We start from the raw sequence: 57,671 nt of genomic DNA, 5'->3' as shown, positions 1-57,671 counted from the left end.
TGCGGTGAACAGTTCGGCCAGATACTCGACGGGGATGCGCAACGCCTCGATCGCCCCGAACAACGTGCCATATCCTTCGGCGTCATGTCCCTGCTCGGCCAGCAGATCGACGATCGGCGACAGAGGTGGGACGTACCACACCATCGGCATCGTGCGATATTCCGGATGCAACGGAAGCGCGACCTTGTATTTCTTGGCCAGCGCGTACACCGGGGAACGTCGGGCCGCGTCGATCCAGTCGTCGGGAATGCCGTCGGCGCGCGCCGCCGCGATCACACTCGGATCCTCGGGGTCGAGGAGCAGATCGAGTTGTGCCTCGTACAGGTCCTTCTCGTCCGGTGTCGACGCCGCGTCGGTCACCGCGTCGGCGTCGTACAAGAAGATTCCGAGATATCGAAGCCGACCGACGCACGTCTCGGAGCAGATCGTCGGTTGGCCGACCTCGAGTCGCGGGTAACACAGCGTGCATTTCTCGGCTTTGCCCGACTTGTGGTTGAAATAGATCTTCTTGTAGGGACATCCGGTGATGCACTGCCGCCAGCCACGACACTGGTCCTGGTCGACGAGGACGATTCCGTCCTCGCTGCGCTTGTAGATCGCGCCCGACGGGCACGAAGCCATGCACGACGGGTTGAGGCAGTGCTCGCAGATTCGCGGCAGGTAGAACATGAAGGTCTGCTCGAAGCTGAACTTGACGGCCTCTTCTGATTCGCTGCGGAGCTTGGCGACGATCGGATCGAGGTCGCCGTATTCCGTTGCACCACCAAGGTTGTCGTCCCAGTTCGCCGACCAGCTGACTTTGGTGTCCTTGCCGGTCAACAGCGATTTCGGCCGGGCCACAGGGAAATCGTCACCGAGTGGTGCGTCGATGAGCGTCTGGTAGTCGTAGGTCCAGGGCTCGTAATAGTCGGCGATCGTGGGCTGAACGGGACTGGCGAACAGAGTGAGCAGTTTCTGCAGTCGGCCTCCGGTGCGCAGGCGCAGTTTGCCTTTGGCGTTGAGATGCCAGCCACCCCGCCACTTCTCCTGGTCTTCGTAACGTCGCGGATACCCCTGCCCGGGGCGGGTCTCGACATTGTTGAACCACACGTACTCGGTGCCGGCACGGTTGGTCCACGCCTGCTTACATGTCACCGAACAGGTGTGGCACCCGATGCACTTGTCCAGATTCATCACCATGCCCACTTGGGCCATCACTCGCATCAGTAGGTCACCTCCTGACTACGTTTGCGAATGGTGGCCACCATGTCGCGTTGATTACCTGCGGGACCGAGATAGTTGAAGGCGTAGGACAACTGGGCATATCCGCCGATGAGATGCGTCGGTTTCACCAAGAGTCGAGTGGCCGAGTTGTGGATGCCGCCGCGGCGGCCGGTGGCTTCGGATTTGGGAACATCGATGGTTCGTTCCTGAGCATGGTGGACATACGTGACGCCGGTCGGCATTCGGTGGCTGACGACCGCACGGCAAACCACGACGCCGTTGGCGTTCACGCACTCGATCCAGTCGTTGTCCTTCACGTCGATCGCGGCAGCGTCCTCGGGACTGAGCCACGCCGTCGGCCCACCTCGGGACAGCGACAGCATGAAGAGGTTGTCCTGGTACTCGGAGTGGATCGACCACTTCGAGTGCGGAGTGAGATACCGGACGGTGATCTGTTGCGCGCCGTCGGGGCCGAGCCTCGGCTCGCCGAACAACCGGTGCATGTCCAGTGGTGGTCGGTAGATCGGTAGCGATTCACCCATGTCGATCATCCAGTCGTGATCGAGGTAGAAATGCATTCGTCCCGTCAGGGTGTGAAAGGGCTTGAGCCGCTCGATGTTCACGGTGAACGGTGAGTAGCGCCGACCCCCGGTCTCGGACCCTGACCACTCCGGCGAGGTGAGCACGGGAACCGGGCCGCGCTGGGTGTCGGCGAAGGTGATGCGCCTGTCCTCCGCGCCCGCTGCCAGGTCGTCGAGGCGTTTCCCGACGCGCTTCTGTAGCTTCTCGAAACCGTCCTTCGCCAACGCGCCGTTGGTCGTACCGGAATAGGTGAGAATTGCCTCGGCCATCTTGACGTCCGTGTCGATGGCCGGTCGCCCTTCGGCAGGACCCGACGGCATCACGCCGTTGCTCGCAGCCAATCGGTCACTCTGCTCGGCCACGTCGTAGGTCACGTTCTTGACCGCGAAACCCAACGTGTCCGCCAGTGGTCCGACGGCCGCCAGCTTGTCCGCGATGGCCGTGTAATCGCGCTCGACCACAACGAAGTTCGGAAGATTCTTGCCTGGCGTCCCCGGGTTGGGCGAACCCTGCCAGTCCGCCACCCTGCCGTGCGGCTGTGCCGTCTCACCGGGGGTGTCGTGCTGCATCGGCACGCTGACCAGATCGTGGCGCACCCCGAGATGAATCTTTGCCAGAGACGAGAGCTTGTCGGCCAGCAAGTGGAACAGATCGAAATCCGACTTCGCTTCCCACGGTGGGTCGATCGCGGGTGAGAAGGCATGCACGAACGGGTGCATGTCGGTCGACGACAGGTCGTGTTTCTCGTACCAGGTCGCAGCCGGGAACACGATGTCGGACAGCAGCGTTGTGGACGTCATTCGAAAATCTGCCGACACCATCAGATCGAGCTTGCCCTCGGGTGCTTCCTCGTGCCACTTCACGTCGTTCGGCCGCGGCGCGTTCGGGTTCTCGGTGCCCAATACGTTGTGGTGGGTGCCCAGCAGATTTCGCAGGAAGTACTCGTTTCCTTTGGCCGACGAGCCCATCAGGTTCGAGCGCCAGAGAATCAGTGTGCGCGGCCAGTTCTCGGGCGCGTCGATATCGGTGATCGCAGCGGTGAGGCCGCCGTCGTGCAGTTTCTCGGCAACAAAACTGCCGACCGTGGACGCGTCCCCGGTCTCCACGGCAGCATTCGCCTCGTCTGCGAGATCGAGCGGATTGCGGTCGAACTGTGGGTAGAACGGCATCCACCCCATCCGCGCCGATTGCGCGATGGCGTCGGCTGTGTGTTCGTGGGTGATCGAGCTCTTCGACAACGGCGAGGCCAACGACGCCGTCGAGTAACCGTCGTTGCGCCACTGGTCGGTGTGCATGTACCAGTACGAGGTACCGGTCATGGTCCGCGGCGGCCGCGACCAGTCGAGTGCATTGGCGAGAGAGATCCATCCGGTGATGGGACGGCACTTCTCCTGACCCACGTAGTGCGCCCAGCCTCCGCCGTTGCGGCCCATGCACCCGGTGAGGATGAGCAGGGACAGTATGGCGCGGTACGTGGCGTCACCGTGGAACCACTGGCAGATGCCTGCACCCATGATGATCATCGAGCGCCCGCCGGAATCGATTGCATTGGTGGCGAACTCGCGAGCCACACGGACGGCGGCCTCGGCCGGAACACCGGTGATCTCGGCCTGCCAGGCGGGTGTGTACGGCACCTCGACGTCGTCGTAACCGGTGGGCCACTCTCCCGGTACTCCGTCACGGGCAACGCCGTACTGCGCGAACATGAGGTCGAAGACCGTGGTGACCAGAGCGCCGTCGATCCGGGTCGCCGGGACTCCGCGCCGCAGTACCCTGCCCGAACCATCGGGGGCATCGAATGCAGGAAGAAGTATCTCCAGGTTCTCGGTCCCGCTGCGTCCGTGCAGGGTGAGCACGGGCGTGATCGTGCCGAGATCGAGATTCCAGCGACCCTCTCCCGATGCCGAGAACCGAAACCCCAACGATCCGTTGGGCACCGCTGGGTCTCCGGTCCGCCCGTCGAGTACGACCGTCTTCCAGACGTCGTCTTCGGTGGCAGCGCCGTCGGGCAATGCCGCGAGTTCGTCTGCGGTGACGAACTTTCCGGGCACGTAGGCACCGTCGTGCTCGTCGAGATGGATGAGGAACGGAAGGTCACTGTAGGTCTTGATGTAGTCGTCGAAGAACGGCACCGATCTCCGAGCGAAGAACTCGGTGAGGATGACGTGTCCCATCGCCATCGCGAGCGCGCCGTCGGTACCCGCCTGAGCCGGGAGCCATTCGTCGGCAAACTTGCTGTTGTCGGCGTAGTCGGGACTCACGGTGACGACTTTGGTTCCGCGGTAACGTACTTCGGCCATCCAATGCGCATCAGGAGTACGCGTGACGGGAACGTTCGATCCCCACATCATCAAGTAGGTGGCGTCCCACCAATCGCCGGATTCGGGAACATCGGTCTGGTCTCCGAAGACCTGCGGGCTGGCAACCGGCAGGTCGGCGTACCAATCGTAGAACGAGGTCATCACGCCGCCGATGAGCTGAACGAAGCGGGTGCCTACGCCATGCGAGACCATCGACATCGCCGGGATCGGCGAGAATCCGGCACAGCGATCCGGACCGTACGTCTTGATGGTGTGAACGTGCGCGGCAGCCGCGATCTCGATCGCCTCGTCCCATGAAACGCGTACCAACCCGCCTTTGCCGCGTGCCTGCTGATACGACTTCCGACGCAGGGGATCACCGACCACGTCCGCCCAAGCAAGCACCGGGTCACCGAGACGCGCCTTCGCGGCCCGGTACATCTCCACCAGTACCCCACGGGCATAGGGATGCCGAACACGCGTGGGTGAGTATGTGTACCAGGAGAAAGCAGCACCACGAGGGCACCCACGGGGCTCGTATTCGGGGCTGTCCGGCCCGACCGACGGATAGTCGGTCTCCTGCGTTTCCCACGTGATGATGCCGTCTTTGACATAGACCTTCCACGAACAGGAACCGGTGCAGTTGACGCCGTGGGTGGATCGAACGACCTTGTCGTGACTCCACCGGTCGCGGTAGAACACGTCACCTGCTCGGCCACCCTCACGAAAGACCATCCGGCCGTCGTCACTCTCATCCCAGCGAGTGAAGAACTTGCCGACGTTTAGGAGAGCCTTGGCTGCATCCCCCTGAACGGCATTCGACTTGATATCCATTGGCCGGGACATGCTCTTCACCGTACAAAGAACGACGGCTGAGCCAGACGCTTTTATCGAAATTCGAGTCCCCGCACCCAAATTCTTAATTGTATTACGCATTGTCACGGCAATGACGCAGTCCTGGAACGGGACTGGCCTCGTCACATCGAATTTGATGAGCAATATCAGCCTGAGAACGTAGGCGATGTTCTGGTTTCTTGTATCCAAATGTACTTTCGGTTTTTTTCGACCGGTGCTGTAGCGGATACGCACCTGCCTTGATATCAATAAAACACCGATGCAACTACGAATGGTTGCCTCACACTCACTCGAACAGAGGAGCCCTTCGTATGTTCTCGTCCAGCGAACTCGAACTGAACCTTCTTGCCCTGCTCACTCAGCTGTTCACGGGCAGCGCGGACAACGGGAACGCGCCCGCGTCCTGAGCCTGCCGGCGATGCCGGGTACGGCACTGTAACTCAATCGCACCAGGAAACCAGATTTACTCTCGAAGTTTATTGGTTCGCACCGACACACGCCCGGGTCCAAAATCGTACCGAGACTGTTCATCGCGTATTTCTGGACTTCATCGACCACAAGGTCCGTGAAGACATGAACACCAATCAGGGCCAAGGAGTACCCGTGACACAGATTCACGCTGCGACACACAAACATCGGGTGCCGCCGGAGCATCGCGTGCTCGGACTCGATCGACGCACGTTTCCACCGGCGCTCTTCGTCGTCGCGGTTTTCATCATCATGATCTTCGTGATACCGCGTGTCGACGCAGCCATCGATTTGGAGGACCCCGTCCTCGCAGGGGAGCAACTCGCGATCAGCGACCGCATCGTTTTCACCCCGGCCACCGGCTGGAATGTCGAGGATGGCTTCCGCGTGACCGACGACGGGCGCAGACACGGCGACGCCACCATCTCCGATAGCGGCGTGTCCTTCGAAATCTCGACGGACACATTCGACGGCACTCCCGACGCACTGTTGGATCAGGTCGAGAAAGTCACGTCCCGCACCGACGACCCGACCTTCCGGGTCGACGGAAACCGCACCACCCTCACAACGCTCACCGGAGAGACCGGGGTCGCTCAGCCGTACGGCAGCGTGAACGGCGACGGTGTCGTTGCCGCATTCGTTCTCGACGGCACCGGTCTGAAGATCGCCGCATACGGTCCTCCGGCTCAGATGACGGCCGCTAACGACGCCATCCAAACCATGATCGCGAGCATCCGGACCGTAGAGGGGAACAACTCATGAGCGAGACCGACACGAACGCAACGACGCATGGCGTGAGCCCCGACGCCCGGCGACGACAGGCTCGGGCTCTCGAGGTCTCCGGTTGGGGTGAGCGCTTCGTTTTCGTACAACCTCACAACCTCTCGTTCTGGGTGTACGTGCTGCTGGTCGGATTCGGCGTTTTTCAGACGTGGTCCTTCTTCGAACCGACGGCCGGGTTCTACGCAGATGGATTCGTGGCAGCGGCGGTTCTCTGCGGACTGTGCGGTCTGGCGTGGTTCGCCTGGTTCCGCCACATCGACCGGTGGGAACGTCAACCGGGCCGCCTCATCGTCGCCGCGCTCCTGTGGGGCGCTGTTGCGGCCACCTTCGCATTCGCGTTGCCCGCGAACAACGCGTTGCTCGGCATCTACACCAAGTTGTTCGGCCAAGAGTGGGTTGCAGACTGGGCGGCGGGTGCCGCGGCACCATTCACCGAGGAGGCTGCAAAGCTGTGCGGATTCGTACTCCTGATGGGCCTTGCCCCGCGCTTGATCCGCACCGCAAACGACGGTTTGATCGTCGGCGCGTTCATCGGACTCGGGTTCGCGGTCTTCGAGGACTTCCAATATGCCGCCAACTCCACCGCACGGGCGTTCGGTACCGATCCGGTCGGTCAGGCCGTGTCGATGTCGTTCACCCGTATCGCGGTCAGCTTCGCCTCGCACCCCCTCTTCAGCGCCCTTGTCTGCTCGGGTGTCATCTACCTCATCGGCACCGCGGCCCAGCCACGCCGGATCGGGCGCGGACTGGCATTCGTGTTGTTGGGCATGTTTCTGCACTTCACCTGGGACGACGCCACCGGCCTGGGCCAGGGAGGCATCCTGACGTTCCCCGTCATGATCGCCTCCCTCGTTCTCGGTTTCACCGTACTGACCATCGCGTTTCGACGCGCAGCGCCGCGTGAATACGAGTTCGTCCGCGACATCCTCGCCCCCGAGGTCGAAGCGGGGACAGTGACCGACGCAGAGGTGGATGGCATCCTGGAGAAGAAGGCGCGTAAGGCGTTCATCAAGTCCGCGCCCCATCACAAGTCCCGTCGAGCACGCAAGCACCTTCGGCGCGCGATTCTCGACCTCGCCCACGACCTTGCCGACGGCAAGGGAGCCGACACCGAGGCCGTGCGTCACTCTCGCTCGGAGGTCGAGCGTCTGCGCGTCAAGGCCGGCTGACCGACAATCGAACAGAACCGGTACCGCCCGAACGTGTTTCGGGCGGTACCGGTTTTCCTGTCCCGGCCCTATGACGTCCGAGTCAGAAGTCGGCGCTCGTGGAGGCAGCAGCGGTGACCGACGGCGAATTGCCTTTCTCGGGCGATTCCCCACGCGTCGTCCACTGCCAATCCCGCACGACGGGCAGGTCGTCACCGTGCTCGCGAGTCCACTGTCGAGCCCGCCTGCGGGTGTCGACCATCTCCTGTCGTAGCGACGCCGCCCTCGAGCCGAGTCCTGGCGTGCGGTCGATGACATCGATGACCAGATGGAACCTGTCCATGTCGTTCATCATCACCATGTCGAAGGGCGTGGTGGTCGTTCCCTCCTCCTTGTAGCCGCGCACGTGCAGATGGGCGTTGTTGGCTCGGCGGTAGGTCAGCCGATGAATGAGCCACGGGTAGCCGTGATAGGCGAAGATCACCGGCACATCCACCCCGAAGAGGCTGTCGTACTCGCGTTGTGGCATCCCGTGCGGATGCTCGGTCTCGTCCTGCAACCGCATCAGGTCGACCACGTTGACGAACCGAATCTTCAGATCCGGCAGACCTTCCCGCAGGATGCTGACGGCAGCCAGAGCCTCGAGGGTAGGGACATCGCCTGCGGCAGCGATCACCACGTCCGGATGCCCCTCGTCGTTGCACGCCCATTCCCAGATACCGGCTCCGCGAGCGCAGTGCAGATCGGCCTCGTCCCCGGTGAGCCAGTCGAACGACGGCTGCTTACCCGACACGACGACGTTGACGTAGTGCCGACTTTCCAGACAGTGCTGCATGGTGGACAGCAACGTGTTCGCATCCGGCGGCAGGTAGACGCGCACGACTTCCGCTCTCTTGTTGACCACGTGGTCGATGAAGCCGGGATCCTGATGCGAGAATCCGTTGTGATCCTGACGCCACACATGTGAGCTGAGCAGATAGTTCAAGCTGGGCACCTGCGGTCGCCACGGGATGTCGCGGGTGGTCTTGAGCCACTTCGCGTGCTGGTTGAACATCGAGTCGACGAGGTGGATGAACGCCTCGTAGCAGCTGAAGATTCCGTGCCGGCCGGTCAGTGTGTAGCCCTCGACCCATCCTTGGCAGGTGTGTTCGGAGAGTATCTCCACCACACGCCCCGAGCGGGCCAGGTGCTCGTCGGTGTCCACGATGGTTCCGGCGAAGACCTTGTCGGTGACCTCGTACACCGGGTTGAGCCGGTTCGACGCCGTCTCGTCCGGGCCGAAGATTCTGAAGTTCGTGGGGTTGTCTCGCACCACATCGATGAGGTACTCGCCCAGGACCCGTGTCGGCTCGTGGATCGAGCCTCCAGGTTCGCTGACCTCGACGGCTCGGTCTCGGAAATCCGGCAACCGAAGTGGACGGGTCAGCAGGCCTCCGTTGGCATGCGGGTTGGCGCTCATTCGGCGCTCCCCCACCGGGGCGAGGGCGCGCAGCGACTCGACCAGTACCCCGTCGGTCCCGAACAGCTCTTCGGCCCGATACGACCGCATCCACTGCTCGAGCTGAGCGCGGTGCTCGTCGTTCTCGCGAGTCGCCGCCAGCGGGACCTGATGGGCCCGCCACGTACCTTCCACCGGCAGCCCATCGACGACCTTCGGGCCGGTCCACCCCTTGGGGGTGACCATCAGAATCATCGGACCGGGACGCCGTTCGAGGTCGCCGTCCACCCGCGCTGCGCGCTGATTCTCCGTGATCAGATCGTGAGCCCTGTCCATGGCCTCGGCCATCTGCTGGTGCACGTGCGCCGGGTCGTCGCCCTCGACCGTGATCACCTCGTGGCCGTAGCCCCGCAGCAGGCTCTCCAGTTCCTCGCGGTGAATGCGCGCCGGAACGGTCGGGTTGGCGATCTTGTAGCCGTTCAGATGCAGGATCGGCAGCACCGCCCCGTCGTGGACCGGATCGAGGAACTTGTTGCTGTGCCACGACGCGGCCAACGGCCCGGTCTCGAACTCTCCGTCACCGACCACCGCGACGACAACGAGGTCGGGATTGTCCATCGCCGCACCGTAGGCGTGGGAGAGCACGTACCCGAGTTCACCGCCCTCGTGGATCGAGCCCGGCGTCTCCGGTGCCACGTGGCTGGGGATCCCGCCGGGAAAAGAGAACTGCCGGAAGAGCTTTCGCAGGCCTTCGGTACCCGCCCCGATGTGTGGATAGACCTCGCTGTACGTGCCTTCCAGGTACGCGTTGGCCACCAGAGCCGGCCCGCCATGACCGGGGCCGGCCAAGAAGATGGCATCGACGTCGCGGTTGCGGATGAGCCGATTCATATGTGCATACACAAGATTGAGCCCGGGACTGGTCCCCCAATGACCGAGCAGACGCGGCTTGACGTCCTCCGGAACGAGCTCACGTTCGAGCATCGGGTTGTCGAGAAGGTAGATCTGTCCGACGGACAGATAATTCGCTGCTCGCCACCACCGATCGATAGCGTCCAGCTCCGCTTCGTCGAGCGCTGCTGTGCTGTCAGAGACCATCGTTGTTCCTCGATTCTCTGTGTTTGTCGAACATTGCACTCACCCTGTCGTCAGACCGTGATGTCGCCCGTGCCGAGTAGCACGAGCGCCAGAATTGCTGCGCCCGTGAGCAATCCGCACACGATGCGTTCCGGGCCGGTGAACACCCGACCCGAGTGCTCGCGCCGCGCCACGACGTAGAGCAGCGTTCCGGGCGCGTACACCAGGCAGCCGAGCAGCACGTACTCCACGCCTGCCGCGTACAGCAGGAAGACGGAGTACACGACCGCCAGGATCCCGATGACGAGTTGACGGCGTCGCTCGTCGTCATCGCCCGGACCGTAGGTCTCGCGAGTGAGAGTCAGCTTCACCGCGTAGGCCGCCGCCAGCAGATAGGGAATCAACGTCAGGGCCGTGTCCAGCGAGAGCATGAAGTCCAGCGCGTCGCCGACGACCAGAACGAGCAGCAGGAAGATCTGCACGCTGATGTTCGTCAGAAGCAGGGCTGCAACCGGTGTTCCACCGGAGTTCTCTCGGCCGAGCCTCTTCGGCAGAATCCCGGTTCTCGCGGGCATGAACATGACCTCGGCATTGAGCAGCGTCCAGGCGAGGTACGCGCCCAACACGGAGATCACGACCCCGAGGTCGATCAGCGTCCCGCCCCAGGGCCCGACGACCTCTTCGAGTACGACGCCCATCGACGGGGCGGCGGCGTCGGCCAGGTCCGTTCGGGGAAGCACCCCGTACGACACCGTCGTCACCGAGCCGAAGAGGGCAAGTGTGCTGAGCAGGCCCACCAGGGTTGCCCGGCCGATATCGGCGCGCTTCTGGGCGATCCGTGAATACACGCTCGCCCCCTCGATGCCGAGAAAGACGAAGGTGGTCAGGAGCATGGTGTCGGTGACCTGCGTGAACAGGCTCTCGCCTGTATCGCGGCCCCAGAAGTTCTGGGCGAATACACTGGGGTCGAAGGCCACCACACAGATGACGACGAAGACGGCGATCGGCAGCAGCTTGGCCACCGTCACGATCCTGTTGATGATCGCCGCCTGACGGATCCCCCGCATGATGAGCAGGTGAACGACCCAGATGATCACTGACGCGCAGATCACTGCGAGAACCGTGTTTCCGGCTCCGAGACCAGGGAGGAAAGCGCCGATGCTCGCCATGGCGAACGTCAGGAAGAACACGTTCCCGACGATGTTGCTGGCCCAGTATCCCCACGCAGCGTTGAAGCCTGCGTAGTTCCCGAAGCCCTCCTGGGCGTAGACGTAGATCCCGCTGTCGAGGTCCGGTTTCCTCAGGGCGAGCGACTGGAACACCAGTCCGAGCATGAGCATTCCGGATCCGGCAATCGCCCACGCGATGAGAGACCCGACCACCCCGGTCGCGGAGCCGAAACCGCCGGGGAGGGTGAAGATCCCGCCACCGACCATCGACCCGATGACCATCGCGGTCAACGTGGTCACGTTGACCTTGCGGTCCGCCTGTTCCGCGGTACCCGTCATGGGTCAGTGCTGCTGGCGAACGATGGGGAACAGGATCGTGTCACGAATGCTGAGACCGGTCAGGTTCATGACGAGCCTGTCGACGCCGAGCCCCATTCCGCCGGTCGGCGGCATGCCGTACTCCAGCGCTTCCAGGAAATCCTCGTCCACCTGCATCGCCTCCGCATCGCCGGCCGCAGCCAGCAACGACTGGGTGACGAGACGCTCACGCTGGTCGACCGGGTCCACCAACTCTGAGTAGGCGGTGCCCTGCTCGGCTCCGAAGATCACCAGGTCCCACTTCTCGGCGAGCCGTCCATCGCTGCGATGCGGCCTGGTCAGCGGAGCGTTCTCCTTCGGGAAGTCCGTGTAGAACACGGGCGTCGTCGTCTGCCCCTCGCAGAGCTCCTCGTAGATGCCTTCGAGCGCCGCTCCCCACGTCGGGTCCTCGACCAGCTCGGCACCGACCTTCTCAGCGTGTCGCAGCAGCTCCACCTTCGGGGTATCCGCCGTGATCTCCTCGCCGAGCGCCTCGGACACGGCCTGGCACATAGTCTTGACCGGCCAGTTGCCGGAGAGGTCGTACTCGACCATCTTGCCGTCACGGTCGGCACGCCGAGCGATCGGCTCACCGTGAACGGCGATCGCAGCCTCCTGAATCAGCTGCTGCGTCAGCATGCGCATGGTGTTGTAGTCGCCGTAGGTCTCGTAGACCTCGAGGGACGTGAACTCGGGGTTGTGCTTGAAGTCCGCTCCTTCGTTACGGAACTGCCGACCCACTTCGAAGACCTTCTCCATCCCTCCGACCAGCAGCCGCTTGAGGTGCAGCTCCGTGGCGATACGCAGATAGAGATCCATGTCATAGGCGTTGATGTGGGTCTCGAACGGACGTGCGTTCGCCCCACCGTGCACGGTCTGCAGGATGGGCGTCTCCACCTCGGTGAATCCCCGGCTCTGCAGTGAGTCGCGGATACTGCGCACCACCGTCGCACGCTGGTAGGCCACAGTTCGGGCCTCCGGTCGAACGATCAGGTCCACATACCGCATGCGAATCCTGGCCTCGGGATCGATGAGGCCTTTGTGCTTGTCGGGAAGAGGGCGCAGGGACTTGCTGGTCATCATGACCGACGTCGCCCGCACGCTCAGCTCTCCCTTGTGGGTGGTCACGACCTCACCCGTGACTCCTACCTGATCGCCGAGGTCTACGGAATGCTCCCAGAAGTGCAGGTCGCTCGCCCCGAGGTGCTGCACGTCGACCATGACCTGCAGATCGCCGCTGCCGTCGCGCAGCGTGGCGAACGCGACGCTTCCCATGTCGCGCTTGAGTACGACCCGTCCGACGACGGAGACGACCGTGCCGGTCTCGGTGTCGACAGGCAGCTCGCCCGCCTCGTCCCTGACCTGCGCCAACGTGTGAGTCCGTGGCGCAGTGGCCGGATAGGGGTCGACGCCCTCCTCGCGGAGTCGGTCGAGCTTGAGCCGTCGCACCCGCATCTGATCCGGCAGCCGGTCGATCGACAGGGCCTCGGCGACCACGTCCCGCGCCGGGGGAATCAGCGTCCGGACCTGCTCGGCGTACTCCTCGTGTCCGGTGGCGAGACCGTCGTCGCCGCGGCCTCGGCGGCGCAACAGGTCGATCGAGGGAACCGTCAGGAAGCCCTCGGCGCTACCGGCGGCCGTGCCCACTCGTGGCAGGTCGGAGGCGTACTCGTAGCCCATGTAGCGCGGCTGCCAGTCCGGTAGGTACTTGGCATTCGATCGGTACAGCGACTCGAGCTGCCATGTCTTGCTCGCGAGCAGCAGGCCCTGCCGCCAGACCCGCGCAACCGGCCCTGCCCCGACCTGCGCACCACGCTCGAAGGCCTCGCGGAACATCGCGAAGTTGAGCGAGACCGGGCCGACGCCGATGCGCGAGGCCTGTGCCGCGAGGGCACCGACGAGGAACTCGACGAGTCCGTTGTCGGCCGTGGGGTCTCGACGCATCAGGTCCAGAGAAAGACCGGTCCTGCCCCACGGGACGAAGCTCAGGAACCCTCGCAACCGTCCGGTCTCGTCGTTCGCCCGCACCAGGACGCAGTCGCCGTCGAGCGGATCCGCAAGTCGGCCCAGTGCCATCGAGAACCCACGCTCGTCGCCACCGTCTCCGCGCCAGTGCTCTGCTGCGTCCGCGAGCGCCGCGAAGTCATCGGCGCTCAGCGCTGAATGCCGCAGAACAGTGGCGGTGTACCCACGCCGCTGCAGTCGATCGACCGACCGCCGCACCTCCTTCATCCCCGGGGCGTTCAACGAGAACGTCGCCATGTCCACGATCGCCTCGTCGCCGATATCGAGCATCGTCAGGCCTGCATCGGCGTAGGCCTCGGCTCCGCTGTGGCCGGCCCCCATCACCGCGAGGGACAGGCCCTGTTCACGAGACCACCGTCGCCAGGCCTCGATGGCCCCGGGCCAGTACTCTCTGGCACCGACCGGGTTTCCGCTCGCCAGGCATACCGAACCGATCGCACGGTAGGAAATACCGGCGTGCGCCGTTCCGGCGTCGCCGGAGTCCCATACGACACCCTTGTCGCGACGCGTCGCGAAGTAGCCGAGCGAGTCCTCGTCACCGTGATCCCGCAGCATTCCGCGCACGATGGCTTCGTCGATCGCCTCGGGAGTCGTGATCTTGCGCGGTGCACCGAAGAAAATTCCTGCGGCACCGATGACCACGACCGCCCCGACGAACCCCACGATGGCGCGTACCCAAATGGGCGCGCTGACTCCCGAGACCAGATCCGTTCCGGCACGCCCGACATCGGCGAACATCGTCGACAGGACGTATGTTGCGGCACTGCCGATGCCGTCGGCAGTGCCGAACGCACGCACCAATACCGAGCCGAGCAGCAGCATCACGATGCCTCCGCCGAGGAAGACCGCAAGGGCTCGGCGCAGGCTCCCCGGCACGCGACGAGCCACGAACTGAGCCCGTACCCGCCACGCCAGTACCACCAGCGCGAGGCTGACGAGCACTCCGAGGATGTTCGGCACCACGTGTTCGCCGTCGACGATGTTCCAGACCCGACCGATGCTCGGGATGACGAACCACCACGCGATCAGGAGCACGAGGGCAGGTCGAAGTCGTCGCCGCAGGGCCACGCCCATCACGTACAGCAGCGCGGCGTAGACGAGTCCCGGGTACACGGGCACCAGTAAGAGCGACACGATGTCGTCGTCCGCTGCGAAGTAGCGGTACCACGGCGGTACCAGCGTGATCACCAGGACAAAGGTCGCGAAAAGAAAAGCAGCCGCGGCAAACAGGTCGGGCCAACGGTCGGGGGATGGCCGCTGAGTCTGGATTGCGCCGCGTTCCTCTTTTTGCTCCACAGTCATGAAAGGGATACCTCCCGCGAACGAGCCGCCCCCTGGGCGGCAATTCTTTTCCGGACATGCCATTTGAAGATGCTCGCGCGGGCAAGGTTCCCCTGCACGTCGGCCGTCGGATCACGTTGGGCGACCGCCGAATCGAGCGTATCCGAATGTGGACGTCGTCATGATGCGGAAAGCGAAAAGATTCACAATGCCTGTTTTGCCGAACAATGTAGGCGGACTCAGATAATTGCACCGCGATAAGCTGCGATGCCTAAATGAAACCGCCAGAGCCGAACGGCGACAACCTGATTGCGAATGCGGCAGACTGTCCCTATGACCCTCGGTCTCACCACTGCTGTTGTCGCCGCCATTTGCTACGGCGTCGGGTCGATCCTGCAGGCAGCCGCGGCACGCGGCACAGCCCAGGTCGAGGGACTCGATCCGCGGTTGCTCGTCCGGCTCCTGAGATCCTGGAAATATCTGCTCGGAGTGGGCCTCGACGGCCTCGGGTTCCTGCTCGGTCTCGTCGCCGTCCGTTCCCTCCCGCTGTTCGTCGTCCAGTCCATCGTGGCGAGCTTCCTCGCCATCACCGCCATCCTGGGCGCGATCTTCCTGAAAATGCCCCTCTCGCGCCGAGACAAGGTGGGTATCGCGGTCGTCGTCATCGGCCTCGTGCTCGTCGGGTCCTCGGCGGCCGAGGACGCCGAGGTCGCCGTATCGGCGGCCGAGACCTGGGGTGTCCTCATCGCCACCGTCATGCTCGTGGTGCTTGCCATCCCCGCAGGGCGGCTCAACGGTGCCGCGGGCGCGACGGCTATGGGTGCCGTGGCCGGCCTGGCTTTCGGGGCAACGGCAGTGGCAGCGCGGATGCTGCCCGACGACCTCGCGGCCATCCCCGCCAGCCCCGCCACCTGGGCGTTGGTGCTGGGCGGAGTGACCGCGCTCCTGACTTACTCGGTGGCCCTGCAGCGTGGCACCGTGACGCAGGCGACGGCCCCCGTCGTCGTGGGCGAGACCATCGCGCCTGCGATCGTCGGTCTCACTCTGCTGGGCGATGCACCACGGCCGGGATGGGGAATCGTTGCTGCGATCGGTTTTGTCCTGGCTGTCGCCGGAGCGGTCAGCCTCGCTCGTCATGGAGAAATCGAGGAAGAGGCACCCTCGACGTGAGCGCCTACTGTCGGCCCCGCGCCGCGACCACCCCGAGGCAGACGATCCAGGCGCTTATGCCGACGATGTGAATGCGCTGGGACACACCCACAGCCGATGACGGCTCGGTGGCACTGTCGAAATACCCGAAGACGAGACTGGCGACCACTCCGACAATCCAGAAAGTCCACCACGCGAACCTTTTCAACCATCGAGGACCGGTGGTACGTGTCGCGAACCAGACCGCAGCGACACCGGTGAACAGTGCAACGTTGGAGAGCAGGCTTGCGCCATCGTGAATCTGCAACTGAAGCTGGTCGGACGGTGACGAACACGTGACGCTCGGGCCGCACGGGGCCGACACCACGGCGGCTGCGATTGCTCCGAGCGCAAAGACCACCGTCGCCCAGACAGCGACCTCACGCCACCACCCCGAGGGCAGCGCCGACCTCACCGGCGGCAGTAGCGCGACCACAAGCACGGCACACACGACGTCGGTGACGCGCAACAACACTGCGTTCGGCTCCCCCGGGGCCTGCAATTCGCTGACGACCTCACCCAGGCCACGGAAGTCACGCAGCACCCAATCGATCAGGAAGTTGGCGTAGAGAAACGCGGCCACCAGACCGATCCCGATCAGGACTCGCGACCGAATGTTCGTCATGAGCCGACCCGATCACTTCGGCTGCGCCGACTCGACCATTCCCGCGAACGTGGACTCGAAAGCGCCAGCAGTACAAGGATACTCCCGCCGATGGCGGGGAGATCACCGATACCGAGCGGAGCCCGGTTCCCCAGAGTGGACGCAAAACCCACCAACGACGTCAAGGCACACGCGGACATCAGGCCGAGTCGGGCCCACTGATAGCCGGACATGACCCGCAGGGCGAGGAAGACATCGATCACAGTCAACGAGACAAGCACGGCCACCACCGTCCCTACGGTGACCGTGCTCGTCAGATCCACCACGTCGCGGCTTCCCAGCCGGACAAGCAGGTCCGGAGCCGTGAGCAGCAGCAGTGCCAGCGTGAGGTAGCAGACACCCCTGAGCAGTGCCAAGCTCGATCCGAGCATGATCATCGCGGGACGGCGGTCCCGGCTGTCTGTCGGGACATCGTGCTGGACCGACGATGTCGTGACGGCGCTCAGATCGAGGATCGGCAGATCGCCGTCGGTGAGGATGCGATCGCCTCCCCCGTTCCGGGTGTGATAGCCGGAAGCAAAGCGCTCGAGCGTCCGCACCGTCACCGCCGGCGCAGCCTCCGTGAGGGTACCCACGACGAAGTCGCGTTCGACGTCGATGTCCTCCTCGATCTTGTGCGTCACCTGCAATGTGAAGAGCGACAGTCCTACTCGTCGGTCGTACGTCGCGGCACCCAGCCAGTGCACCGGGAAGCCACCCGGTAGCAACCATCCCGGCGGACATCGCCACAGTCGCAGGTGGTGCCGCTTCGAAGGACTGCCTGCCACCTCGCGCTGATAGGCGAAATCCTGCTGTCGACCGAAGAGATACAAAGGACTCACCGGTGCCTGCGGGTAACTGCGCCTCGACGCGATACGACGCACCAGTCGCCACGAGGTGCCGAGGCCGAGATCGTCGGCGCGCGTCCACCCGGCGGCATCGAAAGCCTCTTGAATCTGCGCTTCGTCGCCCAGCAATCCGAGGTTGACGGGGTCGCCCAGCAGCCCATCGCTGGTGCGCGCGCGTCCGATGAAATAGTTCGGCACGTAGACGCTGGTGAGGATGCCATGCAGCCGAGGAAGTACGAGGTAGGTGACGAAGAGCCAGAAGACCACGAGCAGCGGTAGTTGCCAGCCACCGACCACGCCGTCGCGCAGCAGGACGTAGGCCAACCAGATTGCCGCCACACCCGAATAGGCGAAAAATGCCCAATCCACGACACCGACGAGCGAGAGCTCACGATCCTGCGATCGGTCGATCGACATATTCCGATTCTGCACGAAGTCCCACCGGCGGTATGACCGATTACTCGAATCGGCCGAAGGCCCTGGCTGTGTGGCAAGTTCACATACACGCTGTCACACAACGGAACAGCCGGCCGAATCGTCGGTGCCTCGATGGTGCTCGAAATGCGTTGTGTTGCAGCTGACAGCGTTCACATGGACTCCGGTGTCCCCAGTCGGACTCGAACCGATACTGCGCGGATTCGATGTCGCTGGAAGTGGATCCACTCGAACTACTCTGGATCCTACAGTTGTTCATTTGCAGCGTTTTTCGTGCAACGCAGCCCGGACTAATTCACCACCGATCGTATCGACCCGTGACACGCCGGTGAGCACACTCGATGCGAAGGCGGCGTGGAGATGTCGGATTGGCAGCGAATGCCTCCTGCTGCCTACTTTGCGAGGCGGTCGAGCCATTCACCGAGGAGGGCACGCTCGTTCGCCGTCAACGCCGTTGCGCCGTCGATCTGTTGCTTGAGTTGCATCGGGACGCCATCCCGGTCTTGCTTGCTCACTGGTTCGGCGAGGATCGCAGTCAGCGCCGCATCGCGCGCGCGAGTGGACAGGGACATATCCCGGGAATGCGCGGGCATGGCAAGGAGTGTGAACACGACTCCTACCCCGGTGGCGCGGATCATGTTGACGGCATCGGCGACAGGAACAGCCAACAGGCCGTCTTTTGCGGCTTCCTCGATCTGTGTGCGGAGGATCGCATCGATGGCGTTTGCTGCCGATGATGAGGTGCCCGTGCGTGGTTCGCCGTAGGCGATCGAGTAGACCTGCGGGTGCAGCAGCCCCCATTCGATATGCATGTCCCAGCCCTGGCGGAGTGAATCGACGGGGTCGGCACCGGGCGTCCATCCCGTCCAGGTTGCGAGATGGGCCGAGAAGCCGTGGAGTGCGACCTGGTCGAGGAGCCCCTGCTTGTCGCCGAAAATCCGGTAGATCGTGGGAGCTTGGATGTTCAGAGCAGAAGTGAGCGCACGTGTTGTGACGGCGTCGCGGCCTTCGGCGTTCAGAAGGTCGTGCGCGGTATCGAGAATGCGGAGACGCATCTCCTCGGAACGAGTCAACGCTTTCCTTTCGTCTCGGGGAACAGCCGTGCCGACGGGATGACGGTTCGAGTCCATGATCTCACCGGCTCGGACGAGTCAGAGGTTCTCGATCGCTTGCCCGACCCGAAAGAGGATCGCTTCGTCGAAATGCTTGCCGATCAGCTGGATGCCCACCGGCAAGCCGTCGACGGTGCCGCACGGCACGCTGAGCGCGGGATGGTGCGTGACATTGAACGGGGTGGTGTTCGTCGACATCTCGATCGACGCGGCGATCGCTGCGCCGGTGCCGTGCTCGGGGTCGGGAAGCGGACGAGCGGTCTGCGGGGTCGTCGGGGTGACCAGCACGTCGAAACGTTCGAGCACATCGTCGTACGCGGCGCGGAGAGTGCGGGCGCTGTTGACGGCCTTGGCGTAGTGCAACCGGCCGGCCTGCTGGTCGACGTAGCGTCCGACGAGGGTGAACAGCCGGACGTTCGCAGGGTGCGCGTCGACGTCGCCTCTGTGGTCGAACAGGTGCTGCATCATGTCGACCGGGTAGTAGTCGGGACGCCCGAAGCCGAAGCCCTGGTTACGAAGAACGGTCTCTGCCATGCCCTCGATCGCGATAGCGGTCCACAGCGCAGAACCCAGCGAGTGCAGCGGGATGGACACCTCCTCCACGATCGCGCCCTGCCGACCGAGGGAGTCGACTGTGTCACGGACCGTCCTGTCGACGTCTGCTTCGGCGTTCTCGGTTCCGAAGCCCTCCGTGAGGACACCGATCCTCAGCCCCTTTACTCCGTCGTCGATGCGGCTCGAGTAGTCGCCGACGACGATGTCACGTTGGCGGAAGTCGATGCCGTCGGAGCCAGCGATGACCGTGAGGAGCCGGGCGTTGTCGACGACGGTGCGGGTCATCGGACCGACGTGGTCGAAGTAGCCGTCGAGGGTGCCGATGCCGGTGTAGGGCACCAGGCCATACGTAGGCTTCAGGCCCACAACGCCGGACCAGGAAGCCGGCATGCGGATCGAACCCGCCTGGTCGGCCCCGAGTGTCATGTCCGCATCGCCGGTCACGAGCGCGACAGCGCTGCCACTGGAGGATCCGCCCGAGGAATACCCCATACGGTGGGGATTGTGCACGACACCCGTTGCGGCCGTGTGGGATCCGCCCGACATGCAGAAGTACTCGTTGGTCGTCTTGCCGATCACCTCTGCTCCCGCGGCGAGCACCCTCGTCACAACCGTCGCGTCCTCCTTCGGCACGAACGTCTCCAGCTCCCTGGACCCGTTGCGCATAGGCACCCCGGCGACCAGGATGCTGTCCTTCACACCGAGCCGTACACCGGCGAGTGGGCCCGAGTCGGCACCCGGAATCGATGTACGAACCTCCCACGCGTGGTGCGGATCTTCCTCGACTGTGGGAACGGTGTAGTTCACCGCGTCACGGCTGCGCAGGACCTCGGTTTCCGGGATGGCGCTGAGGGCGTCCAACACACCGACCATCCCGGAGATCATCGCTGTGAACTCCTCGGGAGCTTCGGCGATGTCGGTATAGCCGATTTCGGCTGCCAGGGAAGCGATTTGCGCCGAACTCGGCTTCTGAACGGACATGGGCGTTCTCCTGATCGATTCGTGTCCACAAACTGCTAACATAAAAACGTTAGCATGCGGAGGCCGCTGGTTTCAATGTCCAGAGAGACCGTGAAGGCTCCCCCAACGGTCTCGCGCGGGGATCACTGTGAGGCAGCTCGATCCGACGTGCTCGCCGAGCCGGTGCGCGATCGCCCCGGCGGCGTCACCGTGGACGGACTTACGCGGTCACCACGGGAGGGTGGTGCCGTTTGCCAATCTGCGTCAACTCCGCGATCGGCTGCAGTGAAAACCGGCCGCTCAACCGAGAAGAGATCGAGCAGGTTCGGGCCAGTCAGCGGATTTCACATCCGCTGCGCCACTTGTCTATTCACACCCACAGACATACGCAGAAGTTCACAACACCCGCTACTCCCCTGAAGCGACGAGGCGGAGCCACAGAACCTGCTCGGCATGGGAGCCAAGGGCCGGTGGGGTGGCCCGCGGGGACGTCTCCATTCTTGCGTCTACCGATCGCCCCGCGGTGTACGGTGACCGCGGGGATGGATACGGCTCGGGAAGAATGTCGGGGGATCATGACTCTGTTCGGTGTGCTCGATCGCGTATTGACTCGACGACTGCCTCTGCAGCCTCCGGACGATCCCCATGCCTCGATCCTCCCGACCCCGATCGACAACGACGCCTTCTTCCTCACCCCTCCCGGCATCGAGGACCTCGCACCCGGTGCGGTGATCCGGCAGCGCACGACCCGCGGTCTGGTGCCCCGGCCGCGAACGGCCCTGCATCAGTTCATGGTGCGATCGACCGACGCGCGGGGTCTCCCCGCCGGCGTCACCGCCTCACTGCTGATCCCGAAGCGGCCGTGGACCGGGCGCGGACCGCGGCCCGTCGTCGCCCACAACATGGCCATCGATTCCCTCGGAGCCAAGAGCACGCCGTCGTACCGGCTCGTGCACGGTGTCGGCACCGACCTCCCACCGGTGATGCCGCTCTGGCTCGCTCGCGGATACGCCGTCCTCGTCGCCGATCACCAAGGCCCGCGGATGTCGTACTCCGAAGGCACGATGGCCGGGCACGCCGTCCTGGACTCACTACGCGGGATGACGGCCGTCGCCCCGGAGCTCGCCGACAGCCCAGTGGTGGCCTACGGCTACAGCGGCGGCGCGATCGCCACCACGTGGACGGCGCAACTGCAGCCGAAGTACGCGCCGGACGTGAGGTTGGCGGGTGCCATTGCCGGTGGAACGCCCACCGACTTCTCGATGCTGCTGGACACCATGAACGGCACCATCGCGGCCGGCCTGCTGGGTGCGGCGAGCATGGGTCTCGCGCGTGAGCACCCCGAGATGGTGGAGTTGTTCGGCCCGAAGGCGCTGCTCTTGGCGTCCTGGGTGAAGGACATGTCCGTCCTCCCCCTGGCCTTGGGCGGGTTGGCACGCATGCGAATCGAGGACCTGGCGTCCGAGCCCGACCCGTTCGACTCCGACATCGCGCGGCGGGTGATCGCCGCGAACCGTCCGGGTGCCGACGCGCCGTCGGCACCGGTCGCGTTCTTCCACGGCTCCGCGAGCAAGTGGATCGGCGATCGCTTCATCCCCGAGGCCGGCGTGACTGCCCTGATCGAGCAGTGGCGCAGCAAGGGTGCCAACGTGCATTACGAGCCCGTGGCAGGCGACCACTTCATCGGTGCCATGACCGGACTGCCGTTCATGTTGCGTTGGACTGCAAGGCAATTCGCGATCAACGGTTCGAGTTAGCTCGCCGAAGCGACATAGCGCTGTGACCAGGAACGGCGGCGGATTTCGCAAGCCAGGCGAACGCTACGCGGTCCCGCTGGACTGGTCGCAGCCGTTGGCGATGCGAGCGTTCTACGACACAATCTTCCGGCCTGCGTTGGTCGCCGTCGACCTACCGGCGAGCGCCCAGGCAGACGGCGCGACGCCAGCAGTGCGCGGGGTGCGTATCCACGACCTACGCCACTCGATGGCGACAATGCAGCTGATGGCCGGGACGCACTTTATGCAGGTCTCAAAGTGGTTCAGCCACAGCATGTTCACGCTCACACTGGATACGTATGGCGACTGGATACCCGAAGAAGACGGCGGCGCTGGCAACCTGCTCCCGCCACCACCAACTGCTATCCCGCAACCTGGTGCGCAGGAATCAGAGCCGTCTAACGTGGTGAAGCTGTTCGGGAAGCGCTCGGGTTAGTTCAAAGTTTGCTTTAGGCTGGTCTGACCGACTTCGATCAGGTAACCACGCGCACTCTCTAAATCTGAAATTACGCGGTTCAACTGCTGTTTTGTCGAGCGCACGAGTTCATCGTCGGCCTGCCGACCGGCTTTCACGATTTCCGCCGCTCCCACAAATGCCGAAACCGGCCCAACGGACTCATTCACGACATGCCTGATCTTGACGCATGCATCCGCCTCTTCATGCGCTCCGATCACTCTAAGGCTCCCCGCCAGCGCTCCCAACTTTCGCGCATTTGCGTCCAACAGACTCATATGCTCGATAGCTTGTTCTTCTCCTGTCAGCACGACCGACTTCGCTAAATCGCCGCCAATCTCAATCGTCGTCTCGATCGCCGAAGAAAGAATACGCACCAAAGTATCGCGACGCCATTTCTCAAGCTCCAACAGACGAGCAGCGTCTAGACCTTTCTGGCTCTGCTCCAAGGTTTTTCTCAGTGCATTCTGATTTTCCTTAGTAGTAACCAGCAGAGTCGCGGATATGCCAACCAAGCTGGCCACCGCAACTACGCTGCTGGCGATTACGGGTATCCATTCCGCTGCCATCAGATAACCTTAAGAAGTCGCTCGGGCATCGCTTTCGATACGGATTCGATTGTTCTCTGTGACTTTTCGAGGATCTGCAGGACAAAAGTAAAGTAGCTAATTGCGCCTAGCTTGAGCTCCCCCGGTCTTCTTATTCCGTTATTCAGCCAGCTTTCAATCTCACCAAATCCGATTTTCGGATCGTAAATACTGAAGTTTGAATTGTGATCTTGCGGGGAATCGCCCAATTCCGAGCGCGACGCACCAAAAACAAAATCGACCGAAACCTTGTCCGCCCAATCAGCGGCAGCGGACGCCAGGAGGACTGCCATTGGACACGAGTACTCTCGATCGAGCAGGCCTACAAGTTTATCCATCGATGAAAAATTTGGCAACGTCATCTCAGGCCCATCGATGTAGATCGAGTCACCCTTTTCTATCCCTGGTGTGTCCAGGGCACGCTGCACAGAGCTCACCGCCAATGCGAGCGTTTCAGCAATGAGCGCGAGATTGGTCACCGACTCTGTTTGGATTCGCTCGGGCACAGACGTTCGGTCCGCGACGCGCAGTAACCGGTTCAGGTCGTTGGCGGCCTTTACGGCGTCGAGGGCTACCCAGCCCAGAAGCTCAAGAAGAGGCGCAGCACGATGGTCACCCCGGAGCCGTTGGGCATGCACCACAACAATGTTGGAGATCACTAGAGCAGGACCCAGCAAGACAAAATTTGACAGCACATTGGCGAGGAGCCCCGCTGCGTCGATTATGAGGCCACCCACGATACCGACACCAGTCAGGGCTAGTCCACCGCCGGTAAGCGCTAAAGGAAGGGGATCGTCCTCGCGCCGGGACACCCAGTTCAAGACGTTTCGGATCACCCCGAGATTGTACCGACCGGTACTGACGAGCCCCGGACGCAACGCGCACCGGGGTGGGGCCGGGGTGGCAGGCCACCCCACCTCCCCAAAACGCCCCTACCAGTGCCCCCAGTCGGACTCGAACCGACACTGTGCGGATTTTAAGTCCCTAGAAGTGGATCTGCAGGGAATTCCATGGACCTCATATTTGCTTATTTGCAACGGTTTTCGTGCATCGTCGTCCGGACGAGTCCATGCTCGATCGTACCGACTTGTGACACTCTCGTGACACCGAATTGCAGTCGGATTCGGTTCTCGCACTTGTCCGGGCGTCCATGAATGTGGACGGACCGAGGTGGACAATCCAATCTGAAGACGAGCGATGATCCAGCGGATCCGTGCGAGAAAAGCGCAGCAAAGTGGCCGTACGTGCGTAACGGAACCGCACCGATGGAGACGCCGCCGTGGCTCACATGACTGTGCAGCCCTCACGCAATAGACACGGCCAGCACTACCGAGCTTCGGTTCGGATTCGATCCAGGCGATTCGCTTCGCCCACGCAGTCCTTGCGAGAACACACTGTCGGACGCATGCGCCATGATGACGGTGGCGGCTATTTCGACGCGAAGTGAGGTCTGCAAAGTGAGTGATGAAACGCTCGGACGACGCGTTCGGTTCTACGGGGCACACGACTTGGCCACCGGCTGGCAAGTCCCGCGCGTCGTCGAAATTACAGAGCTGTTCGATCCGAACGAAGCGCTGACTAGCGCCGAAGCTGCCCTAGAACTCCACCACGTCCAGCAGTACCTCGAACTAGGGCTTTTACCGACCGCCTACACCGACGAAGCCTGCGCCAAGCTACAAGCACGTGCTCCAGAAATTCGAAAAGCGGTTGCGAGGTTCTTTTCAACCATCGACGAAACGAATTTCGCAACCCGGGTGGCTCGCGTCAACCGCGACTACCACCACGACCTGGTGGAACTGCTCAGCCGCTACAACGCGTTCGAACGCTGCGACAGCAGCACCGCTCTTCCTGCGCTCGCCGCGGCTGGTGTGCAGCTCCGGGAGCTACTCACCAGCAAAAAACTTGTCAAAGTCTACGACACCCAGATTCGGAGCCAGCTACTCTCGTCTCCCCGTGGTGCAGAACACCTCGTTCGAAAGTTCTTGGAGCAAGACACTCCAAGTCAAGTCCATCTACCCGAGAGCCTCACCGCAATCGATGCCCGCGAGCTACTCGCGACATACATCGACTACGCCGACGCAAACCCGAACTACATCAAGCTCATTGCGGCCGCCAGAGACGAACGTCGAGTCGGCATCGACGCAAGGCTCAGGCTCCGCGCAAAACGACGCAACGACCACACGACCGCGGCGTTCTTCGCTGACAACAGCGGCTTCAGGATGGGATGCAAAGTCGGTTCTTCCGAATCTCAGGATCAGTTGGTAATGATCGAAGAACCCACATCAGACGAACCCGACTCTCGGTACACCTATAGCAGCCACTGGCTCGACGACACCTGCGACAACGCCAACATTCTCAACAACTTCATGCACCTGTTCGGGTTCGTCGACCTTCAAGTACTGCTGATCTTTCCCTCCTACCGGGCCAACCTGGGCGTGATGGAACGGATAATGGGGATCTCTGGGAAGTCCGAGTACAAAACTGGTGTCGCCTTTCGTTTCATCGATATGCGCTCACGACTGCAGACTCACTTCTACCGCGATTTCTTGCAGACGAGAGGCATCGACCTGGAGCAGGTGATCGCGTGGTTCTTCGAGTCGTACCTCGTTGAGGATTTCGGGGCCGCCAATTTTTCGTTCACCCCGTCCCAAGGGTCTACGTCATACCTTCAGAAGACGAGGCACCTGTTTACCGAGATGGAGAGTGTCGCCAACCAATTCACGCTGTTCGTTGCAGACGGCCACCTCGACCGCGAGCTCCTCGCCATGAGCTCCGAGCCGACGCGATACAAGGACCTACCGAGCCTCCTAGACGGCAAGTACATCTACCCATCGGGCCAGGAGATCGATGGCGTCCTTCACCTGCTGTTTTCTGATCAGTCGAGACTGAACTACATCAGCGCAGATCTCAGTGCGGACGACGCAGCCGAACTGCTCCAAGAAAATCTGGTTGAGTACGGCGACTTCGAGGACTACCAGAAGCCCAGCATCGATTACCTCATGAGACTCAACATCCTTGTCGACGCAGGAAACCGAGTTCGCTTCGTAGACAGGGAACAAGTACACATCCTTCGATCCTTGTACAGCACTGAATCTGCCAGCTACTACCACCTGAGTGACACGGGACGCGCGATAGCCGATTCCATGGTGGAGAAAGGTTGGGTGATTCGCCGCTCCGCGTTGCTCACCGATGCCGAAGGAAAGTACTTCAACTATCTGCTCAATCAGGTGGACTTCAGCAACGGACCTCAACTGCGGAACAAGTACCTCCACGGGGTGCAGGTCGGTGCGGACGGTGACAACTCCCACTTCGACACCTACATCACCGCCCTGCGACTGACTCTGTCACTCGTTATTAAAATTAACGATGACTTCCAGCTGGCTGCATTCGTGACAAACTGCAAGGGCACTAGCTAGGGCGACAGCGTTCCCGTGCAGTCCGCGTTGTCCGTCACCACCAGGAAGCAACCGGGCGGATTCTCGCATCTCTAAAGCGGTCTATCGAACCGAACCAGAGCTTTCTTAGTAGTGAGTGGTTACGTAGAACAGCAGTTTCCGCACCGTCAAGTGGATGTTGACCGCTGCCCCCGGCGCGGTGTAAGCCCCAGACAATACGACGAATGCCAATATTCAGGGTTGCCAGCAATTATTGAAAATTCGCAGGAAGTGCGAACTCGAACCCCACCCCGATGGCTGCGTGCCTGAAAACAGTCTTTTCGAGGCCGTTAACTTGGGCAATGCTGATACTAGCTCGGCCAGGGACGGGTTGTTGGGTTCCTGGTGTCTGAACAACACATCGGGATGCTGATGCGCCAGGGGGCGGCCTGCCGAACGTTCCGGTGATATCGGATTCGTCCTTCGACCCGTACACCGAAGCGTTGAAAAACACCGAAGTAGACAAGCGTGATGCCAACGCGGCAGCTACCGCCAACTCTATGTAAGGACAGTTCAGCTCCACTCTCTCCCTCCGAAATCGGGCCTTACAGTCGCTGCTGGCTCATTGCCGCAGGCAGCCGTCACGTTGCCGTGCTGCTGTCACGATGCTGCCGCGCGCCCGGCATCACCGTCACCACAGCCGTCGCCAACGCCCGCAGAATGGCACCGTGCAACCGGGCCGCGCTGGCACCCATCACGACAGCGTCATCGGGACCGTACGCCGAGACAGCGATACCGGCTGCTGCAGCCTCCATCCGGCATCCACTCGGTCCCGACCCGGTCGTCTGGCACCGCCACTTAGAAGCCCGTCGCTACCCGATGCAGCAGACCCAAATCCATCAGCCGCACGAGTTCGGCCCGTGGGTGCGCGTAGACATCGGCCGCCGTCGCGGAGGACGCTCGACTGACTTGATTGTGGGACCTAGCGGTAGAGAACAAGCCGAACAGGCCCGAGGCCGTCCAGGCCAAGACTGGTTTTTTGGAATTGTATTGTGCCGTTCCCACAGCCCGCCTGGTTATTCTGGCGCGTACAGCTGGATCAGTGAGGTTGTTGCGCACCCTCGATTCCCGTCCAGAGTACCGCAGTCGAACTGTGGTGGCTGAGTGCCCATCACAGGTCTGGGCTGAGTTGAAGTATCGAGTGCATCTGGCGGTGCTTTGATGCTTTCAACATTTTTGACGTACTCGGCAATAACGGTGACTTGCGTGTATTGATCAAGAAACGGGGTCTCAAAAGAGATATCCAAGTCCCCACGAGGAGATGGGCCAAGAAACGAATCATATATTGTTTCGACGTGGTAATCCCACGCCGAACCGTCTGGAGAAGAAGTGGGCCGTAAGGGCGGCTGAGCTGAGGTGAGCGCAGCTCTTGAGCCAAATATTCTGACACTGACGTACCTGCTGGCAGCGATCTCACCAGCCGAGACAGTTGTCGTCGCCGTAAATCCGGTATCGCCTCGTTTTACAGATAGCGTAACGGTCGGTGCATCCGACGATGCCGTAATGTTGACTTGCAGGACAACGAGAAGAATCACCCCGCCTGCCAAGAGAAGCACCCCGAAAAAGGCCATCAGCCTTTGGTAACCACCGGCGAAGAACCCGGCACTTCCAAAGAAGACGGCCAGGACGACAAGCACAACCGCTACTCCGAATAGCGTACCGTGAGAGGCCATGACGCGCCCGAGATTCCCATCGCTAGTCAAACCGACTAGCCCGGCTAACGACACTGCGATCGGGACGCCTCCGGCCAGCAGAGTAAAGGCAGCCTTAACCCGATCGGACTCCGGTGCGTTTGGCCTAACCCATCCCGCGATTCTTGCGCCCATAGTCAATCCCCCCGGTTAGAGAGCTAGATCCTAGATCGCTAGTATCCACCTCGTGGCACCGTTTGCACAGGCTTTGAGCGTCTCTAAAACTGACGCCCACGGTCGCACGTTCAGTATCGCCGCACTGGTGATCTCGCAAGTTCGCCTGTAGTGTCGGGCGAATTCTGGGGTCACCCGTCTTTCAGAGTCTCACGCAGTCCGTCTAAGTCGGCCGGGCTAGCGGGACTGCCTTGTACTGGTGCGCTTTCATGTGGTCGCGTCTCCGACAAGCGCGGAGGTTCGACGGCGAAGCGGGTGACTTGGAAATATTGGTGCCTCTATCGACACTGAAGCGCGAGACCGCAGAATATGCGCCCGACCCAACCGGCAGTTACCGGACCGTCAGCCTGCGTTGCCGGTGTCTCGGATGTGGTTGCGTACTAGCTAGCAGCGTCATCCTGGCAGGTGGCAACCATGTATTGCAGCTGGTGCATCATGCTCGTTTGTCGATCCGGTGGGAGAGTATGGCGCGATGGATTGCAATAAAAAGAACGACCGGTGGCTGCAAGCGGCACGACTCACCATCCAACTGGATCGTCGCTCCGCGGGGCCGTTGGTAGTTGCCGGGGAGAACTCTGTCCGTTATCGATCCATGTTTCCGATTGCGCGTCACGCGCTCGCACAAGTGGACGCGGTGCTTGTGCTGCACGACGCCGGGCGCAGTTTTGTAGCTTCGGCCAATGCGCGTGTCGCTCTTGAGCATGCGCTAATCGCGCAGTGGGTTGTGTTGACGACAGGAGCGGAAACTCTGCTGGCCAACACAATTGAGAAGTCGCACAGTTTCGGTCCTGAAGGGTATCGCGCCTCACGCGCAATCGATTCCTCCTGAACTCAGTCCTTTACTGTCATTGCCCAGCGCCACGTTGCTGCCCCCGATTGAACAGATTTGCGGGAGATTCGATGGAACCGGGCTCTTGTACACGACGTACCGGAGCCTGACTGGAGCCGTGCATCTGTCTGGCGCGACCCTCACAGAGTACGTTGCGGTCGACGCTGGAACTGGAGAGATCACCCTTCACTCACAGCCTCGCTCAGGCAAGCCGCCGACTGATTTTGATATGGCGCTGGGTTGGGCAGCAGTTCTGAGCAAGGCTGCGCTAGAGATGCTGTTAGAGGACTCGTTGGATCTGGCCAGGGTCGAGGCGATCGCCCGGAAAGCCGGCTTGCCGCACGATCTCAGATCCGACGATCGATACCCTGAGCGACAGCCGTAGCGATCAGGCCGCACTGGAGATGCATTCAGTGCCTAGGCGTAGCGCCGGTGTCTCTGACTCAACGAGGGCAGAGGACGCCACAAGTTGGGTCAAAACGCCGCGAGCCAGATGTGCGACAAGAAATTCGATGTCTTTTCGCGGTGCGGAGCGCAGCGGAGTTCGGTTCGGGGGACGCCCGCAGGGTGGCCGGCACCGCCGGCAGGCGGGATGCATCACGCGCGTCGACGCCGGCGGGGTGGCCACCTCCCGGCCGTCGACCTCACAGGGTGATTGTGCGGGAGCGACGGGGCCGGCCACGCTCGGTGTCGCGGTAGCGCTGTTTTTGGATCGTGGGGCGGTTCAGCTCCAACCGGTTGTACTTAGCCGGGCCGTGTTCTGCGCGTCTTCGACTGTCGCGGTTCAACAGCGATATGGCAGGAGGGTGGACCGACCGGCTTGCGATAGTCTTCAGCGTCATGGCGGACGAGCGGGCTCTCGAAGCGTTACGGGCAGGCAGCGCGGCGTGGTTGCGATTTCGGGCCGCTGTGCCCTCGCCAGACATCGACCTCATCGGCGCGGACCTCACCGGCGCGAGGCTGACCGAAGCGAACCTCATCGGCACGAACCTCAGCTACGCGAACTTCGCCGGCGCGGACCTCACCCGCGCGGACCTCATCAACGCGGACCTCACCGGCGCGAACTTGACCGAAGCGAACCTCACCGGCGCGAACCTGACCGAAGCGAACCTCACCGGCGCGAGGCTGACCGAAGCGAACCTCACCGGCGCGAGGCTGACCGAAGCGAACCTCACCGGCGCGAACCTGACCGAAGCGAACCTCCCCGGCGCGCATGTCCTCGGCGCGAACCTCACCCGCGTGAACCTGACCTACGCGAACCTCACCCGCGCGTATCTCATCAACACGAATCTCACCGGCGCGGACCTCACCGGCGCGATATTTGACGGCGAGTTTGTTAGCGGCCTGCGGGTGTCCAGCGACACCCGTAGTACACAGGGTTTGGATGTCGGTGGGTTTCTCATCGGAAATCGGCCGTTAGGTACCAGCGGGACTGACGTGCCCGCTTCTGGCTCGGTGCGGATTGGGATTCCGCAGCTTCGGGGCGGCATGGACCCCGGCGAGTTGGTTCGCTTGTCGGATGCGATCGCTGTGATCGCGGAGCTGTCGCAACGCGTCGGCGTCGAGCTCAGACAGCGGATGCTGTCTGAGGACGACGGGGGTGGCGGGACCAGCGTCCTTACTGCAACAGCTGGGGACGAGTTCGGTCCGATTGTCGTGCGGCGCATCCAGTATGGGAGTCCCTATTTCCAGGAACTCTGGGACGCCGCGGGGCCGTATCTCGCGGGGGGCGGGGCAGGGATGGCAGCGACGACGGCGGCGGTCGTGGCAAAACGTGCGCGGGACGGTGCCCAGGATGCGGGACGTGTCTGGTCGCTGATGCTGACGTTGGCGCGGAAAAGTGAGCGGGATGAGTATTTCGCGGCACGGATTGCGCGAGCAAAAGCAAATACAGCTGAAGAGCTTTCACGGAAAGCTCGTGCCGAGGCTGACACCGCAGAACACGAGAGTCGTCGGGACAAAGCAAGTGCTACAAGCGATTCAGTGCCAGAAGTAGCCGAGCCGGAGTTGGACATACTTCGACTGGCTGCGACCCCGACGCGAACCGAGCTCGAGCAGCGTTTGCACCAGTCGGAGCTGGCGACACTTGCGTCGAGAGCGGAGTTAAACCGGATCGCAGGCATCCTGGCACCGTTTCTGGCGGGCGCGGTTGAAGTGTCGCGCCAAAGCGAACCGGCATAGGGCCGCCGCCTCGGTGCGTTGGCTAATCGCCTAACCCGCAAGCGAACTGAGGTGACGGTAGAGGGTTGCTCGGCCAATTCCGAGTACTGATGCGATTTCGGTTTTGGGTGTGCCGTCGTCGAGCATGCGGCGGATGTGACGGGCTTTGTCGGCGTCGATCTTGGCTGGCTGTCCGCCGATGCGGCCGCGTGCGCGTGCGGCTGCGAGGCCGGCCATGGTGCGTTCTTTGACGAGATCTCGCTCGAATTCGGCAAGTGAGCCAAAGATGTTGTAGGTCAGTCGACCTCCGACGGTTGAGGTGTCGATCCCTTCGGTGAGACTGCGCAGTGTTGCGCCTTTGGTTTCGATGAGGTTGACGGTTTCGATGAGGTGACTCAGGGAGCGACCCAGTCGATCGAGTCTCCATACTGCAACCACGTCGCCGGCGCGGATGCTGTCGAGTAGCAGTTGCAGCTGGGGGCGGTCTTTGTCTGCTCCGGATGCGACTTCTTCCCAGATGCGGAAGCAGCCGGCGGCTGTCAGTGCGTCTCTCTGTAGATCCAGCGACTGATCGGTGGTCGAGACTCTCATGTATCCCAAAACGGCGCTCACGAGGATGACTGTCTAAGAAACGGCCGACAAGGCACAGGCGACGCGTCAGAGGGTGAGACAGGTTTCTGAGACACATCACGATTGAGTCTCGAATGTTGATCCGGCGGGGGGCTAAACGGCTCCTGTCCCCTGTTCGGGACCGAATCGGCGGTGTGCGATCGCGCCTTCGTTCGGCCCGCGACCGTGTCTCACCGATCGATGCGCCAGAAACGAACATTTCTGATGCACCGCTCCGAAACATTTCGACTGTTACGTTCTCGCGGTCGCAGCGTAGGTCGCCGGTCTAGGATCGGCCTGTGCAAGCCGCCATTGCTTCAATGAATCTGCCCTCGGGTCCCGTCGTTCGGGTCTACAGCAGCCCCGAGAACTACCGTGACACGCCAGTTCGGAAGGCTGATCCGAAGAAGCCGATCAAGTTTGCGGTGGGCTCGCCCGGTCGTCGATCAGGATTATGGCGAATCTGGTCTCCGAAGAATACGGCCGATGTCTACGTTCAGCCCCAATCAATCGAAAGCCTTGCGAAGGTAAGTCTACATGAATCAGGCGATTGGCGCTGCCAGGTGTTATTCGAGAAGTTCGATAGTGCCGATCTTCGCTTGGTAAATTTGCCTGACGAGTCCAGTCGGATCATCGATCAATGGAAGCAACACCCACCGTTCGCCGACGGATGGACTGATGCCTTGACTGTCATGGTTCCGGGTGTCGACGTCGTAGATGTTCCGGGCGATGAAATCAAGAAGATGCGGACCATCCATTGGACCGCTGAACCACCGTGGGGGGAGGCCGCGGAATTTCGCATTACCCTCATCAAAAAAGATCATTCTGCACTGCTCTTCGACTGGCCCACGTCCAAGAGACTGAGTGTCATCGGAGCTTATCGTGTCGTAACCGGCGCCACTGTCGTGGTTACTCATCACCGCACAGAGCTCACGCACAAGGTGAGTCAAGCACTCACGCGCGTCCGGGCTGAGCAATACGCCCGCCTCCCGTCTAATTTCTCAATCTCTGCTGAAACCGGACCTAGAACTGTCGCCACAACGCATTTCGCTGACGGGTACCGGGTTTACTACGACCTGGCTCTCACTGGGCCACCGCACGTTACCTGGTCGTGAGTCGATACTGAGCCCTCTCGCAGTTCCGTGAGCGTTAGGAATGCGCCGAGGCCCTGCCGCCCGGGCCTTACGATCCCGACGCCACCAACGTCGGCTTACTACTCCCCTGCCTCACGGATCGGCGCGCCTCGGAAACCTTTGTTAGCAATACAACGCAAGATCATGCATAGCCATGCACAGATTCATATCCTGACTCGCCGTTGAGCTCTCCGGCGGCACAACCAGCATCGAGCTGGCGTCAAGCGTGTCAGCGGCAAACCTCTCGAACCAGGCAAGAATAAGTAGCTACAGTCGTTTGACGAGTTTGTAAAGATAGAAATAGGGCTCTTGATTGCGCTTGGTGATCTCGTCGAAGCGGGCCTTCGCGACACTCAACCCACTAGTGATCACGCCACCCGCCAAAGCGCTACCCGCGCCCATGCTGGCGAGGTTGGACAGAGCAATGGGCGCGTTAGACAGCAGTAAAGCTGACCCTGCGCCTACGCCGGAGACGACGGTGGCGACCGTGGTCTTCATCGACGTAGCGGCATCCAGTACGACCTTCGTCTTGGCCAGCTCGCGTTGAAAGTCACGCAACTTCGGCTCGACTTGGTCTCTGAACAGATCCTGGATGTCAGCTTCCATATTGGAGTAGTCGAACGCATCTGACTTGATCGTTTCCGCAGCGATTTTCATCTCCGCGCGGTAGGACAACAACGGTTCGCGCAGCTGCTCTCGCGCGTCTAAAACATCCTTCATTGACGCTTTTGGGAACGTGGGCAGTTGCGCAATCAACCCCGCGCCCACGGCGGCTCTACGAGCTCGCGCCTCAGTGTAGCCATCCGTTAGTGGTTCGCTGGAAGACTCCGCATTCAAGACTCGCCGCGACATTCTTTCGTCCAGGACCGGTTGGAAGCGCCGGTCTTTGAGCAGGCGGCCCAGTGCTTCGGTGTATACCGAAGCACTGTCCTGGGTCGGGTCGAGCGCGAAACCATCCGGAGCGAGCGTCAATAGTCCGAGATCCATGGCCTGCTGAAGGTCTTTCATGTGCCCTGATTCCAGTACTGAGCCGATGTCGTGAAGGTCGGGTGTCAGCTCCTGGATGGACAGCAGGTGTTCGAGGGCCTCCATCATGCTGGGGTTGATCCTCCGAGCGCGCCGGCGTATCTCTTTCCGTTGCGCACCTGTAAGAGTCGAGCCTCGTAGAACAGAAGGGTCGAGTCCTAGCCCCCGGAGTACGTCGTCAGTGTGGGCAGCTAGGTATTCCATCCGTCGCTCGTAGCCAGCGAGGTCTGCGGCCCGGAAGTCTTCGAGCATGGCCGCTGAGTACGAGAAGAGAGTCACCGAATCGGCGTAGAGAAGTGAGGACTTGACCATACGGAGATCGTCCTCAATCGAGAACGCTACACCGCCCCCTGAATGAGCAGTGACAACAGCCATACGGAGTGCAGAGGTTCGCCCGCCCGCTTCCAACCCTGTCTCCTTCATAGGTCATGAGGTAACCGCATCACAACGCCGCGAACAACTGACGGGCTTCGAATACTAGATGTCTCACCTGCGAGTGTCCCGGCAACGGTCGTTTCTGAGGCAGACGCGAACGACGAGCAAATTGCGGCTCGAAGCTTATGATGCGCTCATGGGAACGCCACGGTCGGTGCCAGGGAGGCGGGTCGCAGGAGGTTCTCCATCGATCCGGCCAAGACACGAAAACTTCATCCAACGCCACCTAAACCGCATAGCCAAATCCCGGTACTGGAGGACAGCGCTACCCCTGGCAACCATCATCACAGTGGCCTCGACGGTCTTTTTTTCGATGAAGACGCTTCAGGCGTCGACTGACCAAAACGAGCTCAGCGGCCAAATCGCAATAAGCGAACGCTACACGACCGCGGTTGAACTGCTGTCGTCCGACGACATCACGTCACGAGTGGGTGGGATCTACGCACTCAAGACCATTCAGGATGAATCCGCAGAACGCGCAGCCGTCGTGACATCATTATTGTCCGCATTCGCGCGCACTTTCTCCGCTGATGGAACTGAAATCATGGACGGAACCGACCAAAAATGTCCTAGACCAAGCATGAATCCTTTTACAGAGCAGCCAATGCCGGACGCGGCGGGTATTGGTAGGCAGACCGATGCGGAGGGTGTGATCCGAAGTGCGTACCAGCCCCCTTCAGACTTGCAGGCAGCGGCTACCGTGTTGGCGCAACAACCCCAATCGCTTCCAAATGACTCACCCACTCATGCTGATTTCGGCTCATCATGCCTGGTAGGAATCACATTCAGGAACGCATCTCTCAGTTCGGTGGATTTCGGAACCTCCACGATTACTGGTGCCGATTTTACCGGTGCGAGCCTGAGTGGGGCCAAGCTAAGTCACGTGAACAGCAGCCTCACCTTCACCTGGGCCTACATCGACCCAGGCGCGACGTTCGACGACGCAGACTTAAGTTACATAGACTTCCGCGGAACTGACGCCAGGCAGTTGTTCAAGTGGAGCATGAAGGGAGCAAACCTGAATCACGCTGTCTTTGACGGCGTCGACATGGTTGATCCCATTTATTACTACAGATATAATCCCCCCGAGCTTTCGAGGACTTTGAGTAGCCCAAAAGTGAGCACAATACTGAATGACGAAAGTAATATAATGCATGATCCAGGCGGTTATCGAACACTCTTCGCTGGTGCTGACCTGAAAGGTGCATCGTTTCGGTTCGCCAACTTCGCCGGTGCGGACCTGAGCTTGGCTGTAAATTTGGAGCAAGCGGACTTGACGGGGATTTACTACAACCGTGACACTTCATGGCCGGAAGGCTTCACCCCGCCGCCAAGCGCCTATTGCTTTCTCCAATCTGACAAAAATTGCCCTCAATACCTCCCCGCCAAGTAGCGTCATCTGCTCGCCCCGACGTAGTCGACCTCCACAGCAGCAGACGGGTTGCTATCGACCGCAGCCCTCGGCTTCAAAGACCGCCTAAAAGATGATGGGGATGTCGGCGCGCAGGGTATTGCGGTCTACCTCTCGGACACTGGTCTGCGTCCTAGAGTGCGTTTATGGACTCTCGCGGCGCAGGTGACGACGATCGGCGCACGAACGAACGCGAGGACAGAGGCAGTGACATGAGCGACCTTCCTGCCGGTGACGACAGCAGCGATGGTGTGGTCCTTCCCGTGGTCTTCGGAGCCGGGTCTTCGCGGCGCGGCGGCACCCACTGCTCCGGTGGGGAACCGAATTCGGTCGCACCCGTCGAGGACGCGGTGTTCGAGGGTCTGGTGATCGAACTGACTACCCGGCAGCGCCGGTTCGTCGAAGTCGCAGCGTTGACTCTGGCCGACGATGTCTACGACGCGATTGAAGAGCTACACCGACGCCCGGAGTCCGCATCACACAGCTCGTCTATTCTCAGTGACTTACCGCCTGTGACATGGACGCAGCCGGCGGCATGGTGGCGCGAGCAGGCCCGCGGCTTCGACGATCTCGCGATCGAGGCACAGGCAGGTATCGACCCCGATCCGGTCTGCAACGGGGAGGAGATGGCGCTACACCTGATCCTCGGTCGAGCACGGGCAATGGCCACCGACGAGTCCGATCGCCACTGCATTTGGTCGGCGGCATAGGTGCGCACGACAACGACGACTGGGAAGGTCCGCTGGACTTCCTGTTCCAGGACCACGATGTGCTGACATAGTTCGACAACGACCTCGAACCGTTTTCCAATGCAGCCAATCTCGCGCCCGCCGAGTGGTTCACCCCGTTCGTCGACACCGAGTCACGCAGGGCCCCTGGCGGCTTCAGACGCTGACAACCCCACTGTGACACCTGCTGCGATCGTGCGGCTCGGTTCAGGTTCTCAGCTGTTCTCCAACCTCACAGCTAGGTCTTAGAAGACTCGTTCCTGGGAAATCGCCGCGCGGGAGTTCGGCCCACGTTTGTGGCACAGTTCGGCGGCTGGTCGCCGAGTCGGGTGATTCGCGGAGCAGGGCGGTGACAGAAACGTTCGTTTAAGTCACCCCCCTGGGCGCTGCGTTGTGCGCAGAACGCTACGCATGAGTGACCTATAGCATCGGGTCCGTGAGTCTGCCCAAGCTATTCATAGGTTCGTCCCGCGAGGGAAGCGACGTCGCCTACAACTTGCAGAGCGTGCTCCAAGAACGACGGGTCTGTGAAACCACTGTGTGGGATCAGGGCGTGTTCGCGCCTGGAGGGTATGCGATCGACAATCTGATCGACGTCGCGCGGAACCATGATTTCGCGATCCTCGTTGCCTCCCCAGACGATACGACGACCATCCGGGGCAGTACGTCGCCCGCGGTACGTGACAACGTCATTCTGGAGTTGGGCCTTTTCATCGGTGTGCTCGGCAGAGAGCGTGCGTATCTCTTGCTCACGGGCGATGCGCGAATCCCGTCGGATGTCTTCGGTCTCACGACTCTCAAGTACCCGATGCGTGAGGATGGCAACGTGGAGGCTGCCGTCGGGCCGGCTGTACTACAGATCCGGAAGCAGGTGGAGAAGTTGGGGCCGCGGCGTGCGGGTTCCACGGCTGTCGCATCCGACGTGAGTCGCTCTCTGGAGGCAGAACTGGAGCTGTTGTGCGCTAACGCCGAAGCCCAGGGATGGACAGTGAAGAAGAACAGCAAGACCACACTGCGTCTCGTGTCTCCAAACGGATCCCGAGTCCACAGTCTGACTAAAGGCAACGCCCAGTTGACCCGCGACGAGTTGCGGACCTTCGCTGCCAAGCTGCGAGGGGATGGGTTGAGAGTCAATCAAGCGGTTCTAAGGCCTGCAGCGCAATCACCCCTTTGAGTCGAGCGTGCTCCCCTGCACGGTGGCAGCTACCGTGCGGCATAACGCTGTCGCGCAGGGAAGCGGCACTCAAACCCGGGCTCTACCAGGAACGCCGTGAGGCGCCGCGCCTCGGCCAGCTTCTGCACACCACGTTGCCCGCAGCATCGCGCTGCACGCCCGCCGCCTGGGCAGGCTCAACTCCGCTTTTGTGGGTCCACTGACCGCGTCAGTCTAGTGCCGCAAGGGTAGTTAACTAGCCATCAACACCGCAGCACTATCGACGTGCGGTGCGGGCACCACATTTTGTATCCGCCAGGGTGACAGTACGTTCGCAGCCCGGCCTATTTGAAGCAAAATCTAAGGCCCCATGCTAACAAGTCGCCTAAGCGGAGGGACTCGAACCCTTTCGATACCACGTGGTCAAAGGTTCACGGTGTCGCTGAACAGGCGTTTCAGTATCACTGGACCTCGGCCGATGGCAGTCAATCCCCACCATTTGTGGGCAAAGGGTGGTCACAGCAAGCGAACGTAGCGTGACTGAGAAAGCGTCCTCGCTGACATTCGGGGGCACTGAAGCACTGCCACGCAATTCTCACGGCGTCAGGATCGAAAGCCACAATCAATCCACCCACGGCGGCCACGTCCGCCCTCGATGTCCTAATGGGCTGGAGTATTCCGTCGGAAGTGAGTACGAAGCCGGGAACAGGGGACCTGAGTCAGTCACTGCGCTGAAGGGGCCGCCGCCAGCGGCGTTCTCAGTTGCACGCGTTGCGCGTGTGGCGCGACACTTGAGTGCCCCCACGTGCGATGGTCTCCCTGTGGCGATCAACGAGTGGTGGGCCTCGATCCCAGCCGAGCGATACTGGATGGAGACGATCCGTAGGAGTGATTTCGGCGACGGCATCAGAGCCCCGTTCAAGAACAAGAACGGGGCAGCAGCTCCCTACTGGGAGCTTGTGGATCATGTTCAAGACGGTGACGTGGTCCTGCACTGGACTACTGAGCGTGACGGACATCCGCCTCAATTCGCCGGGTGGTCGAGAATCGACGGGGTTCCCTACGACGTCGACAATCTCGTCTACAACGACAACAGCCCAACCAGCGGTCGCGAAGCGCTCCTCCGTGACTACACCCAGTTCAGAACCACCGTCACAATCGATGATCTGAACAGTCGACTGAGCGGCATTCGGGCTGTGGAGACCGCAGTACAAGCCAATGTCGATGGTCTCATCTACTTCCCGTTCGCCTTTTTCGACAACGGGACACTCCGGCCAAAGCAGGGCGGGTACCTCACCAAATTCCCATCGGCTCTCTTCGATGTCCTGCCCGAGCTGAACGATGCAAAGCTAACCGACCCCGGTTCGGCTGAAGATGCGGACGAGCACACCGAGACCTCGGCGACCACGCGATCCGATAGGCGACAAGCACGTGAGGGCGGCTATATCTCCGACCCCAAAGTCCGGCGGGCGATCGAGATGCAAGCAGTGAGTCAGGCCATACAGCACTACTCATCGTTGGGCTATCGATGGAGGGACGTCGGATCGTCAAAGCCCTATGACCTACTCCTTTCGGGCACAGGCGATCTCCCCATTGAGCGTCACGTCGAGGTGAAAGGGTCCACCGGCCCTGCCACCAATGTCGAGCTGACACGTGGCGAGGTCGATCATGCTCGAACCTTCCAGCCCACCGATCTCTTCGTGGTCAGCGATATCACCTGGCACCGAAGCGGCGACGACGTAGTCACCACATCAGGGACCGCCATGGTGATCGACGGGTGGGCACCCGCCGACACCGATCTCAAGCCGATTCGGTTCCGCCATGCCGTGCCCGCACCATTACTTAAGCCGGTTGGCTAGGGAGGCTGCGACTTCCCGATATGAGGGTATGTACGATTTCCGGAACTGAGAGGAGGGATCGCAATCGTGGCAGATGTGCACGATGTTGCCGCCACAGTCCTTGAGCTTCACGGTCGCCCGATGAGCACAATGAAGCTGCAAAAGCTTGTCTACTACTCGCAGGCTTGGCACCTCGCTTGGACGAACCGGGCGCTCTTCGATGATCAAATCGAGGCTTGGGCAAATGGGCCGGTCACAGTGTCCCTCTATCGTCATCACCGGGGTGAGTTCGAGGTCGCAGTCTGGCCCCTCGGAGACTCGGGAAGGCTCTCTACCAGCGAATCTGCGGTAGTCAAGACCGTTGTCGAGACTTATGGGCCACTTTCCTCACGCGTTTTGAGTGACCAGACACATCGCGAAGACCCCTGGAGACTTGCCCGAGGTCCCTCCAAGGCAGGAGAACGAAGCGACGCCCAAATCTCACCGGTTGTGATGCGTGACTACTACCAGTCAATTCCGCGGACTGCGTCTTGACCGGCCAACCGCTCCCCGCCAGAGACCCGCATGTGGCCCCGACCGATGATGTGCCCCCGTTGGCAGCCCTCATTAACGACGCTTTCGCTTTCGCCGCAAGCCAGGGTCGATCGGGCGACTCGATGACGACCGCAGTACTGAAGAACACTCTGCTTCTGCTGACCGATCGCGAATTTAACGAGAGTGTCTACGGCTTCGGTTCATTCATCTCGTTGGTTCGGTCACTCGATGATCTTGTGACCGTAGAGGGAACAAAAGCACCTTTCACCGTCAAACTAGTAGCTCAGCCTCTAGAAAACGCAGAACCAAAGGGCAGCGCTCGCGTGACCAGTCATGGGCCCGCTGCAACTTCGGAGCTGGACCTTGAACACTTGCGAGTGCGAGAGGACCTCTGGCGCGCGGCGTTGGACTACACGACGCCGGGCGGCTATTGGTGGATCGGTGGCAAGGCAATTCGAGCGGAGTCCGACTTGCCACCCGCAGATGGCACTCGAATTCCACAGATAACCAGAGAGGAGCTGAACCAGGCGCGGGAGCGTTTCGGCGACCAGTTCCTCACAAGCGAGGAAACGGAACGCTGGATAACAGACGCTCGAGGAGCAATTAAGGCCCTGCCGGCGAAACGAGCAGAGTGGGCCATCGAGCTGAAGCGGCTGGTGGTTGATCACCTTACGGACTGGTTTAGACGGTCTCCTGAGCTGAGCCCCCCTAATGACCTTTTCGCCACCAACCTCTCGGGCCGCAGGCCGAGCCGCACACTTGTTGTCACCGAACCCCCCGCTGTGAGCGAGGACGCACATAGTCTGCTGGCGTTGGTACTGGATGTTGTGCGGGCGATGACAGAGGACGAACTCAAGGCCTTACAACTACCCGCGTCCGCCGTCTCGCGTGCACACCTGCGGTGATGGCGCAGGCGAACCCGCCAGCCAACACTGCGCCCGAGGATGACATTGAAAAGGACCCGACCCTGGATGAGGGCTATCGCGCCGGCGACAGTCCCAGCGACATCGATTGGCCGCTCTCAATTTGGCTGGTAAGGGTACCTAACCCATCTCGGGCGCAGCTTGAGACAGTACAAGCACTTCGCGCCGAGATTGATGAACGCGGGCTTGGTCCCGTGACAGAGGTTGTCGGCGAATTGAAGAACCCTCAGGGTGAACAGCGCATCACAGTTCTGAAAGCCTGCGACGTCAAGACGCTCTACCGAACTGTGCACCGGCGTCGCACCATCGTCCTCGCAACTGGAGGCGTCCGTGTGCAGAACGACCCGAGTGAGCGGCCAACACGAAAGGACAGTCAGCCACTGGAGCACTACGTGAGCCAAAAGGCGTCTTTCCAGCTGGTCACGAAGGCCGCCGAAGCCGCGCGATCGATCGACAACGGACTCGCCTGGTGGCTGAAGCCACCGGTTCTACGTTCTTGGGCAGACGAGCCACGACTCTTGCCGGCCGTCTGCTTTGCGGGGCTCGATCGCTTCGGTTGTCTGCGCGACCGAGAGATCAGCGATTTTAAAGCTGCTCACGCGCGCCCGTGGACCGACATCCAGGGGAAAGAGTGGGGAATTGCAAAGGCGATGCATACGCGCGATTTACTTCACGTTGCGGGTACGACGCTGCCACTCGGCTTCCACTGGGATGTGCAGCTGAAGGCTGGCAAAAAGACGCTTGCGAACGGGTGGGAACGATGGGAAGGAGTGACGAACTACGTCAATATCCATCCGAATGCCTTCATCCGCCCAAGCACCGGCACGAAGGTGTATGACTGCAACCGCGCCGGCGCGGTTGAGCGACAGCCGAGGACGCCTTCACACCGACGGAAGGGTCGTAGAGGCCGTAGATAGCAGCAATGCCCCGCCAATAAAGGCGAGGCATAGCCAAACGATCGAGTCTTACGTCCCAAGAAGTCGTTGTTCTGACGGTGATCGCCGTAGGGGGCCGGAGGTAGCTGTAGGGGAACAGGTATGTTGTTTTAAAGATTTTCCCCCGCTCGATCTAGCTCTCCATCAGTCATCAGCAACTTCAGGGGGCGAAGCCACGGTCTAAGCCGGACTTCATATCCACGTCACACACTTAGCTAGCGAGCGTGTTCGGCCGACATCAGGATGGTAGCTCTGTTTTAGAACTTAAGCAAAGCAGAGCAGGAAACCTTGGCACCCATCTTAACCCTCAAGCGGCAGGTCAACGCCTCACAGGGGCCCAACCGGTCCCGCGCACCAGCGAGGCCCCAAACATGATCGACCTAACCAGCAAGCCGGTGTAACCGCTAGGTGTCGAGCATGGCGGCGAAGCCAGCAACGTCGGGTCGTACATCCTCAAGAACAGCGTTCTCTAGCTCGATCGCCAAGGCGCGCAGGACCGCGTCACGCTCATCGAAACTTCCTTGGCGAACCACTCTGTTTGAGATCCTCTGCCTTAGCAAGGCTTGCTCGCTGGCGGATAGCTTGGTCTGTTCCACCATTGCCATCAACTCTGCCAACGCGGACACCCCAAACGACTTGCCAGTTGAAATCACTTCCATGTTTGGGATTGGCCATGCCGTAACCCGCGCTGGGTTCACCTGGTCGTACAACGTTTTCTCTGAGCCTGTACGCGGGCCCGGACGGTAGGGACGGTAGGGACGCTCACCCATCCCGACAAAGACGGCCTTGCCGTCGTAGACCACGAACCCTGGGAGGGGTTCAGAGGAATTTGCTACCGAAGGTGTCGTCCGGGGACTTCCACCGCGCGAACCCTCGACCTCAACACTTGCAATCAGAGTAACGTCCGCCCTCCCTGCGGCCTTATCGATCTCCCAGCTCAGCGGCACTTTCTGGGCGGATGACTCGGTCACCGTTGATTCAATCTCGCCCTCGGGTATGTCCAGAACCCTACGAGCAGCCGGGGGCATCTCTACGCCACGCCTGCTCGCCAACTTCTGAGCAAGCCGTGCTGAACGACGCACCACGGCTTCATATTTTTCGGGCGACAGATTGTCGAACCGGTCCGTTCGCGGAGCCATTCAGACCTCCCTCAAAGGCTGCAACTCTATTGTGCGCTTGACACCGGTCACTTGTCTTCATTGCCCTCATCTCGACTGCTGCTAAGTCGCAGCTCGGCTGCTTCAAGGTATGTCAAGTGATAGTCCTCGATCAGCTCGGCTAGGGCCTTGTCGAGCTCCTGACTCTGGTCAGCTAGACGCTCTAACAGCCCGACAAAAACCTCTGGGTCGAGTGTGTTCTCGCGCTCAACTGCCCAGACAAACCGATCCCAACAGCGCTCAACCGCCTCACTGTTCTCACGATCCTTCTGCGCCTGAGCGAAGTGCCGCTCACTGTCCAGTTGAGTCTTTGCAAAGTGACTAGAGGACTGCTGGCGGGACTGCCAGCTCGCCAGGTACGCCAGTGACCCACCAGTCAACACCCCAACGCCGGTGTAGATCGTCGCCTGCGCCGGGGTAAGAACGTCCCACTGCAGGAGTAGTGACATAAGCAACAAGATCCCACCGACGGGCAGCAGGATGTACGACCCGATCCTCATTGCACGTGCCAAGCCATCTGACGACTCTGAGACAATAGCGGGCGCAGCCGGCGGTTCGACTGGTTGCAGGTCCGCACCCTCACGGGGCGGTGGGTCGGGCGCTACCGTCACTTCAGTATGGCCTCTCCGAGATGCACGAACGTCAAAATACATCACCTATTGGGTTCCGCTGCCTAGGTCCTGCAAGCCGACCCGGGAGTTTTGCTTTCAGAGTGTGGTTCAAGAACGACCGAATCTGAACCATCTGTGCGTCTCGAACCGATTCGTCTATGACGCCAGAACTCTAAAGTTTCATAACTCATGTCCGAAACTGATTCGGTACAAGTGGGTGTCGGTATGCCTGTTCATACTTGGAGCTATGACCGCTGAGCTGCCACCCGACGTCGATGAAATCATCGACCACATCGCCCACTGGGCTGCCGGCTACAGCACCGGGCTGAAGTGGAACGAGGTCGCCAAACTCAAAGCGGACATGATGAACGTTCCAGAGCGGTGGGCACCGGTGACTTTGGAGGCTCTGCGAGCCAAATGCCTTTCAGCGGGACTCGGCGCGGAAGACACTGACACCATTGTCGGTCTCCCCAAGAAGCGGAAGGACGGCCGCCGCCTGGTCCCCCAAAAGAGCTACAGCTCATACAGGTTTCGGCAGGAACCCGGAAAGCCGCTACAGGACCCACCCGTAACGTGACGTGCGAGTCCGGGCTGCAGGAATTGTGCTACTCGGCTACCTCGAGCCTCACAAGTCATTTGCCCGGGACCTCGGGCTTGATGTCCCGTCGAAGGGTGCATGGATCTCTGCGCGAACTGTCGAGGTCCCCAGTTAATCCGACCGCATGAAAACAGTGGTGGACGGGCGGCATTGGGCCCTCGCGGAACACGACGAGATCAGTTCCGCCCCGATACTCCCGACAGCGTATAGCGACCGACGGCGGATGTGACGAGCGGCCGCGTCGCTGACGGAGCCTAGGCATTCCAGCACCGAGGTCGTTCGACTGACCGCGTAGACCCCTCTGGACTTGAGCAAGAGACGTCGAAGTCGGTGAAACCGAATGCGGACCCGCTGCGTCTAAGCCGATGTGTGCACCGTTGCGAATTCGACCGGTAGATCGTGAGCAAGCTCGAGGCGTCCCCAGCGGAGATGCGCGATGCCTTCTCAGCGATCGAAGCCAAAGCCGACACGCTGGCGCAACGCCTGCAGAACCTGGACGTCACCGTCGGCAACGAACTCCTTATCGACGGTTGGCAGGGCACCGCAGCATCGGCCTACGACGAAGGCTGGGTCGAGTGGCGCAACGGTGCCGAGAACATCATCGGAGCCCTTCACGATCTCGCGCAGCTACTCCGCGCGGCAGCAGATGACTACGAGCAGGCTGACGATGAGACAAGCGTCGCCGTCAGCAACGCAACCCGCTCCGGGGTCGCGATCTGATGCCTGCATTGGGAAGCGACGCATTCAAAATCGACTTGCAGCAACTCGACTCTGCCATCGCATCGATGCAGGAATTCACCGACGACACATCCGAGATCCTGGAGCAAGTCTCCAATACCGTTGCTGCACTGCGCGTCGATTGGACCGGCATCGGATCCGACGCGTATCAGGACGCACAGGATCGGTGGGTCCGAGGTGCACGGGACATGACGGACAACGTCACCGAGCTCCGCGAAGTCGCTAAAACCGCCCACGCCAACTACAGCAACGCAATCGACGCCAATATGTCGATGTGGCTGATGTGACCGCACCCGTAGAAGTCACACCCGCCGGCTACGCCCAAGCCGCGGTCACCTACTCCCGCATACACCGCGTCCTCACGACCGGCATCGACGCGCTTTCCGATGTGCTCGCGGGGACCGGCGCATGCGCAGGCTCTGACAACGCAGGCCGCGAATGGACCAATGACTACGACCCAGCAGCATGGGACGGCATCGACGCCCTTGGCGATCTAGCGCTGGCATGCGGTCAGATGCACGATCTCCTGCAGTTCACCGCAGCCAATCATGCGAACGCGAACACGCAATCAGGTACCGCACCCGACCCCGGAGCACTGGTCTTTCCACCGGGCTCGATCCCGATCTACCAGCCGTCGGAACCACCGTCGATGTTCGGCGGCACCGATGCCGAACCCACAGGCTGGGGTTTGGTCCGTGACTACGTTCAGGGCGAGATGTGGCCCAACGGTCACCCAGATCAGCTACGCGCCGCCGCCACAGCATGGCGGGCAATGGCGACCTCACTCACCGCGGCGGGATTCGACTTTCCGATTGCCCGCCCGCTCATCGAGATGCAAATCAGCCCCGAAGTCACGTCGATCCTCGAACAACACGATCTGGTGAAAAGTCAGTTCGACGCGATGGCCGAGTACTGCCAGGCGCTCGCGACATCCTGCGATGGCTACGCCGGCGCAATCGACACCACCAAAAAGGCCGTCGTCATGGCCTTGATCGAGTTGGTCGGGTTCATCGCGGTCGATCAGATCGTCGGATGGGCGGCATCGACGATATCGCTCGGAACGACAGGAGTGGCAGCGCAGGCGGTCATGGCCGCGCTACTCGCCCGATACGGAATCCGTATCGCTGGAATCATCAAGGGTCTTCGAGCTGTCGCCGCGTCCTATCGAGCGGGCATGTCCGCGACGTCGACCGGCATGTCCCGGGCTGCCGAGGCGCTGATGCCGCTCCTCGGGGCTCGCCCGATGCTCGCCGGAGCCGGCGGTAGCGGCATCGCGGGCGGGTACCGGGTTCGATGCCCTCTCGTCGGTCTTCGCCCTTCGACGGCCTGCGCTGCGCAAGCCGTTCTACGACTCTGTCGTAGAACGAGCAGAACGATTCGTACCGGCGGGAACAAAAGACGAGTTCCTTACAGTCCAAGCCGATCGAGATGTCAAAGTACCCGCGAACAAGACCTACGATGACAAGCCGTGGGTCACCGAGCTACCCAAGACCGCAAACGGTAAGTACTACATCGATGAAGCGAACCGAGCGCTGTATCCGGTGGATCCGAAGTGGGAGATCGGCCATCTGTCTGGTTACGAGCATCGCAAACTGCTGGCCGAGGCCGAACAACGCGGTATGACTCAGGCCGAGTTCAACGACTTCGTTCACAGTGACCCCAGCCGATTTGCCCTTGAGGACAAGTACGGAAACCGCAGCCACCTTCGAGAGGACAAATGATGACCGATCGCGACGAATACGGGCGTACCGCCCTGCACTACGCCGCAGCGAATGGCCGACTCGAGGAGGCAAAGCAACTCATCGAGCAGGGCGCGGACGTCGATGATCGCGATAGCGAGGAGTGGACGCCGTTGTTGTTCGCCTCTCAAGCTGCACACATCGACGTGGCTGCAGCGCTCCTCGAAGCTGGAGCGAATGCCAACGCGCACAACTCGAAAGGCCAGCCAGCACTTTACTTTGCACTCTTCGTTCGCAGGATGCGTGAGCCCGGCGTTGGTGTTTCGCTCATCCAGACGCTCCGCGAGCATGGTGCCGACGCGACACTCAAGACAATCGAATGCTTCTTCGGCTCAATGAGCGTGCTCGATGTAGCCAAGAAGGACTTCATCGAACAAGGCAGCGGCGACGATCTCGTCGCGGTCTTCGAGGACCTGCTGTGAGCGACGACGGAGATTTGGAAGACGAGATCACGGAGATCAAAGCGACAGCAGCCGACGTGGCCCGCGTCCTCGCCGCAGTGCGTGGGATAGGGGAATCCACGGACCGAACGATCGTTGCGAAAACTGATTCGTACGGGCATCTGATCCACATCGAGATTGCATCCGGCGCAGCCCAGCGACCGGAGGACTTGGCATCGGCAATACTGGACGCCGCCGGACGGGCGGCGTCGGATGCCGCCGCACGAACTGAGATTGCGGTACGTCCGATCACGGAAAACACCAGGGTCAGATCAGCACTGGACACAGTCCGAGATTTTGTCGCGGCCGAGGCATCGACAAACGCGAGCGATCCCCGGTCTGCCGAAGCCGCCATGGACCGCTACTACCGCAACTTCTCAGCACTCCAATGATTTCGAGCACCTCTCATTCGGCGACCCGTAGGTGAGACTGTGGCGGCCACCACCGCACGAGCGCGCGAGCTCGGTCATGCAGCTCGTTGATTGAATCAACCAGGAACGCCAGCCAAGTTAATGCATTTTCAGGACTCGGATGTTCGAGCGCCGATCCAGAGCAGTTGATTTGAGTTGTGACATTCTGTGACACCGAAGTGCGTGTTCGAACCAGGACTGCAGCGCGCTAACGCTGTTACCTGGGGAGATATGGTGCCCCCAGTCGGACTCGAACCGACACTGTGCGGATTTTAAGTCCGCTGCCTCTGCCAATTGGGCTATAGGGGCCACCGCTGGGCTCTCGCACCAGCGGTGACGATCATATCGGTCTGTTACTGCGCCGGGATGACCGGCGGGACGAACTCGAAGGTCATGCCGAGGAGCCACACGAGCAGCAGGACCACCGGGAAGTGAAAGATGAACTGCAGGAACGTGAATCCGATCAGATCCCTCGCTCGCAGACCCAGAACCGCCAGCAAGGGCAGCATGAAGAACGGGTTGATCAGGTTCGGCAGGGCCTCGGCGACGTTGTAGATCTGGACGGTCCAGCCGAGGTTCATCTGCACGTCGGTGGCCGATTGCATCACGTACGGGGCTTCGACCAGCCACTTGCCACCACCGGAGGGAACGAAGAGTCCGAGCACGACGGTGTAGATCGCGATGACCACCGCGAAGCCTCCACCGGATCCGATCTCGGTGAAGAAGGTCGCCAGATGCTCGGAGATCGTGATGCCTCCCCGGCCCTCCGCTTCGGTGAGCATGGCCGCCATCGCGGCATAGAGCGGAAACTGCACCAGGATCCCTGCAGTCGCGGGGACCGCTTTGCTGACCGAATCGAGGAAGCGCCGCGGGGTGCCGTGCAGCACGAGCCCGAGCATCAGGAACACCAACAAGTACCCGTTGAGGCTGCTGACCACCGACAGCACCGGCAGCGTCAACAGCTGGGAGACAAGCCATCCCAGCGTCATCGCGCCCACGAAGAGGGGAAGAATTCGGCTGTACTCGAGCCACTCCCCTGGTCGACTGCGCGGAGCAGGCTCGGTCACGGTGTCGTCCAAAATGACGTTCATGTCCTCGGCCGTTTTGATCGCCGCGCCCTTGGGTGCCGAGAAGTGCGCAATGGCCACGGTGAGGACGATGATGATCACGCACATCAGCAACGACTGCCACGTGAAGATGGTGGTTCCGAAGTCGAGTACACCCGTCACCGAAAGCAGCGTCGCCGGAAGCGAACTGGCCGTCGCCTGCAGCTGAGCAGCAGAGGACGACATACCGAGTGCCCACACGGCTCCGAGTCCCATGAACGCAGCAGCCCCGAGTGCGCGATAGTCCGCCCGCAGATCGTCACGCCGCGCGATGGCTCGGGCCAGCAGACCGGCGAACACCAGGCTCAGGCCCCAGTTCAGGAAGGACACCGAGCAGGACAGCAGCGCCACGAAACTGACTGCGCTACTGGAACTCTTGGGCACCTGCGCCAGTCGGGTGATCAATCTGGCGACCGGTGGAGATGTGGCCACGACGTAGCCGGTGAGAACGACCATCGCCATCTGCAGCGTGAAGGCAGTCAGGTCCCAGAAGCCGTTACCGAACGCGTCGACCACATTCTGCGGAGACGACCCGTTGGCGAAGGCAGCGACAGCAACGACCACCACACCGACGAGCGCGAAGATGTAGGCGTCGGGAAACCACTTCTCGGTTCCCCTGGCGAGCATCTGCGCGACGCGCGCCAAACCTTTCTCGGCCGGTGCCTGTTTGGCCGGTATCTGCTCGGCGGGTGACGTCATCGGTGGTCCTCACCTCGAAGGGAGCCGTGACGTGGGCCACAGCGCCTGTAAGGCTTCACCGAATCACGCAGCGATGCAACCTACATCGCCGCAGACCGCATCTGCAGAAATGCAGATCAAATCTTGATCGACATCGCGATTCCGTCGAGAATGTCGTGCTCACTGACCGTCAACGAGCTGACGGCACCGCGTCGCTCGAACTCCTCGGCCAATACGCTGCACACAATTGCACCGCCGCCGATCACGTCGACCCGACCGGGATGCATGGGGCCCAACGCACTTCGCTGCGTATGCGTCATGCCGATCAGTCGCTCGCACACCTCGAAGAGCTGATCGAACGGCACTCGCGAGAGGTGCACCGCGTCGGCGTCGTACTCGGGTAGTTCCTTGGCGATGGCCGCGATGGTCGTCATCGTGCCGGCCACACCCACCCAGCTCGACGCGTCGCCGATCGACACTTCCTCGAACGCCTCCGCCAACTTCTCGCGGGCGTACTCACGCGCACCGTTGATCTCGTCGACGGTGGGCGGGTCGCTGTGCAAGAAGCGCTCGGTCAGCCGCACACACCCGATGTTGGCGGAGAACGCAGACTTCACGCCCTTCGCATCGCCGAGAACCAGTTCGGTGGAGCCGCCGCCCAGATCGACAACGACGAAAGGCCCTGCGGCAGCGTCGAGTTCACCGACTGCGCCGGCGAAGGACAACCGAGCCTCTTCGTCTCCGGTGATCACCTCGGCCTCGGCACCGGGGATGACTTTGCCGAGTACCTCGCGCACCATCGAGAAGAAGTCCTCCCGATTGGACGCGTCACGAGTAGCCGACGTCGCGACCATCCGCACCGCGGTGGCCCCGGTCTTGCGAATGATTTCCGCGTACTCCACCAATGCCACCCGGGTGCGCTCGATCGCCTCGGGCACGAATGCGCCGGTCGCGTCGACGCCCTGCCCGAGCCGCACCACTCGCATCTCGCGCGCGACGTCCGCCAGGGACTTACCGTTGTTGTCGGCGACGAGCAGGCGGATCGAGTTGGTGCCGCAATCGATTGCTGCAACCCTGGTCATGATTTCTCCGCACGTAGTTCTTCGATGGTCGGCCAATCGGCCGGAATAGCCTTGCCGCGCAACGAGTTCTCGGCTGCCAACGCAACCGACTCGTCACCCAGCGGGTTGACACCCGGGCCCTTGGCCAACGAATGCGCGATGAGCACGTGCAGGCATTTGACACGATCGGGCATGCCGCCGCCGGTGAAATCCGTTCCGAGAGATTCGATCTCGTCACGCTCGGCCAGATACGACTGGTGGGCGCGTAGGTATGCCGCGGCCAACTCGGGATCGGTACCGAGACGTTCGGTCATCTCCCGCATCACGCCGGCTGATTCCTGCCGACTGGCCTCGGCCGTCAGCCGCGGATCCGTCAGATAGAACAGGGTGGGAAAAGGCGTGCCGTCGGGCAGCTTCGGGGCGGTTTTCACCACACCCGGCCTGCCGTCCGGAGATCGATATGCGATCTCGAGTACACCACGCGGTTCACGTCCGAGCTGCGATGCGACCGCATCGAGATCTTCCTGCGAGACTGCCGAGGAATTCACCCGACCGGTCCTCCTTCTGGTTCTGGCACCGGCGGCGCGGCCGGTGCGGGTTCTGGCTGTACGAGAGGCATCGGTGCGGACGTCGGCTCAGCGGGCTCGTCCGATCCCTGCGGCTGGACCGCGGTGTTCCACAATTCGGTGTACCACGGTCCCGTCGGAGTGTTGTCCACTGCGAGGTCCTCGGAGCTCGGCGAGTAATCGCCGGGCAACTGCACCTGATACGGCGTCTCCCCCGGCATGACGAACCGCAGACGTTCGCGAGCGTCGGCCGCAATGCGGGACGGCTCGTCGAGTTGAGACTTCTGAACCTGCAGGCGGCTCACGTCGTTCTCCAACGCTTGCCGCTCGGCCAGCACGGATTCGAGCTCACTGCGTTGCGAGAAGTAGGTGCGCAGCGGCACCGCCAGCGTCAACGCCAGCGCACACACCACAACACCGAGAATGACGGCTCGTCCGGTGGACAGTCCGAAGAACGTCCGCTCGGGCATCTTGGGCCGTCGAACACCGACGCGCCGGGGAGCAGCCTTGCCGCCGACCACCGCGTCGCGCACCTGCTCGGAGGTTTCCGGCGGGGTGGCCTGCCGACCGGAGGCGTTCTCGTCGCGAGAGACACCCCCGGCCTTGGACCGACCCGAAGAGGAGGCCCGGCCGCGGGGTCGGGGATCACGTCCACCTGGACTGGTCCCTGACCTGCCGCGCCGTGCCATCATTCACTCTCCACTTCGTGCCATACGTGCCTGTTCGCTATCCCTCGTAATTGAACCGGGGGAAAGACAACTCGCCGGCGTAACGCGCCGCATCACCCAGAGCTTCTTCGATACGCAGCAACTGGTTGTACTTGGCAACGCGCTCGCTTCGAGCCGGAGCACCGGTCTTGATCTGGCCGCTGCCGACGGCAACTGCCAGGTCAGCGATGGTGGTGTCCTCGGTCTCGCCGGACCGGTGGCTCATCATCGTCTTGTAGCCGTTGCGGTGCGCCAGATCCACGGCGTCGAGGGTCTCGGTGAGCGTGCCGATCTGGTTGACCTTGACCAGCAGCGCGTTGGCGGCACCCTTGACGATGCCGTCTTCGAGACGCTCGGGGTTGGTGACGAAGAGATCGTCGCCGACGATCTGTACCTTGTCGCCGATGGCCTCGGTGAGCGCAACCCAGCCGTCCCAGTCGTTCTCGTCGAGCGGATCCTCGATGGAGACCAGCGGGTAGGCGTCGACGAGCTCGCCGTAGAACGCAGACATCTGCTCGGCGGACTTGGTCTCACGCTCGAAGGCGTAGCCGGTGCCTGCGGTGTAGAACTCGGTGGCCGCCACGTCGAGAGCGAGTGCGACGTCCTGACCCGGCTTGAGGCCGGTCTTGCCGATGGCCTCGAGGATGAGGTCGAGGGCAGCCTTGGTGCCTGCGAGGTCGGGAGCGAAGCCGCCCTCGTCGCCGAGGCCGGTGCCCAGGCCCTTGGCCTTGAGCACGGACTTGAGTGCGTGGTAGACCTCCGCACCCCAGCGCAGAGATTCCTTGAAGGTGGGTGCGCCGATGGGGGCGATCATGAATTCCTGCACGTCGACGCCACTGTCTGCGTGCGCGCCACCGTTGATGATGTTCATCATCGGAACGGGGAGGATGTGCGCGTTGGGGCCGCCGAGGTAGCGGAAGAGTTCGAGTCCGGTGGACTCGGCAGCGGACTTCGCGACCGCGAGCGAGACACCGAGCAGTGCGTTCGCGCCGAGGCGAGACTTGTCGGGCGTGCCGTCCAGATCCAGCAGTGCCTGGTCGACGGTGCGCTGCTCGATGGCGTCCAGACCGATGACGGCCGGCGCGATCTCGTCGAGCACAGCATTGACGGCCTTCTCGACACCCTTGCCGCCGTAGCGGTCTCCGCCGTCACGAAGCTCGACGGCCTCGTGCTCACCGGTGGATGCACCGGAGGGAACGGCGGCGCGACTCAGCGTCCCGTCGTCCAATGCGACCTCGACCTCGATCGTGGGGTTGCCACGAGAATCGAGGATTTCGCGCGCTCCGACCTGCTCAATGATGGCCACGAATGCTTCTCCTATAAACGGGTACCGACGGACTGTGCCGGGTGCAAGACTAGCCGCTCCCCTGCACTGCCCGCGATGCATGGAGGTCCTACGGCCTGGTGCCCACCGAGTACGCGGCCGCACGATCGCGCACATCCCGCAGGTACTGACCCGACAGGTTGTAGGCCATCAACGCCGTCTCCCAGCCCTGCGCGGTCCGCAGATCACCGCCTCGCGCACACAGGTATCGCGCCGCGGTCAGCGCCGCGTCGTCGATGTTGTCGGGATCGGCGACGCCATCGCCGTTGGCGTCGACGCCCCATTTTTTCCACGTCTCGGGAATGAACTGCATGGGGCCCATGGCCCGATCGAACTCGGTGTCACCGTCCATGACGCCGCCGTCGGTGTCCGGAATCTCGGCGACGCCCGGTCCGCCGTCGAGGGGGATTCCGCGAATCGGGGGTGCGACGAGACCGTCGGGTGCCACCGACGAACCCTGGTAGGTGCCGTGCCGGCTCTCGATGTACCCGATGCCGGCGAGGGTCGTCCACGCGATTCCGCAATCGGCATCCGTCTCGGTCATGATCGCCGCTGCGTGCCCGTACGACGCCAACGCGGTCACCGAGATGCCGAGCGCGTCGGTTTGCGGTTCGGCCCAGGCGAGCAACAGATCGGCCGTCCGCCCGGGCGCGTTGAAGTCGATGGCCGGCACTTCGGTGCCGGGCCCGGGCGGGATGCCTTCGGGAATCTCACGCTCGGGCTCGCCGGTACCGCACGCGGTCAACGCGAGAAGGACCGACGCTGTGGCGAGCACGCAGATACGGGAGATCACCACTCCATCCTGCACACGCAAGGTAATAGAAAGCTAAAGACCGAGATAACCCCTGGTCAACGCGCATTCGGCCTGGGTTGCAGGGTGTATGTTCTGGTCAGCCCTCACGCATGAGGGTCGCCTACCCTTTGCGAGGGAAGGCGTACCAATGTTCGACGCACCGCAGGAGCCTGATTCATGCCAGTTCTCGCCGCCGCAGGCTCAGCGCCGTCGATCGCCACCCAAATGTTCGGCAGCGGCTTGATCGGCCTGCGCGAGGGGCTCGAGACCGGCATCGTCGTGATGATCCTCGTGGCGTTCCTCGTCAAAGCCGATCGCCGCGACGCGCTCAAGTGGGTCTGGCTCGGAGTCGGCCTCGCCGTCGCCATGGTCGCCGCCATCTTCTTCGTGATCCACTACGGCACGTCCACCGTCACCGGGCTGACCGCCGAAATCATCGCCGGAGCAGCATCGCTCGTGGCCGTCGTCATCGTGACGGCGATGGTGCTCTGGATGCGCACCGCCGCGAAGAACATCTCCGGCGAGTTGCGCGCGAACATGGAGAAGGCGCTGACCGTCGGCCCCGCAGCGGTACTGGCGCTGGCGTTCTTCGCCGTCGGCCGCGAAGGCGTCGAAACCGCGTTGCTCATGGTCGGCTACGCCGAGAACACCAACGGCAGCCTCTGGCCACTGCTCGGACTGCTGCTCGGCATCGTCGTCGCGGCCGTGCTGACGGTGTTCCTGTACTTCGGTGCCGTCCGCATCAACTTCGCGGTGTTCTTCAAGTACACCGGCGTATTCCTCATCGTGGTCGCCGCCGGCATCCTCGCCTACGGCATCCGCGCACTGCAGATCGGCGGCATCCTGCCCGGCGGCAGTGCCGTCGCCTTCGACATCACCGCACACTTCGACGCCTCGAGCTGGTATGGCACCGTGCTCGCCGGCATCTTCAACTTCCGGCCCGAACCCACTGTGTTCCAAGCGATCGCGTGGGTGCTCTACATCGTGGTCGTCCTCTACCTCTTCCTCCGCCCGGTCCGCGTTCCCGCGACTCCCGAGCCTGCTCTGCAATCCTCCTGAAAGGCACCACCACCATGCGTCGTACCACCTACGCTCTGGCCGCCGTTGCGGTTCTGCCGATGGCTCTGGCCGGATGCACCGAGAAGTCCTCCACCGAAGCCGCGTCGGGCGACATCACCGTCACCGCGACCGACTCCTCCTGCGACGTCGGCGCTTCCGAGGGCACCACCGGAAACTCGACGTTCCAGATCACCAACAACGGCAGCAAGGTCACCGAGTTCTACGTCTACGGCGAAGGCGACCGCGTCATGGGTGAGGTGGAGAACATCGGACCCGGCCTGACGCGTCAGCTCATCGTCGCCCTGCCCGACCCCGGCACGTACCAAACCGCCTGCAAGGCAGGCATGGTGGGCGACGGTATCCGCGCCGACTACGTCGTCACCGGCGACTCGGTGCGCACCACGGACGAGGACGGACTCCTCGCCGAGGCAGCAGCCGGCTACAAGCGCTACGTCGTCAGCCAGATCGACGCACTGCAGGACACCACGGCCTCGTTCGTCACCGCCGTCAAGAGTGGAAACGTCGACGCGGCCAAGGCTCAATTCCCCATCGCGCGTAGCTACTACGAGCGCATCGAGCCCGTCGCCGAGAGCTTCCCCGACGACCTCGACCCGCGCATCGACCTGCGTGAGCCCGATGTCGAGCCCGGTGCGGAGTGGACCGGCTTCCACCGCATCGAGAAGGACCTGTGGACGCAGGGTCTGCAGCCCGACACGAACGCGATGGCCGATCAGCTCGAGGCCGACATCACCGAACTCGCCGACAAGATCAAGGCCGACGACTTCACCATCGACCCGATCCAGGTGGCAGGCGGCGCACAGGGATTGCTCGACGAGGTCGCCAAGACCAAGATCAGCGGTGAAGAAGACTTCTTCTCGCACACCGACCTGTGGGACTTCCAGGCCAACGTCGACGGCTCGCAGGCCGCCATCGCCGCCGTCCGACCCATCCTCGACGAACGCAACGCCGAACTGGGCACCGCCATCGACGCACGCTTCGAAGAACTGGACGCAGAACTCGCCAAGTACCGCAGCGGCGACGGCTTCGTCTTCTACGACACCGTGACCGAACCTCAGCGCCAGGAACTCTCGAACAAGATCGACGCATTGTCCGCCGAAGTGAGCCAGGTGCAGGGTGTCGTTGCAGGACAGTAAGAACGGGCAGTTCTCCCGACGGCGCCTCCTCGGTGCCGTCGGGACCGGTGCTGCGCTCGTCGGAGTCGGGGCAATCGCAGGACATGCGACGGCCTCCGGTGCCGAAGTGCCCACCTCGGATGTCGTCGAATTCCGTGGCGACCATCAGGCCGGAATCGTCACGCCGGCGCAGGATCGTATGCACTTCGTCGCCTTCGACGTCACCACCGACTCTCGCGACGAATTCGTTGCGCTGCTGAAGAAGTGGACCCTGATGGCCGAACGCCTCACCAAGGGTGAGGAGACGTTCGACGGCGGCGCGGTCGACGGCGGTCAGTACAACCCGCCCACCGACACGGGCGAAGCTCTCGGTCTGACGGCGTCGTCGCTGACGTTGACCATCGGTTTCGGGCCGAGCCTGTTCGATCGCTTCGACCTGGCATCGAAAAGGCCTGCGTCACTTGCCGATCTACAGCACTTCCCTGCCGACAACCTCGATCCCGCACGCTCCGGCGGAGACCTGTGCATCCAGGCCTGCGCCGACGACCCACAGGTTGCCGTCCACGCTATCCGCAACCTCGCCCGTGTCGGCTTCGGCACCGTGTCGGTCAAGTGGTCGCAACTCGGTTTCGGTCGAACCTCGTCCACCTCGACCACCCAGGCAACGCCGCGAAACCTGTTCGGCTTCAAAGACGGAACGGCCAACCTCAAGGCCGAGGACCCGACTCTGCTCGACGACAACGTGTGGGTCTCTGCTGACGATGATCAGGAATGGATGGCAGGCGGCTCCTACCTCGTAGCCCGTCGAATCCGCATGCTCATCGAATCCTGGGACCGCACCACGTTGAAAGAACAGGAGCGAGTGATCGGACGCAGCAAGGGAACCGGCGCGCCACTCGGCCAGAAGGACGAATTCGACGCACTCGACTTCGAATCCCAGGGCCCCGAGGGCACCTTCATCGACAAGACCGCGCACGTGCGCCTGGCGTCGAAAGAGAACCTCGGTGGCGTCCAGATCCTGCGTCGGGGCTACAACTTCACCGACGGATCCGACGGCTTCGGCCACCTCGACGCCGGACTGTTCTTCATCGCCTACTGCCGCGACCCACTGACCCAGTTCGTCCCGATGCAACTGGCGCTCTCCCGTAAAGACGCACTGAACGAATACATCCAACACGTGGGATCCGCGGTCTTCGCCTGCCCACCCGGCGTCGAGGAATCCGAATACTGGGGTTCAACGCTGTTCGAGTAGGCCGGTCCCCGCGGGCCAACCCCGTCCGCGGCCGCCCCCACCC

Annotated in this window: 49 protein-coding genes and 1 tRNA gene (1 of these 50 running past the window's edge); 26 read left to right on the top strand and 24 right to left on the bottom strand. The window is 62.0% G+C overall.

Annotated features, from left to right (window positions below; translation table 11 throughout):
- Together narH and CH271_RS08080 are read right to left on the bottom strand one after the other, a co-directional pair.
- A protein-coding gene (gene narH, locus CH271_RS08085) for a nitrate reductase subunit beta (protein ID WP_094633306.1) crosses the window boundary here: on the bottom strand, positions 1–1,203 show its 5' portion. Its footprint begins 462 nt before the window's first position; 1,203 of the gene's 1,665 nt are visible here — the first part of the coding sequence; its start codon is at positions 1,201–1,203; its stop codon lies off the left edge, out of view.
- The gene (locus CH271_RS08080; protein ID WP_256986330.1) at positions 1,203–4,931 is read right to left on the bottom strand and encodes a nitrate reductase subunit alpha; all 3,729 of its coding nucleotides are present in this window, start codon (positions 4,929–4,931) and stop codon (positions 1,203–1,205) included. The genes narH and CH271_RS08080 overlap by 1 nt, the downstream gene beginning before the upstream one ends.
- Positions 4,932–5,543: 612 nt before the next feature.
- On the opposite strand from CH271_RS08080, the gene CH271_RS08075 reads away from it, so the two are divergent.
- Both CH271_RS08075 and CH271_RS08070 read left to right on the top strand, forming a co-directional pair.
- On the top strand, positions 5,544–6,170 hold the full coding sequence (locus CH271_RS08075; protein WP_141216934.1) for a hypothetical protein: 627 nt from the start codon (positions 5,544–5,546) through the stop codon (positions 6,168–6,170).
- On the top strand, positions 6,167–7,360 hold the full coding sequence (locus tag CH271_RS08070) for a PrsW family intramembrane metalloprotease (RefSeq protein WP_094633303.1): 1,194 nt from the start codon (positions 6,167–6,169) through the stop codon (positions 7,358–7,360). Before CH271_RS08075 ends, CH271_RS08070 begins: the two co-directional genes overlap by 4 nt.
- Positions 7,361–7,442: 82 nt before the next feature.
- On the opposite strand, the gene CH271_RS08065 is transcribed toward CH271_RS08070, so the two are convergent.
- Genes CH271_RS08065 through lysX form a run of 3 tightly spaced genes read right to left on the bottom strand, consistent with a single transcriptional unit; the run spans position 7,443 to position 14,707 of the window.
- Entirely contained in the window at positions 7,443–9,875 is a 2,433-nt protein-coding gene (locus tag CH271_RS08065; RefSeq protein ID WP_094633302.1) for a phosphoketolase family protein, read from the bottom strand.
- Positions 9,876–9,925: 50 nt separating this feature from the next.
- Positions 9,926–11,362, bottom strand: coding sequence for a basic amino acid/polyamine antiporter (locus CH271_RS08060; RefSeq protein ID WP_094633301.1), 1,437 nt, complete (start codon positions 11,360–11,362; stop codon positions 9,926–9,928).
- A gap of 3 nt (positions 11,363–11,365) precedes the next feature.
- Positions 11,366–14,707, bottom strand: coding sequence for a bifunctional lysylphosphatidylglycerol synthetase/lysine--tRNA ligase LysX (gene lysX / locus CH271_RS08055; protein ID WP_179274606.1), 3,342 nt, complete (start codon positions 14,705–14,707; stop codon positions 11,366–11,368).
- A 312-nt stretch (positions 14,708–15,019) separates the two neighbouring features.
- Between lysX and CH271_RS08050 the strand changes: the two genes are divergently transcribed.
- A complete protein-coding gene (locus CH271_RS08050) occupies positions 15,020–15,856 on the top strand; it encodes a hypothetical protein (protein WP_094633299.1) in 837 nt (278 codons plus the stop codon).
- Between the two features lie 4 nt (positions 15,857–15,860).
- On the opposite strand, the gene CH271_RS08045 is transcribed toward CH271_RS08050, so the two are convergent.
- From CH271_RS08045 to CH271_RS08030, 4 genes are all read right to left on the bottom strand, one after another.
- Entirely contained in the window at positions 15,861–16,499 is a 639-nt protein-coding gene (locus CH271_RS08045; protein WP_094633298.1) for a DUF998 domain-containing protein, read from the bottom strand.
- The gene (locus CH271_RS08040; protein WP_094633297.1) at positions 16,496–17,782 is read right to left on the bottom strand and encodes an LssY C-terminal domain-containing protein; all 1,287 of its coding nucleotides are present in this window, start codon (positions 17,780–17,782) and stop codon (positions 16,496–16,498) included. Before CH271_RS08040 ends, CH271_RS08045 begins: the two co-directional genes overlap by 4 nt.
- 410 nt (positions 17,783–18,192) lie before the next feature.
- On the bottom strand, positions 18,193–18,930 hold the full coding sequence (locus CH271_RS08035; protein ID WP_094633296.1) for a TetR/AcrR family transcriptional regulator: 738 nt from the start codon (positions 18,928–18,930) through the stop codon (positions 18,193–18,195).
- A 21-nt stretch (positions 18,931–18,951) separates the two neighbouring features.
- Positions 18,952–20,448, bottom strand: coding sequence for an amidase (locus CH271_RS08030; protein ID WP_179274605.1), 1,497 nt, complete (start codon positions 20,446–20,448; stop codon positions 18,952–18,954).
- Positions 20,449–21,002: 554 nt separating this feature from the next.
- Between CH271_RS08030 and CH271_RS08025 the strand changes: the two genes are divergently transcribed.
- Together CH271_RS08025 and CH271_RS29555 are read left to right on the top strand one after the other, a co-directional pair.
- Complete coding sequence (locus tag CH271_RS08025) at positions 21,003–22,184, top strand: lipase family protein (RefSeq protein ID WP_094633294.1); 1,182 nt, start codon at positions 21,003–21,005, stop codon at positions 22,182–22,184.
- Between the two features lie 22 nt (positions 22,185–22,206).
- Positions 22,207–22,638, top strand: a complete 432-nt coding sequence (locus tag CH271_RS29555) for a hypothetical protein (protein WP_373453557.1) — start codon at positions 22,207–22,209, stop codon at positions 22,636–22,638.
- Here CH271_RS29555 and CH271_RS08015 read toward each other — a convergent pair.
- Positions 22,635–23,225: a hypothetical protein gene (locus CH271_RS08015; protein ID WP_094633293.1), complete on the bottom strand. Its 591-nt coding sequence runs from the start codon at positions 23,223–23,225 to the stop codon at positions 22,635–22,637. The genes CH271_RS29555 and CH271_RS08015 overlap by 4 nt on opposite strands.
- Positions 23,225–24,079 carry a hypothetical protein gene (locus tag CH271_RS08010; protein WP_094633292.1) on the bottom strand — a complete coding sequence of 285 codons (855 nt, stop codon included), beginning with the start codon at positions 24,077–24,079 and terminating at the stop codon, positions 23,225–23,227. The genes CH271_RS08015 and CH271_RS08010 overlap by 1 nt, the downstream gene beginning before the upstream one ends.
- Positions 24,080–24,700: 621 nt before the next feature.
- Between CH271_RS08010 and CH271_RS08005 the strand changes: the two genes are divergently transcribed.
- Complete coding sequence (locus tag CH271_RS08005) at positions 24,701–26,659, top strand: hypothetical protein (protein ID WP_094633291.1); 1,959 nt, start codon at positions 24,701–24,703, stop codon at positions 26,657–26,659.
- Positions 26,660–27,258: 599 nt separating this feature from the next.
- Here CH271_RS08005 and CH271_RS28740 read toward each other — a convergent pair.
- The gene (locus CH271_RS28740) at positions 27,259–27,432 is read right to left on the bottom strand and encodes a hypothetical protein (RefSeq protein ID WP_179274604.1); all 174 of its coding nucleotides are present in this window, start codon (positions 27,430–27,432) and stop codon (positions 27,259–27,261) included.
- Between the two features lie 261 nt (positions 27,433–27,693).
- The gene (locus tag CH271_RS28370) at positions 27,694–28,314 is read right to left on the bottom strand and encodes a hypothetical protein (protein WP_143546022.1); all 621 of its coding nucleotides are present in this window, start codon (positions 28,312–28,314) and stop codon (positions 27,694–27,696) included.
- Positions 28,315–28,996: 682 nt separating this feature from the next.
- On the opposite strand from CH271_RS28370, the gene CH271_RS28365 reads away from it, so the two are divergent.
- Both CH271_RS28365 and CH271_RS07985 read left to right on the top strand, forming a co-directional pair.
- Positions 28,997–29,371, top strand: a complete 375-nt coding sequence (locus tag CH271_RS28365; protein ID WP_143546021.1) for a hypothetical protein — start codon at positions 28,997–28,999, stop codon at positions 29,369–29,371.
- A gap of 840 nt (positions 29,372–30,211) precedes the next feature.
- The gene (locus tag CH271_RS07985; RefSeq protein WP_256986329.1) at positions 30,212–31,552 is read left to right on the top strand and encodes a pentapeptide repeat-containing protein; all 1,341 of its coding nucleotides are present in this window, start codon (positions 30,212–30,214) and stop codon (positions 31,550–31,552) included.
- A gap of 30 nt (positions 31,553–31,582) precedes the next feature.
- Here the strand turns inward: CH271_RS07985 and CH271_RS07980 are convergent, their stop codons facing one another.
- Positions 31,583–32,143 (bottom strand): recombinase family protein, encoded by a 561-nt coding sequence (locus CH271_RS07980; protein ID WP_179274603.1) that lies wholly within the window; start codon positions 32,141–32,143, stop codon positions 31,583–31,585.
- A 296-nt stretch (positions 32,144–32,439) separates the two neighbouring features.
- Here CH271_RS07980 and CH271_RS28360 point away from each other — a divergent pair, with 296 nt between their 5' ends.
- Positions 32,440–33,255: a hypothetical protein gene (locus CH271_RS28360; RefSeq protein WP_143546020.1), complete on the top strand. Its 816-nt coding sequence runs from the start codon at positions 32,440–32,442 to the stop codon at positions 33,253–33,255.
- A 285-nt stretch (positions 33,256–33,540) separates the two neighbouring features.
- Here CH271_RS28360 and CH271_RS07970 read toward each other — a convergent pair whose 3' ends face one another.
- Positions 33,541–34,368, bottom strand: a complete 828-nt coding sequence (locus tag CH271_RS07970; RefSeq protein WP_143546019.1) for a hypothetical protein — start codon at positions 34,366–34,368, stop codon at positions 33,541–33,543.
- Positions 34,369–35,023: 655 nt separating this feature from the next.
- Here CH271_RS07970 and CH271_RS07965 point away from each other — a divergent pair.
- From CH271_RS07965 to CH271_RS07935, 7 genes are all read left to right on the top strand, one after another.
- A complete protein-coding gene (locus CH271_RS07965; protein WP_179274602.1) occupies positions 35,024–36,127 on the top strand; it encodes a pentapeptide repeat-containing protein in 1,104 nt (367 codons plus the stop codon).
- A gap of 230 nt (positions 36,128–36,357) precedes the next feature.
- Complete coding sequence (locus CH271_RS07960) at positions 36,358–36,855, top strand: hypothetical protein (RefSeq protein WP_143546018.1); 498 nt, start codon at positions 36,358–36,360, stop codon at positions 36,853–36,855.
- A gap of 454 nt (positions 36,856–37,309) precedes the next feature.
- Positions 37,310–38,047, top strand: coding sequence for a TIR domain-containing protein (locus CH271_RS07955; protein ID WP_179274601.1), 738 nt, complete (start codon positions 37,310–37,312; stop codon positions 38,045–38,047).
- Positions 38,048–38,847: 800 nt separating this feature from the next.
- On the top strand, positions 38,848–39,885 hold the full coding sequence (locus CH271_RS07950) for a protein NO VEIN domain-containing protein (RefSeq protein ID WP_094716545.1): 1,038 nt from the start codon (positions 38,848–38,850) through the stop codon (positions 39,883–39,885).
- A 120-nt stretch (positions 39,886–40,005) separates the two neighbouring features.
- A complete protein-coding gene (locus CH271_RS29550) occupies positions 40,006–40,398 on the top strand; it encodes a Panacea domain-containing protein (protein WP_373453558.1) in 393 nt (130 codons plus the stop codon).
- A gap of 32 nt (positions 40,399–40,430) precedes the next feature.
- Entirely contained in the window at positions 40,431–41,303 is an 873-nt protein-coding gene (locus CH271_RS07940) for an OST-HTH/LOTUS domain-containing protein (RefSeq protein ID WP_143546017.1), read from the top strand.
- Positions 41,303–42,238 (top strand): hypothetical protein, encoded by a 936-nt coding sequence (locus CH271_RS07935; protein ID WP_143546016.1) that lies wholly within the window; start codon positions 41,303–41,305, stop codon positions 42,236–42,238. Before CH271_RS07940 ends, CH271_RS07935 begins: the two co-directional genes overlap by 1 nt.
- Before the next feature lie 422 nt (positions 42,239–42,660).
- Here the strand turns inward: CH271_RS07935 and CH271_RS28355 are convergent, their stop codons facing one another.
- Positions 42,661–43,395, bottom strand: coding sequence for a hypothetical protein (locus CH271_RS28355; protein ID WP_143546015.1), 735 nt, complete (start codon positions 43,393–43,395; stop codon positions 42,661–42,663).
- A gap of 47 nt (positions 43,396–43,442) precedes the next feature.
- Positions 43,443–43,913 carry a hypothetical protein gene (locus CH271_RS07925; protein ID WP_094633276.1) on the bottom strand — a complete coding sequence of 157 codons (471 nt, stop codon included), beginning with the start codon at positions 43,911–43,913 and terminating at the stop codon, positions 43,443–43,445.
- Between the two features lie 358 nt (positions 43,914–44,271).
- Between CH271_RS07925 and CH271_RS07920 the strand changes: the two genes are divergently transcribed.
- From CH271_RS07920 to CH271_RS07895, 7 genes are all read left to right on the top strand, one after another.
- Entirely contained in the window at positions 44,272–44,601 is a 330-nt protein-coding gene (locus tag CH271_RS07920; RefSeq protein ID WP_094633275.1) for a hypothetical protein, read from the top strand.
- A 420-nt stretch (positions 44,602–45,021) separates the two neighbouring features.
- Entirely contained in the window at positions 45,022–45,342 is a 321-nt protein-coding gene (locus CH271_RS07915) for a WXG100 family type VII secretion target (RefSeq protein ID WP_256986328.1), read from the top strand.
- Positions 45,342–45,647, top strand: coding sequence for a WXG100 family type VII secretion target (locus tag CH271_RS07910; RefSeq protein ID WP_094633274.1), 306 nt, complete (start codon positions 45,342–45,344; stop codon positions 45,645–45,647). The genes CH271_RS07915 and CH271_RS07910 overlap by 1 nt, the downstream gene beginning before the upstream one ends.
- Complete coding sequence (locus CH271_RS28735) at positions 45,644–46,822, top strand: WXG100-like domain-containing protein (protein WP_179274600.1); 1,179 nt, start codon at positions 45,644–45,646, stop codon at positions 46,820–46,822. Before CH271_RS07910 ends, CH271_RS28735 begins: the two co-directional genes overlap by 4 nt.
- A gap of 79 nt (positions 46,823–46,901) precedes the next feature.
- On the top strand, positions 46,902–47,081 hold the full coding sequence (locus tag CH271_RS29545; protein ID WP_179274599.1) for a GH-E family nuclease: 180 nt from the start codon (positions 46,902–46,904) through the stop codon (positions 47,079–47,081).
- A complete protein-coding gene (locus CH271_RS07900) occupies positions 47,081–47,521 on the top strand; it encodes an ankyrin repeat domain-containing protein (protein WP_179274598.1) in 441 nt (146 codons plus the stop codon). The genes CH271_RS29545 and CH271_RS07900 overlap by 1 nt, the downstream gene beginning before the upstream one ends.
- Complete coding sequence (locus CH271_RS07895; protein ID WP_094633271.1) at positions 47,518–47,931, top strand: YbaB/EbfC family nucleoid-associated protein; 414 nt, start codon at positions 47,518–47,520, stop codon at positions 47,929–47,931. The genes CH271_RS07900 and CH271_RS07895 overlap by 4 nt, the downstream gene beginning before the upstream one ends.
- A 250-nt stretch (positions 47,932–48,181) precedes the next feature.
- On the opposite strand, the gene CH271_RS07890 is transcribed toward CH271_RS07895, so the two are convergent.
- From CH271_RS07890 to CH271_RS07860, 7 genes are all read right to left on the bottom strand, one after another.
- Positions 48,182–48,258, bottom strand: a tRNA-Leu gene (locus tag CH271_RS07890).
- 44 nt (positions 48,259–48,302) lie between these two features.
- Positions 48,303–49,754: a short-chain fatty acid transporter gene (locus CH271_RS07885; RefSeq protein ID WP_094633270.1), complete on the bottom strand. Its 1,452-nt coding sequence runs from the start codon at positions 49,752–49,754 to the stop codon at positions 48,303–48,305.
- Positions 49,755–49,870: 116 nt separating this feature from the next.
- Positions 49,871–50,815: a Ppx/GppA phosphatase family protein gene (locus CH271_RS07880; protein ID WP_037192071.1), complete on the bottom strand. Its 945-nt coding sequence runs from the start codon at positions 50,813–50,815 to the stop codon at positions 49,871–49,873.
- Positions 50,812–51,342, bottom strand: coding sequence for a DUF501 domain-containing protein (locus CH271_RS07875; RefSeq protein WP_032404265.1), 531 nt, complete (start codon positions 51,340–51,342; stop codon positions 50,812–50,814). The genes CH271_RS07880 and CH271_RS07875 overlap by 4 nt, the downstream gene beginning before the upstream one ends.
- The gene (locus CH271_RS07870) at positions 51,339–52,052 is read right to left on the bottom strand and encodes an FtsB family cell division protein (protein WP_252341876.1); all 714 of its coding nucleotides are present in this window, start codon (positions 52,050–52,052) and stop codon (positions 51,339–51,341) included. Before CH271_RS07870 ends, CH271_RS07875 begins: the two co-directional genes overlap by 4 nt.
- Positions 52,053–52,086: 34 nt before the next feature.
- Positions 52,087–53,373, bottom strand: a complete 1,287-nt coding sequence (eno, locus tag CH271_RS07865) for a phosphopyruvate hydratase (RefSeq protein ID WP_037192069.1) — start codon at positions 53,371–53,373, stop codon at positions 52,087–52,089.
- Between the two features lie 88 nt (positions 53,374–53,461).
- Entirely contained in the window at positions 53,462–54,184 is a 723-nt protein-coding gene (locus tag CH271_RS07860; protein ID WP_094633369.1) for a lytic transglycosylase domain-containing protein, read from the bottom strand.
- Positions 54,185–54,361: 177 nt separating this feature from the next.
- On the opposite strand from CH271_RS07860, the gene efeU reads away from it, so the two are divergent.
- Genes efeU through efeB form a run of 3 tightly spaced genes read left to right on the top strand, consistent with a single transcriptional unit; the run spans position 54,362 to position 57,628 of the window.
- On the top strand, positions 54,362–55,243 hold the full coding sequence (gene efeU, locus CH271_RS07855; protein ID WP_094633269.1) for an iron uptake transporter permease EfeU: 882 nt from the start codon (positions 54,362–54,364) through the stop codon (positions 55,241–55,243).
- A 14-nt stretch (positions 55,244–55,257) separates the two neighbouring features.
- A complete protein-coding gene (gene efeO, locus CH271_RS07850; protein WP_094633268.1) occupies positions 55,258–56,397 on the top strand; it encodes an iron uptake system protein EfeO in 1,140 nt (379 codons plus the stop codon).
- Entirely contained in the window at positions 56,378–57,628 is a 1,251-nt protein-coding gene (efeB, locus tag CH271_RS07845) for an iron uptake transporter deferrochelatase/peroxidase subunit (protein WP_094633267.1), read from the top strand. Before efeO ends, efeB begins: the two co-directional genes overlap by 20 nt.
- Positions 57,629–57,671 lie beyond the last annotated feature (43 nt).

The organism is Rhodococcus sp. 05-340-2, from assembly GCF_002258915.1.
Taxonomy (GTDB): domain Bacteria; phylum Actinomycetota; class Actinomycetes; order Mycobacteriales; family Mycobacteriaceae; genus Rhodococcoides.
This window is presented reverse-complemented; position numbering and strand designations above follow the sequence as displayed.

Bases quoted from the DNA above. Each gene is read 5' to 3' on its own strand.
- CH271_RS08080 (WP_256986330.1), bottom strand. From the start codon at position 4,931: ATGTCCCGGCCAATGGATATCAAGTCGAATGCCGTTCAGGGGGATGCA.
- CH271_RS08070 (WP_094633303.1), top strand. From the start codon at position 6,167: ATGAGCGAGACCGACACGAACGCAACGACGCATGGCGTGAGCCCCGAC.
- CH271_RS08065 (WP_094633302.1), bottom strand. From the start codon at position 9,875: ATGGTCTCTGACAGCACAGCAGCGCTCGACGAAGCGGAGCTGGACGCT.
- CH271_RS08060 (WP_094633301.1), bottom strand. From the start codon at position 11,362: ATGACGGGTACCGCGGAACAGGCGGACCGCAAGGTCAACGTGACCACG.
- lysX (WP_179274606.1), bottom strand. From the start codon at position 14,707: ATGACTGTGGAGCAAAAAGAGGAACGCGGCGCAATCCAGACTCAGCGG.
- CH271_RS08050 (WP_094633299.1), top strand. From the start codon at position 15,020: ATGACCCTCGGTCTCACCACTGCTGTTGTCGCCGCCATTTGCTACGGC.
- CH271_RS08045 (WP_094633298.1), bottom strand. From the start codon at position 16,499: ATGACGAACATTCGGTCGCGAGTCCTGATCGGGATCGGTCTGGTGGCC.
- CH271_RS08040 (WP_094633297.1), bottom strand. From the start codon at position 17,782: ATGTCGATCGACCGATCGCAGGATCGTGAGCTCTCGCTCGTCGGTGTC.
- CH271_RS08035 (WP_094633296.1), bottom strand. From the start codon at position 18,930: ATGGACTCGAACCGTCATCCCGTCGGCACGGCTGTTCCCCGAGACGAA.
- CH271_RS08030 (WP_179274605.1), bottom strand. From the start codon at position 20,448: ATGTCCGTTCAGAAGCCGAGTTCGGCGCAAATCGCTTCCCTGGCAGCC.
- CH271_RS08025 (WP_094633294.1), top strand. From the start codon at position 21,003: ATGACTCTGTTCGGTGTGCTCGATCGCGTATTGACTCGACGACTGCCT.
- CH271_RS08015 (WP_094633293.1), bottom strand. From the start codon at position 23,225: ATGGCAGCGGAATGGATACCCGTAATCGCCAGCAGCGTAGTTGCGGTG.
- CH271_RS28740 (WP_179274604.1), bottom strand. From the start codon at position 27,432: ATGGAGGCTGCAGCAGCCGGTATCGCTGTCTCGGCGTACGGTCCCGAT.
- CH271_RS07985 (WP_256986329.1), top strand. From the start codon at position 30,212: ATGGCGGACGAGCGGGCTCTCGAAGCGTTACGGGCAGGCAGCGCGGCG.
- CH271_RS07970 (WP_143546019.1), bottom strand. From the start codon at position 34,368: ATGATGGAGGCCCTCGAACACCTGCTGTCCATCCAGGAGCTGACACCC.
- CH271_RS07960 (WP_143546018.1), top strand. From the start codon at position 36,358: ATGAGCGACCTTCCTGCCGGTGACGACAGCAGCGATGGTGTGGTCCTT.
- CH271_RS29550 (WP_373453558.1), top strand. From the start codon at position 40,006: ATGAGCACAATGAAGCTGCAAAAGCTTGTCTACTACTCGCAGGCTTGG.
- CH271_RS07935 (WP_143546016.1), top strand. From the start codon at position 41,303: ATGGCGCAGGCGAACCCGCCAGCCAACACTGCGCCCGAGGATGACATT.
- CH271_RS28355 (WP_143546015.1), bottom strand. From the start codon at position 43,395: ATGGCTCCGCGAACGGACCGGTTCGACAATCTGTCGCCCGAAAAATAT.
- CH271_RS07925 (WP_094633276.1), bottom strand. From the start codon at position 43,913: ATGAGGATCGGGTCGTACATCCTGCTGCCCGTCGGTGGGATCTTGTTG.
- CH271_RS07920 (WP_094633275.1), top strand. From the start codon at position 44,272: ATGACCGCTGAGCTGCCACCCGACGTCGATGAAATCATCGACCACATC.
- CH271_RS07910 (WP_094633274.1), top strand. From the start codon at position 45,342: ATGCCTGCATTGGGAAGCGACGCATTCAAAATCGACTTGCAGCAACTC.
- CH271_RS07900 (WP_179274598.1), top strand. From the start codon at position 47,081: ATGACCGATCGCGACGAATACGGGCGTACCGCCCTGCACTACGCCGCA.
- CH271_RS07885 (WP_094633270.1), bottom strand. From the start codon at position 49,754: ATGACGTCACCCGCCGAGCAGATACCGGCCAAACAGGCACCGGCCGAG.
- CH271_RS07880 (WP_037192071.1), bottom strand. From the start codon at position 50,815: ATGACCAGGGTTGCAGCAATCGATTGCGGCACCAACTCGATCCGCCTG.
- CH271_RS07870 (WP_252341876.1), bottom strand. From the start codon at position 52,052: ATGATGGCACGGCGCGGCAGGTCAGGGACCAGTCCAGGTGGACGTGAT.
- efeU (WP_094633269.1), top strand. From the start codon at position 54,362: ATGCCAGTTCTCGCCGCCGCAGGCTCAGCGCCGTCGATCGCCACCCAA.
- efeO (WP_094633268.1), top strand. From the start codon at position 55,258: ATGCGTCGTACCACCTACGCTCTGGCCGCCGTTGCGGTTCTGCCGATG.